The organism is Sulfurospirillum sp. hDNRA2 (assembly GCF_024206095.2).
GTDB lineage: Bacteria > Campylobacterota > Campylobacteria > Campylobacterales > Sulfurospirillaceae > Sulfurospirillum.
In genome coordinates this window covers 1,893,350-1,951,020 of the sequence record NZ_CP159800.1, presented here as the reverse complement: position 1 = coordinate 1,951,020, position 57,671 = coordinate 1,893,350, and the positions used below count along the sequence as shown (strand labels likewise).

Genomic DNA, 57,671 nt, shown 5'->3' with positions numbered 1-57,671 from the left:
CAATTAGCAGCCATTTTTCCATTTTTATCTCAAGCTTTGTTCTGCTTTTTTCGTTTCAATTTACGAACGTCATTAAAAGTATCGTCAACGATTATGCTTCTAAAATCGTAAACGATTACGCAATTGTCGTTGTTTCGTCCGCTGAATTGAAAGAAGAAGAGTTACAAAAACAGATTCCGGAGATTGAGTCGATTTCGGAAATTAGCAGTAAAAAGATTTTAGACCGATTGAAAAACGAGATGTCATCCAAAAATCTTGCTTTGCTTCAAGTAGCTCTCCCCAAATTTTACTCGTTGAAACTCGGGAGTTTACCCGATAAAAAACGCATCGAAACGATTAAGCAAAAGCTTTCGTCTATCACGACTATTTCGCGCGTCGAGACTTTTGCGAAAACGCATGAAAAAATGTTCAAAATGTTTTTATTGCTTCAGGCAATGGTCTATATTTTTACCTTTTTTGTTGCATGTATCGCCGTTTTATTGATCTTAAAACAGATCCGTATTTGGATTTACGAACATCAAAGGCGTATGGCGATTATGGCACTTTTTGGGGCGTCTTTTTTTATGAAAAGTGCCATGTTGTATCGTATGACGCTTGTCGATACGCTTTTAAGCGCACTTTGCGTTTGTGCGTTTTACGACATCGTTCCCAGACTTCCGCTTGCCCAAGCCTATGCCGCGGAACTCGACGTTGTTTTACCGTCGTTTAACTGGCTGTACGAAGGGTCGGTTTTGGTGGGAGCGTCGTTCGTATTTGCTCTGATTGCGGTCAGTATCGTCGCGCGCAAGATAGGACGTGTATGAGACTTTGTGCCATCGTTCTTGCTCTCGTTCTTCCTCTAGCATGCATCGGCGCACCGAACACGACGCAAAAGATTACCGAGAAATCGAAAACGCTTGAAGAAAAGATGCAAACGGAAAAGCAGCTTCACGGAAAGCTTCAAGACATTGCTAACGATATTATGAACGAAGAAAAAAATATCGAGAAGATTAAGGACAAAATCGCCGATTTAAGCCAAAATATCAGCGAGTCGCAAGAAGCGGTTCAGCGCAAGTATGAATACCTCGATAAGTTGACCAAAGATACGCAACAGCTCTCCTCTTTAAAGAAGGATTTGGAGCAGAAAATTATTAAAATCATTGCCGAAGATTTTTCGTTTTATCTGGTTTCCGATAGCGATTATCTCGATAACGAAGACGGTATATTGGTGGATGAAGTGTTGCAGAAGATGGATACGATTATGCGTAAAGAGTTTAGTAAGCTTGCAAGCGATTACAAACTCATCAACGATCAAATTTATTCGCAAAGCCAAGAGATTAAAACGATTCACGGCGAAATTCAAAGCGCAAAAAGTAAAAAAGACGAATTGGTCGCTTTGGAAAAAAAACGTGAAAGTTCTATCGTCGCTTTGAATGCAAAGAAAGAAGACTATAAAAAACAGCTAGACGATATTCAAAAAGAGCGCGACGAATTGCGTGCGACCTTGGAAAAACTCAAAATTATTCAAGTGCAAGAAGAGAATCAACGTTTAGCCGAGAAAAATGCCGCCGCCAAACGCGATAAGGCACCGCAAACTGCTGCCGTCGGCGATACGGGCATTAAGCAAATCGGATCGTCGTATCAAAACAGTAACGTTAAGAAATACGTCGGAGAAAAGACCATTGCGCCTTTAGATAGTTTTAGCGTCAAACGACGTTTCGGCGATTACGTCGATCCGATTTATAAGATTAAAATTTTTAACGAATCGGTCGTGTTAAGTTCCAATACGCCCGATGCGACGGTAAAAAGTGTTTTAAACGGCAAGGTGATTTTCGCAAAAGATACAGCATCGATGGAAAAAGTCGTTATCATTGAAAACGGCGACGATATTCATACCATTTATGCGCATTTATCGAAAATCGCTCCGACGATCGAAGTCGGACAAAAAATCAAAAAAGGCTATATTATCGGTCGGGTCGATAACGACTTAACGTTCGAAGTTACGCAGAAAAATTTCCACATCGATCCGCTGGAACTCATCGGTGCCAAATAACGTTTAAGAAGGCTTCTAGCTCTTTTTTGCTAAAATGAACAAATTTTCTATGCTTAGAAAAGAAAGGTTTACACACGATGCAGAAGAGAAAAAGGGTTTTAGTTAAGTTTTCCGGAGAAGCACTTTCCGGAGATAACGGGTTTGGGATCGATACGTCTATTTTAAAATTTATTGCCGACGAAATCAAATCACTGGTCACGCACAATATCGAAGTCGGTATCGTAATCGGCGGGGGAAATATCATTCGCGGCGTGAGTGCCGCAAAAGACGGCATCATTAAACGCACGAGCGGCGATTATATGGGGATGCTTGCAACCGTCATCAACAGCGTTGCGATGCAAGAGGCGTTAGAACATGTCGGCATGGAAGTACGCGTTCAAAGCGCGATTAAAATGGAAGCGATTTGTGAAACGTTTATCGTCAGACGTGCTCAGCGCCATTTCGAAAAAGAACGTATCGTCATTTTTGCGGCGGGTACGGGCAATCCGTTTTTTACGACCGATACGGCGGCAACGTTGCGTGCTATCGAAATCGGGGCAGATATGATTATTAAAGCGACCAAAGTCGACGGCGTATACGATAAGGATCCTAAAAAATTTCTCGATGCCCAAAAACTACACGAATTAACCTATGACCGCGCTATGGACGATAGCATTAAAGTCATGGACGATACGTCGATCGCGCTTGCTAAAGATAACCACTTACCGATCGTGGTGTGCAATATGTTTGAGAAAGGCAATTTGCTTAAAATTATCGAAGGCAATTTAGACAATTGCTCTATCGTGCGAAACAATCAAAAATAAATTAATACCAAGGAAAACGAATGCAAAGAATGGAAGAGATTACGGCAAAAGCCTTACAGTTCGTAGGACAAGATCGCTATAAGCTGGTTTTATTAACGGCAAAAAGAGCCGATCAATTGGCTAACGGTGCCGAACCTTTAATCAAAGCGGATAAAAATAAGCAAAAATTTACGGACATCGCCCTTATGGAAATTGCCGAGGGAAAAGTTAAATTAGATGCGATTATCGACTAATCGTAAGTGAGGTAAATCTCTTTTGGAAGAGTTAATTGAAATCGTTAAAGAGTGTAAGGCCGCCGATCCCGCGATAGAGCTGTTGTACAAGTACATCAAGCCGACGCCCGATATCGAAAAAGCCGTTGCGTTTACGATAGAAAAGCACAAAGGTCAATACCGTAAAAGCGGCGAAGAATATGTGATTCATCCTATTTTAGTATGTGTATTCGTTGCCTATCTCGGCGGTGACGAATCGATGATCGTCGCAGGGCTTTTACACGATGTCGTAGAAGACACCTCATGTTCGACCGAGGACGTCAAAGCGATGTTTGGCGAAGAAGTTCGCCATCTCGTCGACGGATTGACGAAAATCGTCGAAATTCGTGATGTGGAGTTGATTCCTTCGTCTTCCAACGAAAAAATGATCGCATCGGCTTTAACGTTTCGTAAAATGCTGATTGCTTCGATTCGGGACGTGCGGGTTTTGGTCGTCAAATTGTGCGATCGTTTGCATAACATGTTAACGCTCGGCGCACTTGATCCGTTGAAACAACGACGTATCGCCGAAGAGACCTTGGTCGTTTATGCGCCGATTGCGCATCGTTTGGGTATTTCGTCGATTAAAAACCTTTTGGAAGATCTGAGCTTTTATTACGTGATGCCTAACGAATACGCTAAAATCGACGGTTACATTAAAGAGCACGGACAACAACTCCAACTCCGCTTGAACCATTTTATTTCTAAAATTAAAAATCATATGCTTCAAGAGGGCTTTATCGAAAGCGACTTTACGATTCAAAAACGCGTTAAGCATTACTACTCTATTTACCTGAAAATGCAACGAAAAGGCGTAACGATCGAAGAAGTGCTCGATCTTTTGGCAATTCGTATTATCGTACGAACGCCGATCGATTGTTACCGTGCCTTAGGCATCGTTCATCAACATTTTAAACCGTTGATTTCACGCTTTAAAGATTATATCGCTATTCCCAAAGAGAACGGTTACCAAACGATTCATACGACCGTTTTCGACGATAAATCGATCGTTGAATCGCAAATTAGAACGTACGATATGAACAAAACGGCCGAATACGGCGTTGCGGCACATTGGAAATATAAATCGGGCGGGCTCAACCCAAAACTCGACTGGCTAAACGAACTGAACAATCAAAACGAAGAGATCGACAATATTGAGGACTTTTATGCCATCGCAAAAGATAATCTTTACAGCGAAGATATTGCCGTTTTTTCGCCCAAAGGCGATATTTTTACTTTGCCGAGGGGTGCTACGGTTTTGGATTTTGCGTACGAAGTTCATACGGAAGTCGGTACGTACGCCGATGAAGCGTACGTCAATAAACAAAAGGTTCCTCTTTTAACCGAGCTGAAAAACGGGGATATCGTTCGTATCGTGACTTCGAGTGAACCGAAATTTCGTTGCAGTTGGATCAATAGCGTTAAAACGGGCAAAGCCAAAAGCACGATACAAGCCAATTGTCGACAAAAAATCAAAGAAATTAACCATAAAGCGGCGATTAAAATTCTCTCCAACGTCTTCGGGGTTACGGAAAACAAGGTCGAAGCATGGGTCGAACAAGAGCATGCAACGAAGAAAATTTTTAAGATTGCGACCGATTCGATTTTTCTCCAAGACGTTGCCAATACGTTGAAACTGTATGCGTTACAAGATACGTTGTTGTTTCCGCTTTTGAAAAAAGATCGCTACCATATCCGTAAACAGAAGTTTGAAAATATCGTGATTTATTCCAATCATCATATTTCAAACGTCTATTTTGATTACTGCTGCCATCCAAAACGCGGAGACGATATTTTAGGATTTAAACGCGGAAACGATGTTTTCGTGCACCATAAATTGTGCGAACGTGCCGCCGGCTTGATGGAAGACAACGAGCCGATGGTTTTTGTGAAATGGACGCGCGAAGCACCCGATCGCTATAAATTGATCGTCAGCCTCGAAAACAAAAAAGGCTCTTTAGCCGCCTTTTTAGCTTATTTGGCTAAAATGCAGATTAACTTAGTCACCATCGAGCTTGGAAAAAGCGAAGACGAAGGGCATGCGGATTATTTTGAAATGATCTTGGAGCTGCCCGATAAAAACGTCGGTACCGTACGCGATAATTTAAGAGGAAAGTATCGCGTTATCGAGTTTGTTTCGGTCAACGACGCTTATAAATAACGAAGAAGGAAAAGTATGAATCATCACGTAGAAAATGCGCTCAACGAGATTAAACGAGGAATCAGCGAGATTATTGATGAAGAGCGCGTGGTTAGCTTAGTTAAAAATTATTTTGAAAAAGGCGAGCGATTCTTGGTTAAAGTCGGCTTTGATCCGACAGCTCCGGATTTGCATTTAGGGCATACCGTCCTTTTACAAAAAATGGCACTACTTCAAAAATTCGGCGCGACGATTCAATTTCTAATCGGCGATTTTACGGGCATGATCGGTGACCCGACCGGTAAAAACGAAACACGTAAAAAATTGACGCGCGAAGTCGTTCTTGCCAATGCCCAAACGTATAAAGAACAAGTTTTTAAGATTTTAGATCCCGAAAAAACCAACGTTATGTTTAACTCGGAATGGATCGAAGCGTTAGGTTCGGCAGGACTCGTGGAACTGACGACGACGTTTAACGTAGCGCGTATGCTAGAGCGCGAAGATTTCGAAAAACGTTACAAATCGCAAGCACCGATTTCGATCAGCGAATTTTTATACCCTTTATTGCAAGGTTACGACAGCGTCGCGATGAAATGCGACATCGAAATGGGCGGAACCGACCAAAAGTTCAATCTTTTGATGGGACGCCATTTACAACGCGCCTATAATATCGGAAAAGAGCAAGCCGTAATTATGATGCCTCTTTTAGAGGGCTTGGACGGCGTCAATAAAATGAGTAAATCTTTAGGGAATTACATCGGCGTTACCGACGAGCCTTCGGATATGTTCGGAAAGATGCTTAGTATTAGCGACACGTTAATGTGGCGTTACTACGAGCTTTTGAGTACAAAAACGCTCGAAGAAATCGCACAATTAAAAGCGGGAGTTTTAGATGGTTCGGTTCATCCAAAACATGCCAAAGAGGCTTTAGCGCAAGAGATCGTTACGCGTTATCACGGGCGCGATGCGGCTCAAGCGGCTTTGGAGTCGTTTAACCGCGTTCACGCGCAACACGAGATTCCGGAAGATATCGAAACGTTTACATGTAACGAATCGCCGATATGGATTGCGAAAGCCCTTGTCGACTGCGGACTCGAAACTTCGACGTCTCAAGCCAGACGCGACATTAAGCAAGGGGCGATCAAACTCGATCAAGTTCGTGTCGAAGACGAGCAACTTCAACTCGCTAGCGGTGAATACGTCGTGCAGGTAGGAAAGCGTAAATTTGTAAAATTAAAGGTGCAGTGATGGCGTTTCAACCTCTTACAATCGGCAAATATACCTTACAATATCCTATCGTTCAAGGCGGTATGGGATTGGGAATCAGCTGGGATAAGCTAGCCGGAAGCGTGAGTGCCGAAGGGGGCTTGGGCGTGATTAGCTCCATCGGTACGGGGTATTACGAAAATACGGCATACACGAAGAAAACGATCAATTCGCGTCCGTTTGATACCGAAAATTTTTATTCCAAAGAGGGCTTGAGTGCCATTATTCGCAATGCCCGTAAAATTTGCGGCGATAAAGCGTTGGCGGTCAATATTCTGTATGCGATTAACGATTACGATCGCGTGGTGAAAGACGCCTGTGAAGCCGGAGCGAATATGATTATTACGGGGGCGGGACTTCCGACCAATTTACCGGAATTTACCGCAGATTATCCCGATGTTGCTTTGATTCCTATCGTCTCCTCGGCAAAAGCGCTTAAAATTATCTGCAAACGTTGGACGCAACGTTACAATCGCCTTCCCGACGCTATCATCGTCGAAGGACCGCTTAGCGGAGGACATCAAGGCTTTACCTACGAGCAATGCGCTATGGAAGAGTACCAATTGGAAAATTTAATTGCTCCGATTCTAGAAGAGATTAAAGCATGGGGCGATTTTCCGTTGATTGCCGCAGGCGGTATTTGGGATCATGACGATATTCAAAAAATGATGGATTTGGGGGCAAGCGGCGTTCAGATGGGAACACGCTTTATCGGTACGCATGAGTGTGATGCCGACTTGGTTTTTAAAGAGATGCTGGTAGATGCACGCCAAGAAGATATTCAACTCTTTAAATCTCCCGTCGGGTATCCTGCGCGCGGTATTCGAAGTAATTTGATTCAAATGGTAGAGAAAAGAGAAGGACCTGCGATTCGTTGCGTCAGCAATTGCGTGAGCCCGTGCCACCGCGGTCAAGAAGCCAAGGCGGTCGGGTATTGTATTGCCGATCGTTTGTTCGATGCATACGCGGGTAAAAAAGAGACGGGGCTTTTCTTTACCGGAGCAAACGGTTACAAACTGCATGAAATTATCAGCGTCAAAGAACTTATGGCAAAGTTGGTGTATGGGGAAACACATTAAAACTTTTTTCTTTTTTCTGTTGACGTGTTTGACGCTTTACGCAGCACCCAATTACATGCAACAGTTAGAAAGTTATGACGCAAAGATCAATCAGCAAACCGGAAACGACGAACTTTTAAGGGTTTTTCACGGACTTAAGGCCGTTTACATTCAAGCGATTATCTCAGGAGATAACGCATTGAAAAAAGAGACGTTGGAGCGTTTGATCAAAACGGCCAAGATTCTTAAATTGGATGCTTCAAAGTATGAGTCCGAACTTGCGACGATGGGAAAAGAGACGAAAAACGCTTCTTCCGCTACGACGACGTCAAAATCTTCGAAACCGACGCCTCCTCCTCCGGCAGCGGAAGAGAGTTTAGTCGGCGAGTCGCCTAAAGCAGAAACTGCCTCGCCAAAATCGGCAAGCTCTTTTAAAAGCGAGCCGGAGAGCAAGCCCTCTTTTGCGTCAACGACACATGTCTCTTCGTTACCCAAAACCTATCGCGGTAAAAACGTCTTACAACATGTCAACAGCGATAACGATGAAGTCGTACTCGAATTCGGGGAAGAAGTAGCGGAAAAGAGCATCAAGGTCTTTGTGCTTAAAACACCGCCTACTTACAAAAAGATCATCGATGTTCCGGGAGTCGTCCTCAATGCTCCGATTGCGATCAAAACGCCTTCAACGCTACAAGGATTAAAAATTAGCCAGTTTAGCGACGATACGATTCGTATTGTTTTAGACGTCGATCAATCGCTTGAAACTTATGTGAGCGTGCTTTCCAATCAGGTGATTTTTTCGCTTGGAAAACAACCGATTTTGACGCAAAAAAAGATAACGCCTCCGCCGACAAGCAAAAGTGCCGAAGTGACGCCTTTACCTTCGCAAAAAAACCCTAGCGCAAACGTGAAGGAAAAAGAAACGCCTCAAAAAGCACCGACGGTAACGACGACGGAGCCTTTAGCGAGTAAAACAACGGCTAAAACCAACAAACGCAATAAAACAATTGTCATTGATGCGGGGCATGGCGGTAAAGATGCGGGTGCTATCGGCTATAAGCAACGTATGGAAAAACATCTGGTTTTAGATATGGCGCTGCAATTAGGGCAAGAGCTCAAATCCCGCGGATATAAAATCTATTTTACGCGCCAAAGCGACGAGTTTATCAACCTTCGAGATCGTACGAAAGTCGCGAACGATAAAAATGCCGATTTGTTTATTTCGCTGCATGCCAATGCTGCGCCGAACGAGGCAAAAAAACTCTCGATGAAAGGGTTAGAAACGTTTTTCCTCTCCCCCGATCGTTCCGAGCGATCTAAAAACGTTGCCGCTTTGGAGAACCAATCGGATATGGAAGAGATGGACTTTTATTCGAAAGAGACGTTTTTGAACGTTCTCAATCGCGAAAAGATCATCTTATCCAATAAAGTTGCGATCGATGTGCAATCGGGAATGTTAAAAAGCGTTCGAAAAAAATACAGTGTCGAAGACGGCGGCGTCAGAGAAGCACCGTTTTGGGTTTTGGTCGGAGCGACGATGCCTTCCGTGTTGATAGAATTAGGCTATATCAGCAATCCTGACGAATGCGATAACATGTTCAATCCTCAGTACCAAAAGCACTTAGTGGAAGGTATTAGCAACGGTATTGATCGCTATTATGCGAACAATCCGTGACGACTTTACCTCTTTGTACGGCTTCGCGTTGAAAATAGTCAGACCACTGTTGAACAAGGGCTTGATTTGCGTGTGCAAGATAGATTTCTACGATACGTTTTTCACCGACAAATCGCGGTAGCGAAGAGAAATCTAACTCCGGCGGTAGGGCTTGCATTATGTCGATTAAATCATTTTCGGCGGCTTCGACGATAAACGTTTCGCTATAAGGTTGCGGCTGATGCGGGAAATGGGTATTGAGAGCTTCTTGCACCATCGGCCATGCCATCGATGGAAATCCCGGAGTGAAAAAGAAGCGGCGAGAGAGTGAAAAACCCGGTACGTTATTGACGACGTTGTGTAGAAGTTCAGCCCCTTTTGGAAGCATCGCCATAGCGATACGATGCGGATACGCCTCTTCTTTGAACTGCTTTTCGATACATTCTTTTGCTTTGACATGTAAGTATAATGGCTCTTGCGTAAAGACTTCTGCGGCAATAGAACGCGTTAAATCATCAGGCGTCGCACCGATACCACCAAAACAAAAAAGAACGCTCTTTGTATCGCGTAAAACGGTCTCGAAGCAACTTCGAATCAATGATTCTTCGTCGCGAATGACGAAGTTGGCATAGTGAAGAAGTCCTCGGTTGCGTAATTCTTGATTGATAAAGGCGAAGTGTTTGTCTACTCTGCGAGCATTCATTAACTCGGTACCGATGATCACAGAGTAGAAATGAAGCATTTTAGATACGGCTTTTAACGAAGCTTTCCATTTCGTTGACGATCTCTTCGATCGTACGTTCGCCGTTAATCGTATGTAACAGATTTTTAGCGCCGTAAAAAGCTTGAATACCGGCTAAAGGTTCGGTATACACTTTCATACGGTTTTGAAAGACTTGCACGTTGTCGTCTGCACCGCGTGCGCGCCCTAAAACGCGATCGCATGCGACTTGTTCGCTGACTTCAACTTCGATAACATTGACAAGTTTCACCGTCGTCTCTTTTGCCAAAATAGCGTCAAGTGCTTTCATTTGTTCGTCCGAACGCGGGAAACCGTCGATTAAGATAACGTCTTTCGGGCTATTTTTAATCGCGCCGACGATAGTGTTAATGACGATATCGAGCGGAACAAGATTGCCCGCACTGACAAAAGCGTCGATGGTCTTTCCAAGCTCGCTTCCTTTGGCCACTTCGTCGCGGAGAAGTTCTCCCGTGGAATAATGCGCAATACTCTCGCTATTTTTTTCGGCGATAAGGCTTGCATCGGTCGTTTTGCCGCTTCCGGGAGCTCCGATAATTAAAAACAGTCTCTTCACTGGCACATCTCCTTTATTTGATTTTTTCACGAAGGCGAATACCCAAGTCGCGCAATTGATCGTTTTCAACCGCACTTGGAGCACGCGTTAGAAGGCATTGGGCTTTTTGTGTTTTCGGAAATGCGATAACGTCGCGAATACTCTCGCTTCGCGTAATCAACATCATCATACGATCAAGACCGATCGCTAAGCCGCCGTGAGGCGGTGCCCCAAATTTGAGCGCATCGAGTAAAAATTCAAACTTCTCGTGCGCCTCTTCGTCGCTGATACCCAAAAGATTAAAGACTTTTTGTTGAATCTCTTTTTTATGAATCCTAATGCTTCCGCCTCCGAGTTCCACGCCGTTTAGAACGACGTCGTATGCGATGGATTCCATTTCGTCGATCGGCGTATTATCGATGTCTTTTGGCATCGTAAAAGGGTGGTGTAAGGCTTTGGCTTGACCGTTTTCAACTTCGAACATCTCAAAATCGACGACCCAAACGAATTCAAACGTATCTTTAGAAATAATGCCCATTTGTTCGGCAAGGAAAATACGGAATCGACCCATATAATCGAGTACGACTTTTTTATCGCCGGCGCCGAAGAAGATCGCATCTCCTACATGTAAGTCTGCCGCGTCGATAATCGCTTGAAGATCCGCTTCATCGAAAAACTTTGTTAAAGGTCCTTTGAGTCCGTCTTCTTTCATCTGAAAGTAACCCAAACCTTGCGCGCCGAATTTTTTTACGTACTCTTCAAATCCTTGCATTTGACGTTTGGAAAAGATGGTGTCACCGTTTGGAACTTTAAGCGCTTTAATACGGTTTTTCTTCGTATCTTTAGCGATAGAACTGAAAATTTCGTTTTTGCATCGTGCAAAAATGTCGATGACGTCGATCATGGAGAGGTCGTAACGAAGATCGGGCTTGTCGGAGCCGTATCTCTCCATCGCTTCTTTGTAGCGAATGCGGTTAAACGGAATGGAAATCTCGTATCCGCAAGCATGAAAGACGTCTTTGAGAAGGTTCTCCGTCACGCGCATAACGTCTTCTTGCGTACAAAAGCTCATTTCGATGTCGATTTGGGTAAATTCGGGTTGGCGATCCGCGCGTAGATCTTCATCGCGGAAACATTTGGCGACTTGAAAATAACGATCAAATCCCGCACACATCAACAATTGTTTAAAAAGTTGGGGAGATTGGGGGAGCGCGTAAAATTCACCGTTGTGAACGCGACTGGGTACAAGATAATCGCGCGCACCCTCCGGCGTCGATTTGGTCAAAATCGGCGTTTCGACTTCCAAAAAGCCTTGCGCATCTAACGAATTACGTACCGCAACGGTTGCCTTGCTTCGGAGTTTGAAAATCTCATACGCTTTAGGATTGCGCAAGTCGAGGTAGCGGTATTTCAGACGTACGTCTTCTCCGACGTTGTTGTCGCCGATAACAAACGGAACGGTTTCGCTCACGTTTTCGATGATTAATTCATCGACGACGATTTCGATTTTGCCCGTTTTAAGGCGTGGATTTTCAAGCCCTTCGCCTCTGGCGCGTACTTTACCTTTTGCTTTGAGCACAAACTCGTCTCTAACGCGTGCGGCAATGTCGTGAGCGCGAACACTGTCGGCAGGGTCGCACACCAATTGTACCAATCCCGATTTATCGCGAAGGTCGATAAATATAACGCCTCCGTGATCTCTATTACTGTTGGCCCATCCGCAAACTTCTACGATTTCGCCGATATTGGCGACATCTAAATCCGTACAATAATGATTTCTCAATTTTTCTTCCTAACATAGGTCGTTTTTTAAAGCTCTTAGTATAGCTAAAAGTAACTTGTCTTTAGTTTATTTTAGAGGCGATTACTCTTTTTTGTGGTACAATCCTCGAGCATATGGTTTTTAATTTGTGAGGATTCGGGGTAGCATGAACAATGTAATGATTTGCCTAGAGCTAACGCTTTTAGCCGTAGGAGCTTTTTTTTTAATACGATCTCTTCGACCTATTAATCAGTTAATTTTAGATTTGACGGATCAAAAGCTGATTCGTCAGTGGAAAACTTTGAGTGTTTTGATTCTCTCTTTTTTAATCGGCTATCTGGTTTTAGGATATGATCTTTGGGTACACAAAGACACCTCTTCGTTTATCTCGGTTATGATCGCTTTGGTGCTTTTCTTAGGCGGTACGTTTGCCTTTTTAGTCGGACAGTTGGCACTTTATACCGCGAACGATATGAAACATTTGGCTCTTTTGCAGCAAGAAAGCATTACCGACGGTTTAACAAGGCTTAAAAATAGACGCTACTTCGATCAACGTCTCTCCGAAGAAGTCGCTCTTTCCAAGCGTTATAAACTTCCTTTGAGCTTGATTCTCGTCGACGTGGATTATTTTAAAAAAATCAACGACGTTTTCGGGCATACGGTTGGAGACGAAGTATTGAAAAACCTGTCGAATATTATTATGGAGACCGTACGCGACAGTGACGTCGTAGCTCGCTACGGCGGTGAGGAAATCGTCATTATTACGCCCAATACCGATAAAAAAGAGGCGTCGCTTTTAGCGGAGAGATTACGCGAGAAAGTTGAAAAAACCGTGATGGCAACCGTCGAGACGACGCAAGAGGTCGTGCAAGCGACGATTAGTTTAGGCGTTTGTGCCTTGAGTCATGTGATTTTAGATAAAGAAGCGTTGCTTGAAGAGACCGATCAAGCCCTTTATTTAGCAAAAAAATACGGACGAAATCGCGTCTCTATCAGCAGCTGGTAGGAAAATTTCCTACCGTTACATACGTGTTAAGCGCGTTACGATTTGATCGATACTATCGGAAAAAAGACTGTATAAAAAGGGCTCCAAGTCTTTAGAATTGTACGAAGGCGCGATCCATTTGCTCCCTTTTTGTTTAAAGTTTTGCGTGATCACTTCGTCACCGCGTCTTACGATAACTTCGATTTCAATTTCGCCGTATAAATTCGCATCGAAATTTTTGTCGTTATAAACGAGTTGGATATTTTTAAGATAAATTTCCGCGACCAAAGATGCCGCTTGTGCGGAAGCGTCGGTGTTGAAACCCGCAAGGTTCAACGCGTAGCCAAGACCTTCTTTATAGCGATCTTCAAAGTTGACGTTGCTGTAAAATTGGGTTAAAGTGTCGCCTTTTTGTTCGACGTAACCGATGACTTTTTTATCGGCTCGAAGGTCTTTAACGAGTCTGACATAGACCGTTTTTTTCTCTTTGCTAACAGGGCCTTTGTACTCGGCTTTATACGATTCGAGGGTTAAAGCTTCATTTTTATACGTACAACCGCTCAAAAGCAAGAGCATCGCACCCATAAAAAACAGTAAGGTTTTCATGTTTTCTCCTAATGATATTTGGCGCGAATTATAACATAATCGATGATTAATAAAATACAAGGTAGAATGAGTTTCCATGAAGATAACACAACACAATCAACTTTTATCGGCTATTACGTGCGTCGGACTGACAAGCAAACCTAATGACGCGTCGCTTCGTATTTTCGTCGACGAAATTTGCGGGGCATTGCACCGACGAGGTGTTTCGTTACTGATCGACGAAGTGAGCGCACAAACGCTCGGATTGGAAGGAACGCCTTTTGATACGATGTGCGCTCGAAGCGATTTTCTCATTTCGCTCGGTGGAGACGGTACGCTAATTTCGTTGTGTCGTCGTAGCTTTGCGTATCACAAGCCCGTGTTAGGCATTTACGCCGGACAACTGGGCTTTTTGACGGATATTCAAACCGAAGAGATTAGCCCTTTTATCGAAGGACTTTTTACCGGAAATTACCGTATCGATACGCGTATGATGTTGGAAGTCTCCCTACACGCCAAAGGGCATATCCAAAAAGCGGTTGCGTTTAACGACGTTGTCGTGTCGCGTTCCAAAATCTCTCACATGAGTACCGTACGCGCTTACGTCGACGGGCATTTATTTAACACCTATTACGGCGACGGCGTTATCGTCTCGACGCCGACCGGCTCGACCGCATACAACCTTTCCGCCGGAGGTCCGTTGCTCTATCCGTTGACCGAAGCTTTGATTTTAACGCCGATTTGCCCGCATTCGCTTACGCAACGTCCTTTGGTTTTGCCGGTTGATTTTGAAATTTCGTTAGAGAGCGAAGACGATACGGTCGTCGTTATCGACGGGCAGGAGACGTATAGTATGAACGATTTTGATCGCATCAGCGTTAAGATCGCCAAAAAGGGTGCACGGTTGATTCACCGTTTGGAGCATGACTATTTTGACGTGTTGAAAAAGAAGTTACGTTGGGGGCACATGTGATAGAGCGATTGTTGTTAAAAAACCATCTTTCGTTTGAGGCGTGCGAGCTCGAGTTTCAAAACGGCTTGATCGTTTTTACGGGGCCTAGCGGCGCGGGTAAATCGGTTTTAATGCAAGGGATGCTGAGCGTATTCGGTTATGGCGAAGCACAAGCCGACGTTATCGAAGCGACGATCACTCAAAAGCTCGGTTTGGAAGCGTTCGGTTTTGAAGAAGAAAACCCCAATGTTTTTAAATTCCTGAAAGCCAAAAGTGCGCGCTATTTCATCAATGCACAAAGCGTTTCCAAAAAAGCTCTTTCAGACATTTCGCGTACGTTTTTAAGTTCTTTGGGCGTTAAAGACAGTAGCGAATTCGACACGAAACGCTTAATCGAACTTTTAGACGGCGTTTGCGCTTCGCATGAAGCAACGCACCTTCAAAACGTGGCGCATTTTCAAACGCTTTTTCAAGAGTACGTGACCTTAAAAAACGAGCTTGAAAGCGTGGAAGCCGAAGAAAAAAAAATTGAAGATCTAAAAGAATTTGCTCGTTTCGAAATTACTAAAATCGATGAAGTGTCGCCTAAAATCGGTGAAGACGAAGAATTGCTTTCGTTTAAGAAGTCGCTTTCTAAAAAAGAAAAAATCGAACAGGCGATGCAAAAAGCCTCTGAAATCTTTGCTTTAGAATCAAGCGTTTACGAAGCACTGCATCTTATGGAAGCGGACGCCGCGTTTTTCGATGCGTGTATTAACGAATTGCGTTTGATTTTTGAAAAACAAAGCGACACTCTAGAAGCCTTGGAAGAGATCGACGTCGAAAATTTACTCGATCGCATCGAAAAAATTTCCCAATTGAAAAAACGCTACGGTTCGATCGAAGGCGCGTTAGAACACCGCACAAAACGCCAAGAAGAGTTGGCGCGCTACGAAAATATCGCGTTTGAAAAAAGCCGTTTGGAAAAAGCCCTTGCCAAATACGAAAGCGACGTCACGACTTCGGCGCAGGTTTTATCTCAGAAAAGACGCTTACATGTAAGCGAATTGCAAGAACATTTGAACGCCTATTTATCCCAACTTTACATGCCGCCTTTAAGCGTAAACATGCAAGAGGGGACTTTAGGCGAATACGGTTGCGACGTCATTCAAATCGCTTTGGGCAAAGTGGATTTGAAGAAAATCAGTTCGGGTGAATACAACCGTTTGCGGTTGGCGTTTTTAGCGGTACAAAACACGTTTCTACTCTCCGGCGGAGGTGTTTTAATCTTGGACGAGATCGACGCCAATTTGAGCGGAAAGGAGTCTATGAGCGTTGCAAACGTCTTAAAGCAACTGTGTACGCGGTACCAAATTTTTGCGATTTCGCATCAGCCGCAACTCTCTTCACGTGCCGATCAACACTTCTTGGTTGCGAAGCAAGGATCGACCAGCTCGGTAAGAGAACTGCAAGGCGAAGAGCGAATGGAAGAACTTGCCCGCATGGTCAGCGGCGAACATGTTACCGATGAGGCAAAACAGTTTGCTAGAACCCTTCTTGAAAGTGCAAAATCGTAACAACTTTTTCAGTGCTTCTTTTTTTATTCTTCTAAAATCATACGAATATCATACCGTTCTTTTACTCTGCGTGTAGAGTTTACATTCAAAAGGAGGTACGTATGCAAACTTGGCAACAAGTTTATGCACCTATCGGTGGGAGTTTAGGGTTATCGGCACTCGTGGCGTTAATTCCGATTGTGTTTTTCTTTATGGCGTTGGCCGTTTTTCGAATGAAAGGGCATTTAGCTGCGACGATTACGTTGGCATTGTCGATGATCGTTGCCGTCGTTGCTTTCGGAATGCCTACGGGTATGGTGGTTTCATCCGCCGCATACGGGTTTTTGTTCGGATTGTGGCCGATTGCTTGGATTATCGTCGCTTCCGTTTTCTTGTACAAATTGACGGTTAAAAGCGGACAATTCGGCATTATCCGTAACTCTATCATTTCCATTACGGAAGATCAGCGTATTCAAGTTATTTTGATCGGTTTTTCTTTCGGAGCCTTTTTGGAAGGTGCCGCCGGTTTTGGCGCTCCGGTTGCGATTACGGCGGCAATTTTGGTCGGTCTCGGATTTGCTCCGCTTTACGCCGCCGGCCTTTGTTTGATTGCCAATACCGCTCCTGTCGCGTTTGGCGCCTTGGGTATTCCTATTTTGGTTGCGGGCAAAGTAACCGGCATCGATCCGTTTTTGGTCGGCGCGATGGCGGGACGTCAATTGCCGTTTCTTTCAATCATTATTCCGTTATGGATCGTAGCGATGATGGACGGTTTTAAAGGCGTGAAAGAGGTGTGGCCTGCGGCACTTGTTGCCGGCGGAAGTTTTGCGTTTTCGCAATACGCGACGTCAAATTTCATCGGACCTGAGTTACCGGACGTTACATCGGCGATCATTTCTATCGTTGCTACGACCGTTTTCCTCAAATTTTGGAAACCTAAAAATATCTTAAAAGGTCACGTATCCGCCGAATTGGAACGTGAGACGCAAAAAGCGCACACGGGTGGGGAAGTTTTGAAAGCATGGTCTCCGTTTATCATCCTTTCGATTATGGTTACGATTTGGACGACCAATGCGTTTAAAGCCTATTTTGCCAAAGGTGCGATTATGGCGGGGACGATTTTCAACTTTGAATTTAGTTCTATCAGCAACGCGATCTTTAAAATGGCGCCGATTGTTGCCAAACCGACGGCATTCCCAGTGATTTATACGTTTAACCCGATTTCGGCAACCGGAACGGCCATTTTCTTTGCCGCAATTATCTCGATGTTTATTTTGCGCGTCGATATGAAAACGGCGGTCAAAACAATGGGCGAAACCCTCTTTGAATTGAAATGGGCCATCTTATCGATCGGTATGGTTTTAGGGTTTGCGTTTGTGATGAACTATTCGGGTATGTCGACGACGATGGCGTTGGTATTGGCGAATACGGGCTTCTTATTCCCGTTCTTCTCTCCGATTTTGGGTTGGTTAGGTGTTTTCCTTACCGGGTCGGACACCTCTTCCAATGCGCTTTTCTGCGGCTTGCAACAATCTACCGCACACCAATTGGGCTTAAACGAGACCTTAATGGTTGCGGCGAATACCACGGGCGGCGTCTGCGGCAAGATGATTTCTCCGCAATCGATTTCCATCGCATGTGCGTCTGCCGGTATTGTCGGAAAAGAGTCCGATCTCTTCCGATTTACGGTTAAGCACAGCTTGGTGCTAGTCGTGATCATGGGGATTATGACGATGGCGCAAGCGTATGTTTTAACATGGATGGTTCCGTAAATTAACCTTTTTGCGACGGCGGATTCCTCCGCCGTCGCCTTCTTTTAGAAAACTCCCAATGCTTTTATGTTACAATCAAAAATCTAATAAACGTTAATGCCCTCAATTAGGATTTTGAATGTCGCGTGAAAAAATACTCATCGTCGAAGACAATAAAGCACTCTCAAAACTGATCGTTAAAAAAATGCAATCCAGCCTTGATTTCGACATCGATGCCGCGTATAGCTACGAAGAAGCGTTGGCATTGGTTGAAAAAGAAAAAGACTATTTCGTGGCTCTTTTGGATTTGAATCTGCCCGATGCGCCGGAGGGCGAAGTGGTCGATATGATTTTAAGCCATAAGATTCCTTCCATCGTTCTGACCGGTTCGATGGATCACGAGACGCGCGAAAAAATCTTAAAAAAAGAGGTTATCGATTACGTTCATAAAGGCAATATCGACGACGTGAATTATATTTTTTCGCTGATCGAACGCCTGCATAAAAATCGTAACGTTAAAGTGCTTGTCGTCGACGATTCGATTGTTGCTCGTGCACAAATTAAAGATTTTTTACAACGGCATATGTTTAAAGTGCTTGTGGCGGCACACGGCGAAGAAGCTTTGGCGTTTTTAGAAGACAATCCGGATATTAAACTGATTTTGACGGACTATTTAATGCCCGTTATCGACGGCGTGGAATTAACGAAAGAGGTACGCAAACGTTATTCGAAAAACGAACTGTCCATTATTGCGATGACCGCCAGCAATGCGGAATTGATTTCGGCGCATTTTTTAAAAATCGGCGCGAACGATTTTATCAATAAGCCTTTTAGTCAAGAAGAGATTACATGTCGTATCGACAATTCGCTGGACGCATTGGAATATATCGCTACGATTAAAGCTATGGCGCAAAGCGATTTTCTGAGCGGTTTGGCAAACAGGCGTTTTTTCTTTGAGCAGATGCAACACTATTTTAAAGAGGCGAAAGAGCACAGCGAGCCTTTTGCTCTGGGATTGATCGACATCGATCAGTTCAAACAAATCAACGATACTTTAGGGCATCGCATCGGTGATGCTGTGATCGTTGCCTTGTCCGAACAGCTGAAAAACCATTTTTGCGATAATGCTTTTATTTCGCGTTTCGGCGGCGATGAGTTTTGCGTCGTGCTCAAACAGTGCGACCCCAAAAAAGCGTTAGCTTATTTTGTTAAATTTACCGATGTCGTATCGCATTTAGCGATCAGCGTACCGGAAACAAAATCTTTACATGTCAGCGTCTCGATCGGCGTGACGTTTAACGACGTCGGTTCCCTCGAAGAGATCGTGCATCTAGCCGATCAAGCGCTTTATAAAGCCAAACAAAACGGGCGCAATCGCGTGGAAGTCGCTTAATGATCATCGATACCCATTGCCATTTGGACGATACGCAATTTGCGGACGATTTGGATGAAGTCGTTTTACGGGCCAGCAAAGGCGGCGTGAAAGGTATCGTTATTCCGGGAGCGGATCTCCATGATCTTGAGCGCGCCCAAACTCTGGCACATCGCTACGAACATATTTTTTTTGCGGCGGGCGTGCATCCATACCATCATGATCAATACGACGAAACTGTTTTGCGCCGCTTTTTAGAAGATGAAAAATGCATTGCGATAGGCGAGTGCGGATTGGACTATTTTCGCTTACCCGAAGAAGCGGAAGCGATGGTACAGGAAAAAGAGCGACAAAAAGAGATTTTTCGATGTCACGTGCGTTTGGCAAAAGAGCTCCAAAAACCCCTCATCGTACACATACGCGACGCAAACGACGATAGCAAACGTATTTTATTGGAAGAAGATGCGGGTGTTATCGGCGGTATTTTGCATTGCTACAATGCCTCCAAACATTTGCTCGATTTAGCCGATCACGGGTTTTATTTCGGTATCGGCGGCGTCTTAACGTTTAAAAATGCCAAGAGCCTTGTTGAAGTTTTACCGTTAATTCCAAAAGATAAGCTTTTGATCGAAACCGACGCTCCTTACCTAACGCCGGTGCCTTTTCGAGGGCAGAGAAACGAGCCTTTTTACACGCGATTGGTTGCTGAGAAGATGGCAGAGGTTTTAGAGATGAGTGTTACGGATATACACGATTTAACCACAAAAAATGCTCTTTTTCTCTTTAAAGCTTTAGAAAAGATAAAGTTTGATACAATCTAAAGATAACATCAAGCAAAAACGACACGAAAAGGAGAGGCATGTACAAGGTTATCGTAGCCCTTTTTTTAATCTTTCAGAGCCTGCATGCTTTCTTAAGCACCGATAACACCGACTACCAACAACAACTAACCGCTCTTAAAAATTTCGATCTTCCCAACACTTTTTTAAAAGATTCTATTTTTATCTCCATGAAAGAAGATGCCGAGACGTATAAAACCAAACACTTTCTCAAAACGCTTGAAAACGGCGATAAATTTATTCCGATTTTACAAAAAATGATGCAAGAAGCCGGCGTTCCTTCCGAATTTTTATACCTTGCGATGACGGAATCGAGTTTCAATCCATATTCTTCTTCTTCGGCAAGGGCTTCGGGTATCTGGCAATTTATTCCGGCAACGGCCAAACTCTACCGTTTAACCAACGATAGTTTTGTCGATTACAGGCGCGATCCGGTTAAATCGACCGAAGCCGCTATCGCCTATTTGAAAAACTTACACGGCATGTTCGGCAAATGGTATCTTGCCGCGCTAGCGTATAATTGCGGAGAGGGAACGGTTTCCAAAGCCATCGAAAAAGCCGGAACGGACGATATTAACGTTTTATTGGACGAGCATAAAAAATATTTACCCAAAGAGAGCCGACTGTATATTCGTAAAATTTTGATGATGAGCTATATCTCTAACAGCACCGACGTGATGCTCGATAACGGTTCAGAGTACCTTCTAAACCGTGCCAACAATGCTACGTTCGTTAAAGTGAGCGTCAAAGGCGGTACGTCGCTTAAAGATATTGCGGAAAGCATGAGCATATCGATGAGCGAGCTTAAAGCTTACAATCCTCACCTGAAGCACGCTTTTACACCGCCCGTGAATACCGAAAGCTACGTTTACATTCCGCAAGATCGCCAAATTGCCTTTACGCAAAACTTCGATACGACGAAAGAACCTCAAAAGTATACCCTTTACGTTGCCCAAAAGGGCGATTCGTTAGATAAAATCGCACAAAAATACGGTACGGCATCGCAAAAACTGATCGAACTCAACGGTTTAAAAAGTGCCGCGCTCAAACCGAAAACCGAACTCATCGTTCCTTTAGGAGCTCCGAAAGCGTCTACGTCTTTGATGCAAGAAGCGGTTTACATCGCGAAAGCGGGAGATTCGATGGAGAGTATTTCTAAAAAATACGCTATTTCCCTCGATATGCTTTTAAAAGCGAATCATAAAAAAGAAGCTTTGGTGAAAGCGGGAGAGAGTATTGTTATTCCGAAACGTTAGTGCCTTTAGCCTTCTTATGCTTGCGTGCATTTCGTGTTTTACGGGATGTTCTTCGCGTAGTTCGTATGTACATACGCCTCGAGGGGCAAGCGGTTCTAGCGAAGAAGCGGCTTCCATTAACAACTCCCCCGCAATGCACCGGGCCACGATGCGACCCTATACGATCGACGGAAAAACTTACTATCCGACGATGGTCAGCGTCGGGGATTATTTCAGCGGCGTGGCAAGCTGGTACGGCAAAGATTTTCACGGCAAAAAAACCTCAAACGGCGAAGTGTATAACATGTACGATTTAACCGCCGCGCATAAAACCCTTCCGATGAACACGATGCTCAAAGTGACCAACCTTAAAAACAATAAAAGTATCGTCGTACGCGTCAACGATCGAGGGCCTTTTGTGGGTACGCGTATTATCGATCTTTCTTATACGGCGGCTTCGAGGTTGGAGCTCGTCGCTAACGGTACGGGTCCTGTAGGATTGGAAGTCATCGGTTTTGCAGGCGTCGTCGCACCGGCGGGTGCGCCTAAAGAGAGTGTCGTAGAGAGCGATTATTTTATTCAAATCGGTGCGTTTAGAAGCAAAGAGGGTGCCGCACGGTTTGCTCAAAGCAATATGAATGTTAATAATCGCTACAATGCGGTCGTGAAAGAAGGAACGTTTGAAAATCAGCCGATCTATCGCGTCTGGTTGAAAGGTTTCGGTAGTGAAGCGGAAGCCTCCGATTTTATTGCAAAAGGGCAATTTAAAGGCTCATTTATCGTAAGGGAATAACATGATAAAAACCGTAGAACGCATTACGAAAGAGACGAATATTCGCGTCGAGCTCACTTTAGAAGGAAGCGGGCAATCCGCTATTTCAACGGGTATCGGCTTTTTCGATCATATGTTGGAAGCATTTTCGAAGCATTCTCAGATCGATTTAACCCTTACATGTCAAGGCGATACGTATATCGATTTTCATCATAGCGTCGAGGATGTCGGAATCGTTTTGGGACAGGCGCTTAAAGCCGCGATCTATCCGATCGAAAAGGTAGAACGATACGGTAATGCCGTCGTCGTTATGGACGAAGCGGCGGTCGAATGCGATTTGGATTTGAGCAACCGCGCTTATTTAGTTTACGAAGTAGACGCGGAAGGAAAAGTCGGCGAATTCGACGTTGAATTAGCCGAAGAATTTTTTAGAGCCGTTGTGCAAAATGCCGCTTTGAGTGCGCACATTATCGCACGACGCGGCAGAAACAAACACCATCTTTTGGAAGCGGCTTTTAAAGCGTTTGCGGTCGCTCTGAGACGCGCTTTGGTCAAAAACGAACGTGCGGGCATTCCAAGTACAAAGGGCGTTTTGTGATTGAACTTTTAGTGTTTGACGTCGACGGTTGTCTGACGGACGGCGGAATTATGTACGGTAACGGCGATCAGGAAGAATTTAAAGTATTTAACGTCAAAGACGGATTTGGAATCGTTGCGTGGATGAAACTCGGGAAAAAAAGCGCGATTATTACCGGACGCGGTTCGCGTGTTGTAGAACGCCGTGCGAAAGAGCTCGGCATCAGCTATTTGTATCAGAACGTGAAAAATAAAAAAGCGGTTTTAGAAGAGATTCTTCGTGCCGAAAATCTCTCTTTTGAAAATGTTGCCGCTATCGGCGACGATCTTAACGACTTAGCACTCTTGCGTTCGGTGGCTCTTTCGTTTGCGCCCAACGATGCGCTGCCTTTGGTCAAACGAGAGGTCAGCGTGGTTTTATCTCGCAACGGAGGTCACGGTGCGGTACGTGAGATGATCGATTATGTCGTGGCATCGGAAAATTTAAGCGAGGCATTCGTAAACCCTTGGTTGTAAGATTATTCGTCTACGGAGCGCTCCTCTTTTTAGGCATGAGCGTTTTTTTAATTATCAAAGAACCCTACACGTTACGCATCGTTGATCTCAACGGCAATCAGATTCCCGAAATCGAACTGATTCACGCTCAAAATTACCAGATCAAAGATAACGGTATCGAAAGTATCGTGAATTCGATGCGCGTTATGCGTTTTAAAGATTTTGACGAGCTTCAAACCGTCACGGCCGAACATCGAACCGACAAAGGACTTCGAGGCGTTTTAACGACCGATAAAGCTTTGGTTCGCGATAAAGTGATTCACTGTATGAGCAATTCGCATTACGTCCGTAGCGACGGCGTTGCACTGGAAGGTGAAGATATTTTTTACGATTTGAATACGGAAGTTTTACGCAGTGACAAACCCTTTATTTTTTCTCAAGAACGAAGCCGTACGAACGGTCTTTCATTTGTTTATCAGATGAAAGAGGGCACAATTGCGGCGAATAGTATTCATTCCGTGATTCAACAAGTGGAGAGAAAAGGCAAATGAAATTTTTGATTATCCTCGCAGCATGCGTTTGTTCGATGCTTGTTGCCGCAGAAGTACAAGTGACCGCCGATAAATTTTTTGCGGACGAAGCCAAACGAATCAGTATTTTTGAAGGAAACGTGACCGTTATCAAAGAGGGCGATAAGCTCACGGCGAAAAAGATTACGATTCATTTCGACGAGAAAAAGCAACCGATTCTCTATATTGCTACGGGTGACGCTAAGGGCAATATGATGATGAAAGAAAAACACTATTACGGTGAAGCCGACAAGATGACGTACGATCCTACTAAAAGCCTTTACACGTTAGAAAAAAAGGCGTTTTTACATGAAATCGATACCGATAAAAAAGTCTACGGCGAATTAATTCGCGTCGATCAAATCAGCGGTCATTATGAGGTGGACGGAAAAGGAAGCGCTCCTGTGAAGTTCATCTTTAAGGTCGAGGATAAAAAACAGTGATCCACGTCAAAGAAGCCCGCTTTGTTAAGTCGGCTTCCAAGCTGGATGAAAGCACGCCCGAGGGCATTAGCGAAGTGGCATTTATCGGACGTAGTAACGTCGGTAAAAGCTCTTTAATTAATGCGCTTAGCAATCGAAAAGATTTGGCCAAAAGTTCTTCTACTCCCGGTAAAACAAGGCTCATTAACTTTTTTCACGTCACGTTAACGCAGGATGAAGTACCGTTTACGCTTCAATGGGTCGATTTACCCGGTTTCGGCTATGCGAGGGTATCACATAGCATGAAAGACGAGTGGCAAAGAAATTTAACGGAATACTTAAAAAAACGTGCTTCGATTCGCTTATTTCTTCATCTCGTAGATGCAAGACATCCTTTTTTGGAAAACGACAAAGCCGTACATGATTATTTGCACGACGTCGTCCGTCCCGATCAAACGATCTTACGCATTTTTACGAAAGCCGATAAACTGAAACAAAGTGAAATCAGCGTGATCAAAAAACACTATCCGGATGCTTTATTGGTTTCTAGCAGTCGTAAGAAAGGGATTGATCAACTCTTGGCACAGATTTTTAACGTGGTTTTCGGAGCACAATCATGATACGTTATACAAAAGCAAAGCTCAGCGATATCGCTTTGATGCAAGAGGTCGTGCGATTAGAAGTCGAAAAAGGTATTATCCTCTTTCGCAGTGCGGATGAGATGTCGACCAATATACGTTCGTACATTTTAGCCAAAGAAGACGATGAAATCATCGGTTTCGGGGCTCTTCATTTTCATGCGCCCGATCTAGCGGAGATTCGTAGCCTTATCGTCAAAGAAGGCTATCGAGGAAAAGGTATCGGTCGAGGGATTATTGAAAATTTATTAACGGAAGGCGAATTTTTGGGAGTGAAAAAAGTCTTTACGTTAACCTATCAAAAAGGTTTTTTTGAAACGCTCGGATTTAGCGAAATCCCTAAAGAAGCACTTCCCTCTCATAAAATATGGGCGGATTGTATTAAATGCAAGCATTTTCCGATATGCGACGAAATCGCACTCATCAAACATATTTAACCCTTTTCGGACTTGCGGGAATTTTGGTTTTATGCCAAATTATGTCCTCGCTTTATCCGTGGTTACCGACATTCGTCGGCGTCGTTTTTGCGTATTTGATCTTGGAGTTCGAACACCGTGAAGTCAAAGCCGGCAGCATCGCGTTAGGTTTTGCGTACCTCTGTTTTTACGATGCCAGCAAGGGTTTTTACCTCTTCTCGTATGTTATTTTATTTATTTTAGTTTATCGCTTCGCGTTGTTAAAAATTCAAACCTTGATTACATGTGATAATTGTATTTTAGCGAGTTACGTGATCGTTGCGTATATCGGGCACTATTTATTGAATTGTTTTTTGGCCTATTTAAATAACGAAACGTTTCCTTATTTTTCCAATTACTACTTTTACTCTATTGCGCTGGATTCGTTGCTCTCATTTATGCTTTTTAGGGTGTCTCGGTGAGAATCAAAATAGTTTTAGGCCTCTTTTTTATCGTTTGGACGGTTTTATTGGTGCGCGTTTATTACATCAGCATCAAATCAAACGCTTATTATGAAGAGATTGCAAAACAAAATGCCGTTAAAGTCGATGAATTGGCTCCGCTTCGGGGTGTTATTTTAGACCGCAATCTCAAACCTCTCTCCGTCAACCGTTTAGGTTTTTCGATCGGTATTAAGCCGCGGTTGAGTTTGAAGTCGCAACGTAACGTTTTAGATGATGAGATAGCATTTTTGGCGTCCTTATTGACCGATTTTAGCGTGAAAGAGATGACGAAAGAGTATTTGCGAACCGACTCGGCGTATAACCACGATTACGTCGACGTGATTCCTTTTATTCCATACGACAAGCTGATCCCGCATTTCGCACGCATTGCCCAACATGAAAATCTCAGGATTCAAATTGCTTCCAAACGTCATTATCCTTACGGCAATTTAGCCTCACATGTCATCGGTTACGTCGGTCGCGCCAATACCCAAGACGTGGCGGAAGACGCTACCGCAAAGCTGGTAGGATTTTCCGGAAAAACGGGCATCGAAAAGTATTACAATGCCGTATTGCAAGGGGTTAAAGGCGAGAAAAGAACCAAAGTAACGGCCTTTAATCAAGAGATCGAAGTCGTGAGCAAAACCTTGCCGACCAGCAACGATTTGGTACTCAGTCTTGATTTGGAATTACAACAATATATTACGACGCTTTTTGGAGACGATAGCGGTGCCGTGGTTGTTATGAACGTCCAAAACGGTGCTATTTTAGCCGCGGCAAGTTTCCCCGAATACGATCTCAATAAATTCGTCAACGGCATTTCGCAAGAAGAGTGGTCGTTACTAGCAAACGATTTGAATCATCCTTTTACCAATAAACTTGTGAACGGACTTTATCCTCCCGGTTCTATCGTTAAAATGGGCGTAGGAATGGCGATGCTTAATACGGGGATTATTACCCCCTCGACAATGATCGAGTCGACAGGAGCGATGGAGCTTGGCGGTCGTATTTTCCGCGATTGGAAAAAAGAGGGCCACGGTATGATCTCGTACGTGAAAGCGATCCGACAAAGTTGCGACGACTACTTTTATAAAACAAGCCTTAAAGTCGGTATCGATAATATTGCACCGTTTTTATCTAAAATCGGCTTTGCCGCTAAAACGGGCATCGATCTTCCGCGTGAGTTTACGGGTACGGTACCGAGTCGCGAATGGAAAAAAGAGCGTTACGGGAGAGGTTGGTCTCAAGGCGAGACGCTGATTACGTCGATAGGGCAGGGATATTTTTTGGTGACGCCCGTGCAAATTGCCAAGTATACCGCATTTTTAGCGACGGGTAACGGCGTTACGCCGCATTTTTTACGTAAAGTAAACGATACGACCATTGATTTTCCGGTTGATTCTACGATCGTCAGCGAAAACGAAAAACGTTTTTTAAAAGTAACGCGCGAAGGTATGTACGAAGTCGCTAACGTTCAAGGCGGAACGGGATTAAACCACTTACGTTTGACGGCTCCGTTTAAAATCGCGGCCAAAACGGGTACGGCGCAAGTCGTAGGTATCTCTCAAACCGAGAAAAAGCGAATGCGTGAAGAGGATATGGAGTATTACCAACGTTCGCATGCATGGCTGACGACGTACGGCCCTTACGAAAATCCGCAATACGTCGTAACCGTCTTGGTCGAACACGGAGGGCACGGCGGAAGCGAGGGTGGACCGATTGCTTCTAAAATTTACGATAAGCTCTATGAAATGGGTTATATTACTTTACCGGAGAAGCCCAAAGAGTCTAAAAAGTAGTCCGGCGTTTACAAAGTGTCTATATCGACGGTGTATTCGATATTTTCCGCAACCTCTCGTGCCGCTTGTGTACCGAAAAGCTCTTTTAAAAGATAAAATCCAAGTTCCAATCCCGAACTAACGCCTCCGGCACTGATAATTTTTCCTTCACAAACGATTTTGGACGAGACGACCTGAACGCCGTAATCGGCAAGTTCGTTAAAAGCCTTAGCATGGGTTGTCGCTTTTTTCCCTTGTAGCAGTCCCGCTTCGGCAAGAAAAAAAGCCCCCGTGCATACGGATGCAAGGTAGGAAAGAGAGGGGTACTGTCGATGTAAAAAGGCAAGTGTCGACGCATCTTTCATCCAGCGGATGCGACCTTTTCCTCCGGGGAAAATTAAAATATCAAGCGAAGGTGCCGTTTCGTAGCTTTCGTGAGGGATAATTTTAAGACCGTTAAAAGCTTCTATCGGCTCCAAACTTGGAGCGATCAGCAAAACGCGCGTGCTGTTTGGTTGAATCTTATTCATATAGCTTAACACTTCAAACGGTGCGACAAAATCAAGCTCCTCGACCTGAGGAAAAATAACGATACCGATGTGAAGCATTTAAACCTCTTCCGTACGTACGATCAAACTCTTGGGAAGCGCATAACGGAAAATCAACTCCTCTTCGTTTTTTCGCATCTCTCCGTGATCCGTTTCATGATCGAATCCCAAAAGATGTAGCAAGCCGTGAATAAATAAAAGTGCGATTTCTTCTTCCTTTTCATGTCCGAGCTCAGTAGCTTTTTGAAAAGCAAGTTCGTAGTTAATCACGATAGAGCCAAGCGGTGAGTGCGGAAAGTCGTCGATCGGGAAGCTTAAGACGTCGGTGGTTTTATCGACGTTGCGGTGTTCGAGATTGAGTGCATGCATACTTTTTGCATCGACGATGACCAATTCGACTTCTTTGTCGGTATGCTCCGCGCAAATACGTTCCAATAAGGCTTCCGGAAGCGCTATCGCTCCTTTGTTATCAATACTTAACATACTAAAAAACTCCTTTAAAAGAGGGTCGGTTGTCGTGTAATCGCCGTTGCGTAAAACGGCTCAAAGGACTCTTTGTCGCCTAAAATCAAAGCGTACGAAAAACGCGTGCGTGCCAGTGTCTCTTTCAGTTTTTCATACGTTTCAAAACGTAGCGTCTTAAACGTGTCGGTCGGAGGCGTAAAATCGCTTATTTCCGGAAGGCAGAGCACGGTTGTCGAAGAATCGACGCAATGGGCAAGGTAGTCAAAATGCTTGGGCATTAAAGAGGCGTTAGGCTCGAAAATCAAAGCACGATCGCTCATTCCGAACTCTTTTCTCGCAAGCGAAGGTGTCACAAACTGCGGGTAAAAATGCTCGCAAAACGTGAGTTGTTCCACGGCGTACGCCAAGGAGTGTTTGTCGCAAAAAGACAGAAGCGATAAGCACTCTTCGACGTAATGCGCCGGCAATTTTTGTTCGTTTAAGTACCGTTCGTGATAGTGAAAGGAGCTTAAAAAAATACCTTTGGAGTTCACCGGTACGAAAGACGATAATGCGGTCTGGATACGTAGGACATCGGGCGCGATTTTAGAGGCGAGAACATCGTCGCTCGTATAAAAAGCGTCGTCAACTTTAGCTTGTAAAATCGTTCGTGCGATGAAGAGAAGATCGCCTTTGAGCCGTTTCAACTGTTTAGGCGTATGCAGATGCTCGAACAAAGAGGCTTGGATCGGCGAAAACAGAAAAAGACGTAGATGCTTTTCGTTGATGAGGTAGCGCAACAATCGTACCAGCGTCGTTTCGATACTATCGACTTCGATCCATGCGCATTCGGTGTCTTCATCGACGTAAGAAAGCGTGCTTAGCACGGCATAAGCGCCTTTGTCGATAGCGGCATGCAGTGTTTGTCTGGAAGCTTGAGTGTCGATAAAAAGATCGCCCGACATCAGGCGTGAAAGTTCAAATTGAATCGAAGCAAAAGCATCGACGGGCGGTTCGGTTCGAAGCCTACCGTCGACGATGCGGACGAAATTTTTTATTTTCATCCAACGGATGCGCCGTTTGCGCGCGGTTTTTCGGGGCGAATCAGGCAAAGGCCTTCTTTATCTTTAGCCGCTAAAAGCATTCCTTGGCTAAGCAGTCCTTTAATCGTTGCCGGTTTGAGATTGGCGACGACGCACACTTGAGTATTGATGAGCGATTCTGGCGTGTAGTATTCTCGAATGCCCGCAACGATTTGGCGCGGTTCGTTTTCTCCAACGTCGACGGTGAGTTTTAAGAGGCGATCGCTACCCTCTACAATGCTAGCTTCCAAGATCGTTCCGATTTTGAGTGAAGTTTCAAAGAATTGATCGATCGTGATGATCGACTCGGCTTTATGCTCTTTTTTGGCATTTTTTACCGGTGTCGGCGTCGCTTCGGGGGCAGGCGGTGTGGGTTGCGCCATCAACTCTTCCTCGATGCGCGGGAATAAAGGCGGTACTTTCTCGATGGTAAACGTGTCTAAAAAGTCTTTGCGAAGCACAAAACGGTCGTATGCGGCCGTCGTAATTTCAAAACCGAGCGCACGGGCGATCGTCGTCGTGGTTCTAGGCATGATCGGATGCAATAAAATGCTCACGCGTGCCAAAATATTAGATACCAGTGCGACGAGCGCCAAAGCTTGGTCGATTTTGCCTTCTTTGATTTTGACCCACGGTTCGTGAACCGTAATGGCTTGATTTGCGATGCTGAGGGTTTTCCAAAGCTCTTCCAAATAGCGGTTGGTTTGCATCTCTTGCAAATAAGCCTCGACGTTGTTTAAAATCTCCTCAACCGCTTTAAGTTCCGCCGCATGAAAGGTTTCGACGTCTTTGGACGTAACGATACCTTCGCTGTATTTGCCGCTCATACCGATGATACGGTTTAAAAGATTGCCCAGTTCGTTTCCGAGGTCGGAGTTGATACGATCCATTAAGGCTTTTTGGCTAAAATCGCCGTCTTGTCCGAAGGGCACTTCGCGAAGCATAAAGTAGCGGAAATTTTCCAATCCGTATGCGTCGGCGACCTCTTTGGGATTGACGACGTTACCTTTACTTTTGCTCATTTTCTCGCCGTTGCGCGTCCACCAACCGTGTGCGGCGACATGTTTGGGTAAAGCAAGCCCTAAGCTCATTAAAAATGCCGGCCAATAGATCGCATGGAAGCGCAAAATATCTTTTCCGACCAATTGAACGGTTGCGGGCCAAAAGTGCATATTCTTTTCGTCGTTACCGTATCCTAAGGCGGTGACGTAGTTTAAGAGCGCATCCAGCCAAACGTACATCACGTGTTTGCTATCGTTCATGGAGGAGGGAAGTTTGATGCCCCAGTCAAAACTCGTACGCGTAATGGAAAGATCGCGCAAACCTTGTTTTACGAAGCTGATAACTTCATTTTTTTTGCCTTTGGGAAGGACACATTTTTCATCGTTGTTGTACCATTGGATGAGGTCTTCTTGGTATTTAGAAAGTTTAAAAAAGTAGCTCTCCTCTTTGACCAAGCGCGTGAGTTTACCGCAGTCGGGACATTTGTCTTCGTCAACCAGTTGCGTGTCGGTAAAAAAAGTTTCGCAACTGACGCAATAATGACCCTCATACTCGCCTTTGTAGATGTCGCCGTTTGCAAACATCACTTCAAACGCTTTTTGAACGCCTGCTTTGTGCTCGGCGTCGGTAGTACGGATAAATTTATCGTAGCTAATTTCAAAGCTATCCCATAACGCACGAAATTTTCCGCTGATTTCGTCGGCATAGGCCTGAGGCGTTTTGTTGCGCGCTTTGGCGGCTTCTTCGATTTTTTGACCGTGTTCGTCGGTTCCGGTTAAAAAGAATGTTTCATAGCCCTTCAAACGGTAATAACGCGCCATCGTGTCGGCGATAATCGTCGTGTACGCATGTCCGATATGCGGTACGTCGTTGACGTAATAAATAGGGGTGGTAATATAAGCTTTTTGGGACATCGTTTTTCCTAGTTAAAAATTGATTAGCATTTTACAAAAAATAGTTTGCAAAGACTTAGAGCACCGAAGGTGCGCGGGCATTTCGCTGAGGATTGCCCGATGTTAACGTAGTTTTTAAAACTTTACTTTAAAAACGTGTCAACACTATAAACTCAAAACTCAAATCCGCCGCCTTGACCTTTGGACATACTCTCGTAAACCGCCTTGACGTAGGCTTTGCGGGTTTCGCATTCGAACATTTTGTCGCAGTCGCTACATGTCAAAACGTTTTTGGCTTTTTGACATGCTTGAAGTTCGCTTTTTTTCTCTTGAAGCGTCTGTTCAAAAATATCGCTTACGTCACTTTGCATAGCACTGCTTAACGCGTTCTATTTCCGTTTGAGAGCCGAAAAAGCACGGCGTCGTATCGTGCGGATGTGAAGGCGTGAGGTCTAACAGACGCGTTTTTCCGTTGATCGCGGCACCGCCGGCTTTTTCGTAAACGAAAGCAAACGGAAACACTTCGAAAATCATACGAAGCTTGCCTTTGGGTACGTCGCTGGTGGCGGGATACGAGAACAATCCGCCGCCTTTAAGCAAAATTTGGTGCAAGTCCGGAACCATGCCGCCGGAGTAACGCAAGCGATAGCCGTCTGCGAAAATGGCGTCGATAAGGGCTTTATGACGCGGCTCCCAACCCATTTGCGTCGCACCCGGAGCGTTGAGTTTGCCTTTAGCTCCCAGTTTGATCTCTTTGATCAAAACAAATTCGCTTTTTTGGTTCAAGCGGTAAAGCGTAACGTTTTCGTGCGCAATGACCAATTCGACGCGCGGTCCGTAGACGACGTAAACTGCCGCTTTGAGGTTTGTACCCGCAAAACCGCCTTCGTAAATACCGAAAATGGAGCCTACGCTCAAATTGACGTCGATAAGGCTCGAACCATCTAACGGATCGTATCCGATGCTGTAAATTCCGTCTACATGTAAAGGGGTTTTTCCCTCTTTTTCTTCGCTGACGATCTCTTTGATGCAAGCGACTTTTGCAAACTCCTCTTCGATGATCAGATCGCTTTTGATGTCCAGTTTCAACTGCGTATCGCCCGTTGAGTTGATATTTTCGGAGTATCCCGTATCGTCAAATGCGATGGCTTCTTTGATGCGTGCGGCGGAGCGCTTTATCGCTTCGTAAATTTCTGTCATGTTATCGTACCTTTTTAGCGTTTTGCATAATCCAAGCAACGACTTGCTCGGGGTTGTTTAAATCCAGTATCGTAATCGTCGAGGGGAGCGCATAATCGTTGAGGTTGACGGTTTCATCGACGGCGATGGCGTCGGAACAGTCAAAGTAGCTCTCATTGAGTTTTTCTCGAAAAACGGCGATGCGCGGTAGCGGTAACGTTTTAAGCCCTTCGACGAGTAAAAAATCGAAATTGCCGAGCATCGCGATAATCTCGTCTAACGTTTTGTGGCGTTTTGAAAAAAGCGTCGTACGCGTCGGAGATGTGACGACGACCTCCGCTCCCGTTTGCGAAAATTTCCAACTGTCCTTTCCCTCGACGTCGAAGTGTGCTTTGTCGCTTGGATCGTTTTTGACGATGGCGAGCGTATAATCGCGTTTTAAAAGTGCCGCCACTTTTAAAATGAGCGTTGTTTTCCCACTATCGGAGGGTCCGGTGAATGCCACGGCTAAAGACTTCATTTTTTCCTGCTTTTTATGTTATGATGACTTTTTAAAAAAACGTTTTATTATATCAAATAAAAATTGAGTCTAAATTGATGCAGCACAGAGTTTATCGTTTTATGGGAATCGCCTTAATAAGTTTCTCGATGTTCGGCTGTGCATCCAAACTCGTGGATGCCGAAAATGAAAAAGTTCTCGATTACAGTATGACCAACTCGAAAAAGTTGGAAATCGTCAACTCCGCAACCTCCAAAACGTTCGTGACGGTCACGTATTTAAATCCTTTAACGCACGAAGACGTGAACCAAGAGAGCGAAAAATTTATCGTCGGGACCTATTTGGCGACCGGCGATGGACCGACTTTACCGATTATGCTTCAAAATTTTAAAATTAACGGGCAAAAGGCGCTTTCCGTGACGCCCTTAGAACAAGGCGATCTTTTGTTAAAACTCGTACCGTCGTCCAACGGGTGGACGAAGTACGTGTTGGTCGAGGCTCCGAAAACCGAAACGATCAAAATGGAGATTAGTTTCGAAAACGATCGGTCACAGAGGGTATCAGCAACGTTTCAAAAAGATTTTTAATCGAAACGCTCTCTCCCAAAAGCTCGCGATAAACGACGTAGTTCGCGAGCACCTTTTTACCGTATTCGCGGCTCTCTTCGTTTTGCATCGTCTCCAAACTCCAAAAGGGCTCATACGCCCCTTCTTTAAACGCTCCTCCTAGTAAATGACGCTTCGTAAAGCCGATACCGCCGTTGTAGGCATACGCAACAAAGAGCGGATGGTAAAGACTCTTTTCCAAGAAATTGAGGTGAATATTGCCGAACAAATAGGCGATATGCGGATGAAACATCGCTTTAATATCAAAATCTTCTATCTTCTCTTTTGCGGCAATGTCGCGTGCGACAAAAGGCATAAACTGCATCATACCCAGCGCGTAAGAGGTCGAAACCACCGAGGGGATAAAACGGCTCTCTTGTCTGGCGATCGCCAACATCAAGGCTTGGCGGTGCGTCGAATAGCCGGAGATCTCTTCGGGGTAGGGAATCGGATAGTAGTTTTTAGCGTAATGCGTGACGCGCTCCATCAAATAAACGTAATGCGGCAACGTATCGGCGTAACGAAAGCTCTGGGCTAGGGTTTGTACCTCTTCGCTTTTCATCGTATAAACGCGGTTCATGACGCGTGGCCATGCAAAAGGATCGCTCACGTCAAAGCTCGGATGCGAGCCTTCAAAAACGGGCGAAACGATTTCGGGAAAAGGAAGTTCCAACGCTTCGCGTGCGTAAAGCGAGTAGATATTGACGTCGCGACTTTGGGCGAGGCGTTGCAAGGCGTTGGCGTTTTTGGACGCAAGGTATTGCCAAAAAAGCGCTTTATCTTTCTCTTCTTGTTTGGAAGCACTCTCAATACTTTGTTCAAAAAAGAGCATCGCTTGATCGATTTGCGCGTATCGGAGTGCGTTGAGACCTAAATAAAAGAGCGTTTTGGACTTGACATGTAAGGAAGGCTTGAAGTGAAGAAGCGACTCTCGGAGCGTATCGAGTTTGTCGTTTTGCACGATGCTCATCGCAAAAGCGTTAAATTTCGGATTATTTGAAAGGGCACTAAGGTAAGCCGAATCCAACGATGTTTGGTCGAAAATACCGTCTTTATACGCGGAGATGCTGCCGTTGAAAAGCGTTAAAAAAGCGTCGGGATTTTTGAGTGCCTCGGCGTAAACGTCGTCGCTTTGCATCAGTTTAACAATGGGAATCAACGTGCTTTTCGCCGAGAGTTTGGAAAGAATAAGCGGCAATTGCGTTTTCGCTAAGGCGCTGATTTTATTGAGCGTAATGCCGATGTTAAAGCATTCGTTATCCTCTTTTAAAAGGGCGTTGACGTCCAAATCGACGCATTTAGAGATTTTCTTGTAGGTCGGATTGTCCATCTTTTTGGCAAAGAGATGAAAAAAACGCATGTTCATCGTATGCACCGCGCTAAACAACGCTTTAGCTTCTTGCGGCGTTGTTTCGGGGCGTTGCAGGTATTCGTAGATGTAAAAATCTTTCGCGAGGCTTCGAGGCTTATCTTGAAAAAAGGCCAACGTCACGGGATCGCTTGCCAAAAGCGGCAAGCAAAAGCAAAGGCTTAATACGAATCTATAAAGCATTGGCAAGCGCGAATAAGAGTTTTACGGCAAATAAGTCGATGAATTGTAACGCCAAAATGACGATGAGCGGTGCTAAATCGATACCGCCGATCAAGGTCGGAACGTAACGGCGAATCAATGCGTAAACGGGGTTCGTCAAGCGGTACAAGACTTGAACGATCGGATTGTACGGATCGGGTCTGACAAACGAAAGCAATGCCGCGATAATCACGATCCAAATATAGATGTTGATGACGGTATGCAATAAGGAGGCTAACGCTTCAACGAGAGTAGATAATACGATCATTTGAGAATCTCCTTCGGATATTTTTTAACATGTTGAGAATCGTCTAGTTTTTGAATATGTTCACGGTTGATCGCACGCAGCGTCTCCATTTCGAACGAAGTAAGAAGATCACTTTGCGGATCACATGTCGCGATCATGGCTTCCAACGTGAGGATACGGTTTGGCATCAGCAGGTAATTGGCGATCGCTTCGGGTATGAAACCTTCGTCTAAAAGCCCTTGCACGCTCTGCTTTGCGTCTTGAAACGCCGGAACGTACGCGTAGTGCATCGCTTGATCGTACCCTAAGCTTTTGCGAATCCACTCCTCTTGAGGCGCGTTGCTTCGGTGGGCTTCTTCGTCGATAATCGTCGTAACGCCTTGGAGCATATCGTCGCACGCACGGGCAAAAAGCGGCGTGGGGTATTTGTCGGTTTTCATGATGACGAAGCTATCTTCGTCTTTTGTCCGTTTTTTCATGCGAAGGACAAACGGATTGGGGTTATTCAAAACCTCTTCGGAGCTTAAGTTTTCACATGTACCGTCGTAAGGGGTTTTGTTTTCGGGACAAAAACAGATAAAGGCTTTGTGTTGATCCAACAACGTGGAGGCAAACTGGAGGTGGTATTTGAAATTGCGGCTTTGGTAGTACAACTGTGTGTACGAAATACCAAAGAGTGCCAACATATCCAAAGTATCGTGCTCTTTATCTTCAACGCCATGTCCTTTATCGGCATCGTCAACGCGCACGATGAAAGGCTCGTTGGCTTGCTTGGCGGCGATAAAATTTAACAGTGCCATACGAAGATCGTTAAGGCTTAGGTCACGCATCGGAGAAAATGACCATCGGTACATTATTTCAATGCCTCGCCCACGAGGGTATTCACTACGCTCGGATTGGCTTTGCCGCCGCTGTTTTTAAGTACCTGTCCTACAAAAAAGCCAAAAAGGTTGGTATTGCCCGCTTTGTATTTAGCGACGTTTTCGGGATTTTTAGCGATCACCTCGTCGATCAACGGTTTTAAAAGAGCAGGGTCGCTGATCTGTTTGAGCCCCTGTGTTTCGACGATGTGAGTCGGATTTTTTCCTGTTTGTGCCATTGTTTCAAAGACCTGTTTGGCGATCTTACTGGAGATCACGCCTTCGTCCATCATCGAAACCAATTCGGCGACTTCTTTGGCGCCAAATTTCAACTCAACCTCGCGTTTAAGTTCGCGTGCAACATCGTTGGCTACGATATTGGCGATGCTTGTTGGACTTTTTACATGTAAAAGCGTTGCTTCGTAAAAACGAGAGAGTTCCGCATCGCGTGCTAACGTATTGGCGATCTCGCTGTTGAGCCCGCTTTTCGTGTACGCTTCAAAACGTGCTTTTTCATCGTCACTCATGGGTGCCACATCGCCTTCAACATGTGCTTTTTTGCTCTCTGTTTTGGGGGAAGATTTTGCGGTTTCGCTCTTTTTTGCCCACGAATCTTTAAGCCCTACGATTTTATTGAAGACAGGTTTTTCGTCGGTATAATCGATGGGGTCGGCGTAAAAATAGCCTTGGCGTTCAAACTGAAAACGCACGTCCGGTTTTTCGGTGATGACCGCAGGTTCGATAAAGGCATTTGGGATGACATGTAAAGAATCGGGATTGAGGTCTTCCACGTTTTCCGGTGCATCGACCTTGTACAGACGCTCATACAGTCTCACTTCGGCTTTTTTGGCGTGCTTTGCACTCACCCAATGGATCGCACTTTTGGTTTTGATACCACTCATATCGGTGCCACTTTTGGAGTCTGGGTGATACACGGCTTTGATCTCAATGATCTTTCCGTTTTTATCTTTGATGACCTCTTTACATGTAAGAATGTACGCATGCTTAAGACGTACGGGTTGATGGGGTGTCAGACGGTAATAGCCCTCAACAGGATTTTCCGAAAAATCGTCTCGCTCAATGTAAATCTCACGCGAAAAAGGAAGCTTACGTGAACCCTCTTTGGGTACATCGTGCGGGTAATACGACGCATCGATCTCCTCTTCGCCTTCATAGTTTTCGATGACGACTTTGAGCGGGTCTATCACACACATAACGCGGGGTACTTTGGGGTTGAGATCGTCCCTAATGCAAAATTCCAATTGTGCCACATCGACCATCGAATTGGCTTTAGCGATGCCGATTTGGTCGCAAAATGCGATGATGGCTTCGGGCGTATAGCCTCTTCGTTTGTAGCCTGCGATGGTAGGCAAACGCGGGTCGTCCCAACCGTTGACGTAATTGCCGTTTACCAGTTCCAAAAGTTTGCGTTTGCTCATCACCGTGTAGTTCATGCCAAGGCGCGCAAATTCGTATTGGTACGGGCGAGGCGGGGTGAGCTCTAAAGCGTCTAAAACCCAGTCGTAAATGTCGCGGTTGTTTTCAAATTCCAGCGTACATATGGAGTGCGTCACGCCCTCGATGTAGTCCGATAAACAGTGCGCAAAATCGTACATCGGGTAGATGCACCACTCATCTTTGGTTCTAAAATGGTGCGCGTGGCGGATGCGGTATAAAAGCGGATCGCGCATTTTCATATTGGCGGCACTCATGTCGATCTTAGCACGCAAAACGTGTTCGCCATCTTTAAACTCGCCTTTTCGCATGCGTTCTAAGAGGTCTAGATTTTCTTCGATGCTACGATTTGCATACACGCTTCGGCGACCGGCTTCGGTAACGCTTCCACGGTATTCGCGGATCTCTTCTTCGCCCAGGCTATCGACGTAGGCTTTGCCCATTTTCACCAGTTGTACGGCATAGTCGTAGATTTTGGGGAAATAATCCGAGGCAAAACGCACTTCGTCTGCCCATGAAAAGCCCAGCCATGTGACCGCATCTTTGAGCGCTTCGACGTAGCGCATGTCCTCGGTGGTCGGGTTGGTGTCGTCCATACGAAGGTTACAATGCCCAAGGTAATCGCGCGCAATGCCGAAATTGATACAGATAGACTTCGCGTGTCCGATGTGCGGAAATCCGTTGGGCTCGGGAGGAAACCGCGTGATCACTTCTGGATACTTACCGGACTTCAAATCCTCTTCAACTTTGACGCGTAAAAAATCTTTGTTCTCGCTCATGTTCTTCAAACCTTTTTGATTGATGACTCTTGCAAATCTTTATTTTATCAAGCGTTAGCGCTAGATGAATGAACAAGATTTAAGGAATAGGTTATTTTATCTTATGTGGGATTAAAGTATCTGTAATTAAGGAAAATGATGATAGCCGAAACCGTTTATCGACGATGTTTATCGATAAAATTTATAATCAACGCTGACCACGATATTAGTACGATATTTACAAAAACTATCAACCAAAGGAAAGTATTCATATTCATGCCATTTCTCGACGAGAATTCAGAAGAGCACCTATCATGCTCTTCTGAGAAAAATCTTTAGCGTGTCGGTACGCGACTTGAAAGAGGCAACGGTTTATATTCGGGCATCATACGGCAATCCGTTGTCGGATGCCATTTGGAATCAAGCATACCGCATTTTTGTGATATTTCCAGGGGTGTCGGTTTTTTACCCGTTTCAATCCATGCCACAAGAGCATTCATTGCTGCAATATATTGTGCATCACTAAGATAACTGTGCTCTTTGTCGTTCGTATAGAGTTGTACCATCGTGCTTGAATGTCCTGCTTTTGCAACCGTTTCTTCCCACGTATCGGCAAGTTCGACAAAGGCTATAGGGTCGTTGATCCCACGCATCGTAATGATAGGAAGTGCGATATCTCCGGTTGGATTTGTATCTCTACCAAAATCGGTAACTGCCGCCGGATCGGCTTTGTAACGAAGTACTTTTTTATTGAGTTCTTCATCGTTAGATGAACCGACATACTTGACATGTTCATTCCCGAATGGGTTACGTCCGTCTAATCGATTGAAAATAATATCTTGAAAATGTTGTGTCGCCCAAGTGAGATGCCCTTGAATACTTTTTTCAGGGATTTTTATGACGTTAACAATGGTTTTAAGATTTTCTTTTTGTTTGTCGGAACGCTCAGCTTCCGGTTTGTTAAGCCCTAAACACTCATTGACTCTTTGTGTTAGGTCTTCTTTACTCATTTTAGCATCTTTGGTTGCAAGACCTTGCCAAAGCGGATATTGAACTTCATCGGCACGCGGATGGTTTTCACAAATAGCCTGCCAAACGACTCTTAAATCAAGCCTAAAGTCATAGGATTTTGTTCCGCCTGCTAAAACACCGCTGGTAAGCAATACGGCATCGATTTTCGGCTCTACTTTGGAAAGTGGACCTCCGATCTCGGCAGCACGCGCCGCAACACCGCCACCCCAGGATTGTCCGTGTAAAATGACTTTTTTAGTTTTTCCGACAAGCTTCGAAGCAATCGGCAAAAGACGTGCCGTATCTTCAGCCGCCGACATAAGTGCTACGCCACCTTGCCTGTAAGACGTAACGGCGAGGGCATTACCGCTTCGTACCCAAATGGACCAGCGTTCAAGATCTTCGATGGCACGTTCTGCTTTAGGGAGTTTCCCAAGTGCCGGACCTCCGTGGGAGTGTAAAACCAGATTGCCGTTCCATTCTTTAGGTTTTGCGACCCAATAATAGGCACCTGCTTCATCTTGTCCTGCCCAGCATGTCGTACCTTCCGGAAGGTTTTTCACTTCAGAAGGACACGGTTGAAGTTTCGGTTCTGCAAAAGAAGAAGCAATAACGATACTTGCCAAAAGACTACTTCGAATTAAAAATGATGATAATGTACATTGAGATTTCATAATACGATACTCCATAGTGTTCTCTTTAGTATAGGCTTTGAGAACGGTTAGTACCGCTTTCAAAGCCATTCACAAAAAGGGCAGACTAAAATTTATAGTTGGCTTTAAACCAAAGTTCTTCGCCTTTGCCTGTTCCTGCCGCCGCTGTTTTTGCAGACTCGTCGCCGAGGATGGTATAAAGGAGTTCGGTTTCTAATCCTTTAAGTGCACCGACAAACTTGTAGCTACCGTAAAAGTCGGTAATCGTTTGATCGTTTTGATTTGACGGCTTTGAAGCAACGTCGAGTTTGGTATAACGAGCACCGGCGCTAAGACCGAGTTGTTTAAAATTGTAGTTAGCATCTACGCTGTAGCCAGAAGTATCGGAACTGTAGGTTCCGACGCGTACTTGTTTCCCTTTTACGTAATTAGGTTGTGCGCCGCCGCCGAGTCCTGCTTTGACACCCTTGCTGCCTTCGTCGTCGCTGATGGAAGAATAAGCTACGTACGTTTTAAAATTGTCGTAACCGAGATTCACCTTTACGCCGTACATCGTGGCTTCATCGTAATGCTCCCAGTCGGTATATAGGTAATTTGCGGCAATTCCGTAGTTGATACTATTGTATTTGTTTGTATACTCGGCTTCAAAATAGTAATCTTGATAGCCTTGGATTCGACTACTTGCCGTTGAGCCTTTTGAATCGTCGTCAAAGGTTAAGTACTGGAAGGTTAGTTCGACATTAGGGATTGATTGGTTAACAACCATTGCGGTATAGGCGTAATCATGGTCTTTGTTAAGTTCTTCAAACTGACCGACGCCGCCTTCTCCGTCGCTTCGATCTTGGAATTTACTCACGGCACCTACCATAACGGTAGTATTTGGAAGATCCGTATTTGTGAGTAATGCTGCTTCAAACGATTGCGTAATCATACGGGATGTACTACTTCCGATCAACGGGGTTTTAATAAACTGTCGTCCCACTTTTGCGGTTGTTTTACCGATAGTATAAGTAATATATGCTTCTGAAAGTTGAGTACCTGAACCGTAAAGATCATCGTTTTGGTTTGTTCCGAATACTTCTTTTGCCGTTTCATCCGCAAAAGGTGCCGCACTTGTTTGTGTCGTGAATCCTAAGCCAAAGCCATAGAAAGTACCTGTATTATAGTGCAGTTGAAGGCCTGTTAAGAAAATATCCGAGCTGGAATTGGCAAGATCTTTATCTCGGTCGATATACCATGCCCTAAGTTCTCCGCTGATTTTTCCTTCCTTGAACGCATCGGCAAGAGTTTCTGCTGCAAATGAACCGGTGGTAAGACCAGCAACGACGATAGCCGCCAAACTAAGTTTAGCTAATTTCATACCTTTCTCCTTATGTGAAATGATTTTCAAGACATACGAAGTTTAGGAGAAAAAAGTTTCTGGAAAGTCGCTTTTTGGATCTGTTTGCAAAATAGCTTGAGAGGTAAATTGTAGTAAGAAAAGTATCTAAAGGACAACGTAAAATATTTTTCAAGCTAAAAGGATACGATAGCCTACGCCTGAAATATTTTCAATAGACTCTTTGCCTATTTTGGAGCGAAGTTTGTTAATGAGACTTTTAAAAGCACTTTCGCTTCCCATATCATCTTCCCAAAGCGTTGATTGTAGCTCTTCTTTGGACGTCATACGGCTTTTATTGACAATAAGATGATCTAATAGCTTGACTTCTTTTGCCGTAAGGGAATATATTTTTTCGTGAAACGTAATATTACGTTGCTGATAGCAATAGATTGCACCCGAGATAAAACGTACATTGACTTTTTTATATTGAATAACTTTACGAGCAGCATTTTTGAGTGTTTTTTCTAAGACGGTAAAATCGATCGGTTTGGTAAGATAATCGACCAAAGAGAGTTTAATGGCTTCTAAAAGATAGGATTTATCCGTATAAGCGGTTAAAAGAAAAATTTGAGATTTGTCGTCAAAATTACGTATCCATTTTACCAAGTCTATACCATTGATACCCGGTAAATTAATATCGCAAATAATAATATCAGGTTGAAAACTGTCATAAATTTTCATGGCTTCTTCGGCGGAGTCAACAGCCAAGACAACGTTACTAAAGTAATGCAGTACTTTGGTAAGCGTAAGCCGAATAGAGGCATCGTCTTCGATATACAAAATGTGAAGAGATTTGAGGGTTGTTTGTAGAGAAAAATCATTGTCTATATAATACGGCATTGTTTATCCTTGTTCTTTTTAATACAGCCCAACCATTTTCCACCATGCTAGACCGACGACAATAAAAATCAACTGATTAAGCAGGTTAATGATAAATCCGGCACTTAGCCACTCTTTTTTTGTGACATATCCAGACTCAAATAAGATAACGCCTCGAGCATGCGTATAAGGCGTTAATGAGCCGTATAAGCTACTGGAAAATCCTAAAAGTAGGGCTAACGGATAAGCGGGAATACCCAGTTTAACGCCCACTCCTAAAAAAACTACGTATAATGCGGCTACTTGTGCCGTACCGCTGGCAAAAAAATAGTGTGTATAAGTATAAATTGCATTAAGAACAACCAAAATAATAACCCAATGCATTGAAGCCATCGCATGTAAATGTTCCCCGATAGCCGTACCGAACCATTTCGTAAACCCTAATTTATGCAAGAATTCTGCCATCATGAGGAGAGCAGAGAGCCAAATAAGCGTATCCCATGCATTTTTTTCACTTTTTATATCATCCCAACTTAATACTCCCGTAACAATCAGGATAGAAAGACCGATTAATGCCGTTGTTGTTGCATGAATACCAAAATTTGCCCCACAAACCCACAAGAGTAAAACACCTAAAAATGTAATGCCCATCATGAGTTCCTCCCAAGAGAGGGCTCCTTTTTTTGCAAGCTCTTGAGTGGCAAAGCGATGCGCTTCAAGCGTCTCTTCAATATGTGGTTTCATAATAAAATAAAGTGCAATAGGAATAAAAAACAAAGAGATAAGGGCTGGAATACTCGCAGCAATAAACCAATCTCCCCAGCTTAGCTGAACACCAAAGCTACTAGCAAATTTAACAATGAGCGGATTTGCGGCATAAGCCGTAATAAAGAGTGTTCCCGTAATATCGTTGATATGACTCATGCACATCATAAGATAGGCACCCATTTTTTTTCGCGTAGGGTCATTCGGGTAAGATTTGAACGTACACGCAAGCGCATTGACGATAGGATACATTACCCCGCCCGCCCGAGCGGTACTACTGGGCGTGGCGGGTGCTAGGATAAGATCGGCGAAAGAAAGCGCATATGCAAGACCGAGAGTACGTTTTCCAAAATAACAAATCATTAAAAGTGCGATACGTTCGCCGAGCCCTGTTTTAATGAATCCTCTCGCAATAAAAAAGGCAATGACAATCAACCAAATAAGATCACTGTTAAAGCCGCTAAGCGCATCCGTGAGGGCTTTTTTTGAGGAGATGGCACCGGCGGCTCCCGTGATAGCAAAAACGGTAATACTTAAAATACCGATAGCCCCCATTGGCATGACATTAAACATAATGGCTACGATAGTACTGAGAAAAATAATCAACGTATGCCATGAGTGTAATTCTATAGCATCCGGTCTGATAAACCATACGATAGATGCGATTAGGGCAATGGAAAGAACGGGGATGATTTTGACGTAATCGTGCATCTTAAGTCCTTACATGTCAAAGAAAGTAATGTTATTATAAGCAAAAAAAGTCGCTAATAAGCTTTTTTTTCTTTGTATGTTATGATAATTGTCATGAAGCGACTCTCTTATTGTATTGTGATCTTGGCTATAGTGTCGTCGTCTGTTCTGCTCGGTGGAACGGAAACGTTTTTGAATAAAAAAGAAAAAGCCTATATTGATACAAAACCTATTTTAAACGTTTACGTCGAGCCTGACGTCTATTTTTATAGCTATACATACGATAATTATCTTAATGGCTATGCGATTCATTATTTACGACTGTTAGCCAAGAAACTTGATGTCGACCTTCATTTCGTAACCGATATTTCCCGTACGGAAGCGAAAAAACAACTTTCTTCCGGCGTTTTAGATATTGCGCTTTTCCCTACGTTTGATCCTATAGACGATCAGATGTTTCAATTGAGCAAATTTCCTATCGGTGTCTTACAGCCTGCATTGTTGATGCCAAAAATTTATCAGCTTTCTCCTGTATTGGAGTCTATTGAAAAATTACGTATCGTTATGTTAAAAGAGGATGCTTTTTCGGCCATCATCAAAGATAAGAATCCGGATGCGAGCATTGAAATCGTTAATAGCGTAGAAGAGGCGGTTACCAAAGTGGCTGAACAAGAAGCCGATTTGGCTATTGGTTTGCATGAACTGTTTACGGCTCATTTAGAATCTAAAAGGATTACGACTTTACAGAGTATTCCTATGCATAATAATGCAGATTTTTCAATGGTTAAAATGTTTTTAACGACGGCTAAAGAGAATATTGTTTTGATCTCTATTTTAAATAAAGCGATGGCTGAAATCGATTATAAGGAGCTTGTTTTTGCAAGAAATCGTTTTTTCCCCTCAAACTCTTTTCGTCAAACCGATATTAAAGTTCCGTTAAATGAAGAAGAAAAATTTTTCTTAATGGGACAACATGTCTTAACATTTTGTGCCGTTCCCGATGACCCGCCTTATGGTAATATCACACAAAATCGTTACAATGGAATTGGAGCCGATGTAATAGCTTTGTTAGAAAAAAGCTTAGATATTCCTATTCGGCTTGTTCCCACACACTCTAAAGAAGAATCTATTCTGAAGCTTGTCAGTAAAAAATGCGATTTTATTGCAATGTCGAGCGGCTTATCGGATGCTGATTCTCAAATAGCCTTTACCCCCGCTCTTTTACAAGTGCCTTTGGTTGTTTTAACCACCGATGATAGACTGTACGTATCAGATTTTAAAGAGATTGCAGATCGTTCTTTTGTGATACAAAAAGATCATCCTATGATTTCTCCTTTACGCACACTGTTTCCCTCCTTAAAACTTACCTTGGTTGATACGGACTTGGAAAGTCTAAAAGGTGTAGAAAAAGGGCAGTATTACGGTTTAATTACTTCTAATTTTACGGTTTCGCATCTTTTTGCCTATCACATTGCCGATAACCTTAAAGTTTCAGCCCAAATTCCTCTTACGATGCCCGTAGGGTTCGCACTCTTATCGGAGAATCGACTTCTTTACTCTATTTTAGCACAATCCACGCAAAGTGTTTTAAAAAATGAGATGAATCGTTTGATTCACAAATGGATTCCTGAACGTTCACCTCGAGGGTTCGATTATAAGGTTATTTTACAATTGGTACTCTTCTTTACGCTTTTTTCTGCTATTGCTTTTGCTCTTTATTTTGAAATTAGGCTTAAAAAAAGTCGTTTGGAAGAGGCCACAAAATCTCTTGATATACTCAACCACGAACTCGAATCGCGTATTAAAAAAGAAGTGGAAATCAGCCGTGAAAAAGATATGGTCATGTACCGCCAAAGTAGATTCGCAAGTATGGGTGAGATGATAGGCAATATAGCCCATCAATGGCGTCAGCCTTTAATGGAGTTATCGGCTATTTTGATGGATCTTCAAGCAGCGCTTCATTTTAAAACTAAAGTGACGGAACATGACGTAGTCGAGACGATTACCTCTTCAAATCGGGTCATTCAATTCATGTCTCGCACTATCGATGATTTTAGAAACTTTTTTTTACCGCAAAAAGAGTTAAGTGCTTTTTGCGTTAACGAAGTAGTGACGGAAGCGATTAACATTATGAAAGCGACACTGCACCATCATCGTATTACGCTAGAAGTGATTGAACATGTACCTGATGCCATGGCATACGGGCTCAAAAATGAGTATGCTCAAGTGATCATCAACTTGCTTTCCAATGCAAAAGATATTTTGATCGCAAGAGCAATCGCCAAAGGACATATTACGATTGAAATCGATCAAAATGCGGAATATTCAAAAGTCTCTGTAATCGATAATGCGGGAGGTATCAAAGATGAAGATTTTTCCCATATTTTTGAACCTTTTTTTACTAAAGAGAAGAGTAACGGTACCGGAATTGGACTTTTTATGTCGCGTATGATTATTGAAAATAATATGAAAGGCATGATTACGGTAGGAAATGTGGAGAACGGAGTTGCGTTTTGTGTCACGGTTCCAAGGTTTCATATCCTATGAACGCAAGCAACTTTAAAGCAACTTTTTTTAGCTATCGTCATCATGTTGCGTTATCCTTAAATTTTCACATGTGAGGCACTATATGTTATGGACATTTAATCAACGCGTTGCTTTTGTCGCAGGCATTTTACTCACTTTTTTTTTAGTACTTTTTGGCGGCGTATCGTATTTTAAAATGAAATCGTACTTGGAAAAAGAGATTACCGCAAAACAGATGAGTATTATGAAATCGCTTCAAACCGATATCAATGGATGGATGGAGCCTTGTATGCGTCAAGTGCAAGATGTGGCAAAAGAGCTTGAAATGCACGCACCTTTTAACAAAGAGGAAATCGTTCCTATTTTAGCACGTTCTAAAAAAGCCATCAATGCCGTTCAAGTCTACTTCGGCTTAGAAGACGGTAGAATGATATACGATACGGGTAAGGAACTTAGCAGGGATTGGTATGATCCTCGTAGTAGATCGTGGTACATAGAAGGACTTGCGGCTACGACGGTCGTTGTTTCAGAGCCTTTTGTCGGCTTTGCCAGCAATCAATTGACGGTCACTATTATGACTCCCGTATATGTGAACCAAGTAAAACAAGGTGTTGTAGCCGCATCGTTTTATGTTAATAAATTGTACCGTAAGATTAAAGGGATTCATACGGAAGAAGGATATGCTTTTCTTGTCAATGCTCAAGGTAAAATTATTATTCATCCGGATAAATCGATGATTAATGTTTCGTTACAAGAGCAAAATACTGCTTTAAAACAGATGTATGAACATATGGCGACTTATAAAAAAGGTTTTTACAATTATGCATTTGAAGGTAGAAAAGAGCTTATAACATTTGGAGAATTATACAATGGTTGGTTCATTGTCGTATCGGTTGAAAATGAGAAGGCCTATGCTTTTAATCATAATATGTTAAAGCTCTACTGGACGATGGGAATACTGATGATAGTCTTAACGGTTATGGTCTTAGTGCGAATGACCCATAAATATAGTAATCACGGGTAACTTATGAAAGCATTCACGAGTTTAATGGTTTTTTGTCTTTGTTGTTTGGGCATCACGCGTAGCTACGGAACAGGCTCGGATGAGGTTTTTCAAGAGGCTAATTATTTATTGCAAACGCATCAAGAGAGCCATTATGATCATAAAACAGTGATTGACGAAAAAAGAGGTTATTACCGTATGGACTGTTCTTCATTGGTGTGTTATGTTTTATCTAAAAGAGCACCTATCGCCTTAGGCATGATCCCCAAAGATGTCCATCATAGCCATGCAAGGGCACAAAACTTTTACGACTATTTTAAAACATTGGAAACAATGCCCAATGCGTATTGGACGGCAGTACGAACCGTCACTGAGTTGAAACGCGGCGATATAATCGTATGGAAATATGATCCTATGTTACGCAAAAAAGATACGGGGCATATCGTGATTGTTGCCGAAACACCCGTTCAAGAAGAGGCATATCTTTATCGCATTCGCGTAATCGACGCATCAAGAGGTCAACATGCTAAAGATACGAGAGTTGCGGGCAAAGATGGAATCGGTAGCGGCGATATGTGGTTTCGAGTGGATGAAAATAATTTCCCCGTAGGGCTTTATTGGTCGAGTAAAGAAAAACAAGAGGCTCGGCATTCTATTGCGATGGGGCGTGTGTTAAAAATCATCGGTGGTGAAAAGGTAGAGAGTGAAAGCGAACGCTCCACTAAATTGCTTTTACAAATCGGGTATATTTACTAAAAACGTGCTTTACATGTAAGGATTTCATTCTTACATGTTACGTTTTTTTTGCTACCATTAGGATTCCATACTTAGAAGGACGCACTAATGGATAGACTTCGAGATATTGCTATTTTTTCGCATCTTAGCGATACCCAACTTGAAAAACTGAAAAAAATCTCTTCGGTTAAAAAGTATCGTGCCAAAGAGATTCTTTTTTACGAGGGCGATGAGCCCGTATACCTTCACGTGTTGCTTCAAGGTACGCTTAAAGTGTATAAAACCAACCATAAAGGTCAGCAGATCTTTTTGCATCAGTTTTATCCCGGAGGTTTGGTGGCGGAATTGGCGCATTTTGAAAATATTCCTTATCCCGCGACTGCGGAGTTTATGAGTGATAGCGAAGTGCTTCGCATCGACTACAAAGCATTGGAAAAAGATTTTTTCAAAAATCCCGACATCTCCTTTGAAATCATCAAATCGCTGATCGCCAAGCATAAAATCTTGATCGACGTAATCCAAAAAGAGGTCATTTTGACCGCCGAGGCGAAGGTCGCCAAATTTCTTTTGGAAAACGAAGAATTGTTTAAAACGCTCAAAAATACTCAAATTGCCTCTATTTTGAATCTCACGCCCGAAACCCTTTCGCGCACGCTTTCCAAATTTAAAGCCTTAGCCTTCATCGAAGTCGGCGACGAAAATCATATTCGCATCGTAAATAGGGACAGACTTCAAGAAATGCTATAACTTTTTTCAATACTCCGTTTGCATATTATTGACATAGGTCAAGGTTTTTTGTCGGCTTTCTTTATACAATAGCTCTATAACTTTTACTATATTGTTTGTTTAATAATAAATTAATAATAGGAGGTTGTAAGTCTTTGGATACAAGAAAGCGTTATATCTTGTATTTGGGTCGAATAAGGCGTTGTCGCTGATGTTTCGATACGAAGCGACATAGAATATCAAAGGAGGAAATGTGAAAAAGAGTAATTTCCTAAAGTACGCGGCACTTTTAGCTTTCGTCGTCGCCATCGGCTTTTTGGCCTATATGGTACATGCGTCTAAAGCGTTGTCGTATCTCTCCAGCGATCCCAAAGCCTGTATCAACTGTCACGTCATGAACACGCAATACGCGACATGGCAACACAGTTCACACGCACGAGAGGTTGGATGTATCGATTGTCACTTACCGCACGACAACATCGTGAATAAGTATATCGCCAAAGCACGTGACGGGTATAACCATAGCGTAGCGTTTACGTTCAATACGTACAAAAATGCGATCAAGATCAGTGACGACGGTGCGAAGAGAGTTCAGGAGAATTGTATTTCGTGTCATGCGAGTTTAACCTCACAAATGGTTAAAAATGCCGATGCCAATCACAATTATGACGATCCAAGCGTCGCTACGGGTAGACGTTGTTGGGAGTGTCATAAGGGCGTGCCACACGGCAAAGTAAGAGGTCTTACCACGACACCGAATAATTTGGGTGTTAAAGAAGTACAGTAAAAGGAAGGTACAAAATGAATAAGTTCAAAGTATTACTGGTTGGCTCATTGGTTGCTATCGGCGCAATGGCATTATTGGCTGGCAATATCACCGAAAAAGAGAAGCAAAGAGTCGAACTTGCTAAAGCACCAAGCGAAGCAGGCATAGAGGGAAAAGCAAAAAGTGAAGAGTGGGCAAAATACTATCCACGTCAGTTTGACTCTTGGAAAAAAACCAAAGAATACGACACGTTTACCGACATGTTGGAAAAAGATCCGGCCCTTGGCGTTATTTGGGCGGGTTATGCATTTTCAAAAGATTACAACTCTCCTCGCGGACACTACTATGCGGTACAAGATAACGTTAACAGTCTTCGTACGGGAGCTCCCGTCGATGCTAAAACGGGACCGCTTCCGACAGCTTGTTGGACATGTAAATCTCCGGACGTTCCTCGTTTGATCGAAGAAGACGGCGAATTGGAATATTTTACGGGTAAATGGGCCAAATACGGTTCTCAAGTGGTTAACTCCATCGGTTGTAGCAACTGCCACGACGACAAAACCGCACAGCTTCGCGCCAGCGTTCCTCAACTCAACCGAGGTTTACAAGCGGCAGGTTTGAAAACGTTTGAAGAGTCCACCCACCAAGAAAAACGCTCTTTAGTCTGTGCGCAATGCCACGTAGAGTATTACTTCCAAAAAACAGATTGGAAAGATGCGAAAGGTGAAGCAAAAACGGCGATGGTCGTGACTTATCCATGGCATAACGGTATCGGTAAAGAGGGAAATGCCGGCGTTGAAGGGATGATCGAATACTACGACAAAATCGGCTTCTCCGACTGGACGAATAGCCTTTCTAAAACACCGATGCTCAAAGCGCAACACCCCGATTACGAGTTCTGGAAAACCGGAATTCACGGACAAAAAGGCGTTTCATGTGCAGACTGTCATATGCCTTATACGCAAGAAGGTGCGGTTAAATACTCCGATCACCAAGTCTTGATGAATCCGCTTAAAGCGATGGATCGTACATGTATGAACTGCCATAGAGAGAGCGAAGAGAAACTTAAAGGCATCGTTCATCAAAAATACGAGCGTAAAGAGTTCCTCAATAAAGTCGCATTGGACAACTTGGCAAAAGCACACCTTGAAACGGCAAAAGCGATCGAAGCGGGTGCTAATGACGACGAGCTTAAAGAGATTCGTAAACTCATTCGCCACGGTCAATTTAAAGTCGATATGGCGATCGCGGGTCACGGAAACTTCTTCCACGCTCCCGAAGAGACCTTACGTTTACTTGCCGCAGGTAGCGACGATGCTCAAAAAGCGCGCATCAAATTGGTCGGCGTACTTGCTAAACACGGCGTGATGGACTATATCGCTCCGGATTTCGATACCAAAGCCAAAGCGCAATCTTTAGCCAAAGTCGATATGGCGGCACTTTCAGCCGAAAAAATGAAGTTTAAACAAACGTTGGAACAAGAGTGGAAAAAAGAGGCGAAAGCCAAAGGTAGAGCCAACCCTGAGCTTTACAAAGATGCCGATACGATCGATAACGGTAAATCTTCGTGGAATAAAAAGTAATCTACTAAACGAAGGGGAGTTTTCCCCTTCGTCTTTTATGTTATACTAAAGCCGCTTACGTCGAAGCTATTTTCGTATCCCATAAAGGCAAATCCGTGTTGATGAAGATATTAGGCTCGTACAAAACCATGCTTTTTCTTTTAAGCTTTCTTGCGTTGGGAGCGGCGGCGGCGACGTTTATCGAAAACGATTTCGGTACGGCAAGCGCACGCATGTACGTCTACAATACGTGGTGGTATGAAGCGTTGCTTGCCGCGGCGTGTTTAAATCTCGCGTCGGTCTTAGCGCGTACGCGCATATACCTTTTGCATCGTGCCAAATTTCTCTTTCACGTTGCGTTGATCGTGATTGCGCTCGGTGCAGGATTGACGCGTTATTTCGGCGTTGAAGGGGTGATGAAAATTCGTGAAAACGCCACGGTCGATTTTATCGTCTCGAATGAAAAAAGCGACATCATCAAACTGCCCTTTGCTTTAAAACTCAACGATTTCGTTTTGGAACGTTACTACGGAAGCTCTGCACCTTCGTCGTATGAGAGCAATGTCACGGTGATCGACGGCGATCGACGTTTCGACGATACGATTGCGATGAACCGTACGTTGGTCTATAAAGGCTACAAATTTTTTCAAACTTTTTACGATCCCGACGAAAAAGGAACGATCCTCTCGGTGACCAAAGACCCCGGCACGGAAGTGACTTACGTCGGATACGCTTTGTTGTTTTTGGGTTTGATGTTAAATCTGTTCGATCCCAAATCGCGTTTTAGAATCCTCATCGCGCAAGCCCAAAAAAGTATGTTAAGCCTCGTTTTGCTGCTCATAAGCACTCAAATACCGCTTTTTTCGCAAAGCGACTACGTGCAAAACTATTTGAACGAGCATCGCGAAAAGAGCCTTGAGGTCGCGAACGCTTTTGGAAAAGTCGTCGTGCAGTCGCGCATGGGACGTATGAAACCGTTTGATACTTTGGCGCAAGAAGTGCTCTACAAACTAAGCGGCAAAAGTACGCTTGAGGGTATGAGCCCGACGCAAATTTCATTAGGCATGCTCTCGCATCCGAGTTTATGGAAAAAACAGGCGATGATACAAACGAAAACGCCTAAACTTCGCGCATTGATCGGGATTGCGAGTGATCAAAAACTGGCGTCTTTTGACGATTTTTTTGACGGATACCGCTACAAACTCGAAACCGAACTTCAAAAAGCGTTGGAGATGAAACCTTCGCATCGGGGCGTTTACGAGAACGATTTGATTAAAACGGACGAGCGTTTGAGCATCGCTTTTATGCTTTACCAAGGCGTTTTGTTTAAGATTTTCCCGCTTCCAAACGACGCACACCGTACGTGGGTTGCTTTTGAGTCGATGTTTACGCAAATTAACGTCGAAGAATCACAGGCTTTACAGGAGAGTTCGACCGCCTTTATCGAAGCGTTGTTTGCGCGCGATTACGACAAAGCTCTTTTACATGTCGACACGTTTACGCGGTTTCAAAACCGATACGGCGCGGACGTGATGCCCTCAAAGACGCACATCAACGTGGAAATTTTTTACAATAAACTGATGCTCTTCGAGCGTTTAACGCTTGCGTATATGGCGGTGGGATGTTTGTTGTTATGCGTTGCGTTTGGGCGCGTTTTTGCGCCGAAGTTTTTTACATGTCGGTTTGATCGTGTGCTTTTTAGCGTCGTTGTCGCGCTCTTTGTCTTGCATACGTTCGGCTTGGCGTTGCGCTGGTACGTCAGTGCTCACGCGCCTTTTAGCGATACCTACGAATCCATCGTCTACATCGCGTGGTCGTGTCTGCTGTTTTGCATGCTTTTTTTACGCCGTTTTATGTTCGCGCTTGCCGGATCGGTGATGATGGCGGCGATTTTTATGTTTACGGCGCATTTGGGGCACATCGATCCGGAAATTACGAACTTGGTTCCGGTGCTAAAATCCTTTTGGCTCTCCGTTCACGTGTCGATTATTACCGCTAGTTACGGCTTTTTGGCTTTGGGATGCGCGCTGGGTTTTTTCACGCTTATTCTCTTTACATGTAAGCCTTCCGAATCGATCGTTCGCCACATCAAACACCTCACGTTGATCAACGAAATTACCTTGATTATCGGGTTGAGCCTTTTGGTTATCGGCAATTTCTTAGGCGGCGTATGGGCGAACGAATCGTGGGGTCGGTATTGGGGTTGGGACCCTAAAGAGACGTGGGCGTATATTTCGATTATCGTCTATACGATCATCTTACATGTCAGGCTTCTTCCCAAGCTCTACTCGCCGTATCTCTTTGCCGTCTTATCGCTTTTGGGATTTAGCGCGATCGTGATGACGTATTTCGGCGTCAATTTTTATTTGGCGGGCAAACATTCGTACGCTTCGGGCGATCCGGTTCCCGTACCTCTTTGGGTGTACGCCTGCCTTGCGGGAACGCTAGCCTTGATCGTCGCATCGTATCCTCATAAAACTTTAAAGGAAAATCATGAAACTACTGTATAGCATTTTAGTCGCACTTGCCTGTTGCGTCGGACTCCACGCAGGCGATATTTACGAAGGCGTCGTCGTCGACGTGATGCAAGGCGGCGGTTACACCTACTTGCAGATCGACGATACGAAAAAACGGTATTGGATCGCGGTTGAGGGCGTTTCGCTCGATAAAGGTACGGAAGTCCGTTTCCAAGAGGAGATGAAGGCTAAAAATTTTGAAAGTAAGGCGTTGGGTCGCACGTTTGACGAGTTGGTCTTCGCTTCCAATCTTCAATACCGCACCCACGTTCAAGAAGCGGGAAATCTTGCATTGATTAACGCGTACGTCGAAGTATCGCCTTATCGGCAAAACGGTACGCTCAGCGTGAAAGAGGCGTGGGAACAACGAACGCAATTGAGCGGTAAAAGCGTTACGATTCGTGGCAAAGTCGTCAAAGCCTCTTCCGCGATTTTAGGACGCAATTGGATTCACATCCAAGACGGTACGGGCGTGAACCGTGAAGTCGGACGCATCGTTTTTACGTCTCAAGAATTGCCCAAAGTCGGTGATATCGTGACCGCGACGGGTATGGTTGCCGTTGACAAAAATTTCGGTTCGGGGTATATTTATAAGATAATCGTTGAAAACGCAACGTTTACAAAATAACACCCAAAGAGTCGCAGATGGCATTAATCGAACATGCCGCCTTAATCGCTCATTTGCCGATTTTTCAGTCGCTCGAAGAGGGCGACATCGAAAAAATCGCACATTTTAGCGGGGTCAAACAGTACCAAAAAGGCGACGTTCTTTTTTACGAGAAAGACAGTAAAGACGCAGTGTATTATATTATCGACGGGTCGGTTAAATTTTACAAAGTCGATCGTTTTGAAAACGAGATTTTCTTGTACAAACTTTTCTCCAAATCGTTGATTTTTAACGTCTCAAAACTCATCGACAGCTTTTTTATCAGTTGTTACGCCAATGCCGAATTTTTAGAAAACAGCACGGTTTTAAGCATTCAAAGCGCGCCGTTTCGCGAGATGATCTACACGAACCATCGCCTTATGACCAAAATCCTCGAAGAGTCCTTTAAGATGATTCAGCAAATGCAGTGTATTATTAGCCGCGACGTCGTGTTTGACGGAACGGCGAAAGTCGCGCACATGTTGATCAACGATCTAGAGACGTTTAATGCCCTCAAAAAGCATGAAATCGCTTACATGTTGCACATTCAACCCGAAACGCTTTCGCGTATTTTAAACAAACTAACGCGTAACGGTGTGATCGAAATCGACAAAAACAACGTCGTCATTTTGAACGCGCAAGAACTTAAAGACATTTACGAATAGGCAAAACGATGATTACACCTAAAACCATCAGCACCAAAATGAAGCTCGCCGGAGGGCTGCTTTCGTTCGTTATTATTGCCATCATCTCGTTAACCGTGATGATGAATCAGATGAGCAAAAAAGACTCTTATATCATCAATATCGCCGGCAAACAGCGTATGCTTTCGCAAAAAATGAGCAAAGAAGTCTTCTTTATCGTGCATCGTCAAGGAAACGATTTTCGTGAACTCAACACCGCGGTCGGGCTTTTTGAAAGTAGCCTGAACGATCTGCTTTACGGCAACGACGCCAAAGGCATTTACGCGCCGCAAAACGAGAAAATCCAAGCTAAACTCGAAGAGGTGATGGCGTATTGGAAGCCTTTTAAACAAGAGGTCGAAGCCTTGAAAAGCGGCATCGAGTCGATTCGTTTGGATACCGAGGTTTTAACGCCGCGCATCGAAAAGCTTTTGTTCCTCTCCGATGCGGTCGTGCAACGCATGGTCGGTGCCAATTTGAGTAACGTGCATATCGATCTTTCGGGTCGCCAACGTATGCTCTCTCAACGTATGGGACTGTACGCCAACCGCTATTTGCGAATGGCAAACGCACAAGACTTGGTTATTTACGCCGACGCCAAAGCCTTGTACGATAAGACGATCAAAGGCTTTTTGAACGATCCCGCCGTGCAAAACGATCCGAAAGTCTACGGAGTCGTGAAAGAGACGAACGCGTATTGGGAAGAGTACGTCGTCTTTTTAGATCGTTTGATCGAAAAAGAGACACAGATCAACCGACACCTTGCGTATATTTACGAAAAAAATATTCAGCTTTTAAACGCGATGGACGAGGCGGTATGGCTCTATACCGACCATAGCGAACATAAAAACGATCTTTTCTTAAAGTTCCAATACATCGGCTTGTTGATCGGTTTGGTGATTATCCTCTATGCGTTCGTGATGACCAAAGAGGTCATCGAGCATCTGGAAGGTTTTGTGCAAAAAGCCAAAGAGTTGGCGCAAGGCGACGTTAACATCGTCACGAAACACCATCTCAACCTCTCTTCCGACAGCGAAGACGAGCTTCAAGAAGCTTCCACGCACATCTCTCAATTTGTGCAAAAGGTCAACCTCGCGATGCAAGAGAGCGAAGACGCGCTTAAAAAAGCCGAAAACGCCGTGTCTCAACTCCAGCAAATCGCCGAAGAGGTCGAAGACGCGATAGAGGGTATGGGTATCGACGAAAACGAAAAAAAGACATTCGATAAAAACGTCAACGCCACCGAAGACATCGCGATCCAATCGGCGGAAAACCTCATTCATGTCAATAAAATGCTTCAAAAGCTCAAACGTAGCCTCAACCAAATGGTCGAAAACGGCACGACGGAGGGCAAAAAAAGCGAGTAAGCTTAATACTTACATGTAAGCTATAAAAACTGGGTCACGATCGGCAAGAAAACGGCGATCAATACGCCGATTAAACCCATCGCTAAGGCGGAAAAGGCGGCGGCGTTTTCGCTGATCTCAAAGGCTCTAGCCGTTCCTACGGCGTGCGAGATGAGTCCGAGTGCAAAGCCTTTGGCGGCATCGTGTTTGATCTTTAAAAGCTTAAACACAAACGTCCCAAAGAGTGCTCCCAAAAGTCCCGTGATGACGACAAATCCGATGGCTAAAGAGGCATTGGCTCCGATGTCTTGCGCAGTGATCAGCGTGATGGGAGCGGTCACAGACTTGGTCGTCATCGAGAGCATCGTAATTTTGGAAGCACCCAAAAGCCATAAAATACCCACTGCACTTAAAATGGTAAAAATTCCACCGGCAAAAAGCGTGATGAAAATAGGCAAAAGGTACGCACGAATCAGTTTGAGGTTTTTGTACAAGGGAAGAGCAAGTGCCACCGTAGCGGGTCCTAGAAAAAAGTGCAAAATGCTGACCGATTCAAAATACTGTTTATAGGGAATGTGCGCGATGATCAGAATGGGAAGCATAATGACGTATGCGATCACAATAGGCTGTAATAACGCGTGTTTGCCCGTTTTTTCGTAAATCAAAATCCCCGCTTTATACGCACTCATCGTAATGATAATCCACGTTAAAGGCGTACTCGTGATATACGCCATGAGCGCATCGACATTCATCGCTCTTCCTTTTTTGAAATTAAAATATCCATCAGTTTCACGCTAAAAGCGAGCGATAAAAAGGTTCCCGCAATTAAGGAAGCTAGAATGGCAAACAGTTCGTTTGAAATCGTCTCCACCTGTGTGATGATGCCCGCCGCCGCAGGAATTATAAACAGCGGCAAATAGCGTAACAACCAAAAAACGGCATTGTCTAACGCATGAAAACTTCCTTTTCGTATGACTAAAAAAAGTAAGAGTAAAACCATACCGATGATGGGGCCTGGGATTTTAAGCTCAAAAAGTT

57 protein-coding genes (3 of these 57 only partly in view) are annotated in these 57,671 nt (G+C 44.1%); 36 read left to right on the top strand and 21 right to left on the bottom strand.

The features are described 5' to 3' along the window. Positions 1-7, top strand: the 3' portion of a protein-coding gene (locus NL930_RS09605) for a cell division ATP-binding protein FtsE (RefSeq protein WP_039672404.1). Its footprint begins 665 nt before the window's first position; only the last 7 of its 672 coding nucleotides appear in the window; the start codon falls outside the window, past its left edge; the stop codon is at positions 5-7. Then, positions 1-803 carry the 3' portion of an FtsX-like permease family protein gene (locus NL930_RS09600; protein WP_039672405.1) on the top strand. It extends 7 nt beyond the left edge of the window, so the window shows 803 of its 810 coding nt (coding positions 8-810); the start codon falls outside the window, past its left edge; its stop codon occupies positions 801-803. The genes NL930_RS09605 and NL930_RS09600 overlap by 14 nt, the downstream gene beginning before the upstream one ends. Next, positions 800-2,032 (top strand): murein hydrolase activator EnvC, encoded by a 1,233-nt coding sequence (locus NL930_RS09595; protein WP_254376543.1) that lies wholly within the window; start codon positions 800-802, stop codon positions 2,030-2,032. Before NL930_RS09600 ends, NL930_RS09595 begins: the two co-directional genes overlap by 4 nt. Positions 2,033-2,109: 77 nt before the next feature. Further along, complete coding sequence (gene pyrH, locus NL930_RS09590; protein WP_039672407.1) at positions 2,110-2,835, top strand: UMP kinase; 726 nt, start codon at positions 2,110-2,112, stop codon at positions 2,833-2,835. 20 nt (positions 2,836-2,855) lie between these two features. Further along, positions 2,856-3,068, top strand: a complete 213-nt coding sequence (locus NL930_RS09585; protein ID WP_039672408.1) for a DNA-directed RNA polymerase subunit omega — start codon at positions 2,856-2,858, stop codon at positions 3,066-3,068. 22 nt (positions 3,069-3,090) lie between these two features. After that, entirely contained in the window at positions 3,091-5,247 is a 2,157-nt protein-coding gene (locus NL930_RS09580) for a bifunctional (p)ppGpp synthetase/guanosine-3',5'-bis(diphosphate) 3'-pyrophosphohydrolase (protein WP_060826419.1), read from the top strand. Between the two features lie 15 nt (positions 5,248-5,262). Continuing rightward, positions 5,263-6,474 carry a tyrosine--tRNA ligase gene (gene tyrS / locus NL930_RS09575; protein WP_254376542.1) on the top strand — a complete coding sequence of 404 codons (1,212 nt, stop codon included), beginning with the start codon at positions 5,263-5,265 and terminating at the stop codon, positions 6,472-6,474. After that, entirely contained in the window at positions 6,474-7,571 is a 1,098-nt protein-coding gene (locus NL930_RS09570; RefSeq protein ID WP_254376541.1) for a nitronate monooxygenase, read from the top strand. The genes tyrS and NL930_RS09570 overlap by 1 nt, the downstream gene beginning before the upstream one ends. Then, positions 7,555-9,225, top strand: a complete 1,671-nt coding sequence (locus NL930_RS09565; RefSeq protein WP_254376540.1) for an N-acetylmuramoyl-L-alanine amidase — start codon at positions 7,555-7,557, stop codon at positions 9,223-9,225. Before NL930_RS09570 ends, NL930_RS09565 begins: the two co-directional genes overlap by 17 nt. Here the strand turns inward: NL930_RS09565 and NL930_RS09560 are convergent. From NL930_RS09560 to aspS, 3 genes are read right to left on the bottom strand one after another with little or no spacing between them, the layout of a single operon-like run. Continuing rightward, positions 9,185-9,946 (bottom strand): molybdopterin-binding protein, encoded by a 762-nt coding sequence (locus NL930_RS09560; protein WP_254376539.1) that lies wholly within the window; start codon positions 9,944-9,946, stop codon positions 9,185-9,187. The genes NL930_RS09565 and NL930_RS09560 overlap by 41 nt on opposite strands. A gap of 1 nt (position 9,947) precedes the next feature. Further along, entirely contained in the window at positions 9,948-10,520 is a 573-nt protein-coding gene (locus tag NL930_RS09555; protein ID WP_254376538.1) for an adenylate kinase, read from the bottom strand. A gap of 13 nt (positions 10,521-10,533) precedes the next feature. Further along, positions 10,534-12,282 carry an aspartate--tRNA ligase gene (gene aspS / locus NL930_RS09550; RefSeq protein WP_254376537.1) on the bottom strand — a complete coding sequence of 583 codons (1,749 nt, stop codon included), beginning with the start codon at positions 12,280-12,282 and terminating at the stop codon, positions 10,534-10,536. Between the two features lie 145 nt (positions 12,283-12,427). Between aspS and NL930_RS09545 the strand changes: the two genes are divergently transcribed. Next, positions 12,428-13,267 (top strand): GGDEF domain-containing protein, encoded by an 840-nt coding sequence (locus NL930_RS09545; RefSeq protein WP_254376536.1) that lies wholly within the window; start codon positions 12,428-12,430, stop codon positions 13,265-13,267. Between the two features lie 15 nt (positions 13,268-13,282). On the opposite strand, the gene NL930_RS09540 is transcribed toward NL930_RS09545, so the two are convergent. After that, positions 13,283-13,852 carry a YajG family lipoprotein gene (locus NL930_RS09540; protein WP_254376535.1) on the bottom strand — a complete coding sequence of 190 codons (570 nt, stop codon included), beginning with the start codon at positions 13,850-13,852 and terminating at the stop codon, positions 13,283-13,285. Positions 13,853-13,928: 76 nt separating this feature from the next. On the opposite strand from NL930_RS09540, the gene NL930_RS09535 reads away from it, so the two are divergent. The 15 genes from NL930_RS09535 (at position 13,929) to mrdA (ending at position 27,684) form a co-directional block, all read left to right on the top strand. Then, a complete protein-coding gene (locus NL930_RS09535; RefSeq protein WP_254376534.1) occupies positions 13,929-14,804 on the top strand; it encodes an NAD(+)/NADH kinase in 876 nt (291 codons plus the stop codon). Then, positions 14,801-16,339: an AAA family ATPase gene (locus NL930_RS09530; protein WP_254376970.1), complete on the top strand. Its 1,539-nt coding sequence runs from the start codon at positions 14,801-14,803 to the stop codon at positions 16,337-16,339. The genes NL930_RS09535 and NL930_RS09530 overlap by 4 nt, the downstream gene beginning before the upstream one ends. Before the next feature lie 101 nt (positions 16,340-16,440). Then, positions 16,441-18,090, top strand: coding sequence for a lactate permease LctP family transporter (locus tag NL930_RS09525; protein ID WP_039672418.1), 1,650 nt, complete (start codon positions 16,441-16,443; stop codon positions 18,088-18,090). A gap of 118 nt (positions 18,091-18,208) precedes the next feature. After that, on the top strand, positions 18,209-19,462 hold the full coding sequence (locus tag NL930_RS09520) for a response regulator (protein WP_039672419.1): 1,254 nt from the start codon (positions 18,209-18,211) through the stop codon (positions 19,460-19,462). Then, positions 19,462-20,262 (top strand): TatD family hydrolase, encoded by an 801-nt coding sequence (locus tag NL930_RS09515; RefSeq protein WP_254376533.1) that lies wholly within the window; start codon positions 19,462-19,464, stop codon positions 20,260-20,262. The genes NL930_RS09520 and NL930_RS09515 overlap by 1 nt, the downstream gene beginning before the upstream one ends. 38 nt (positions 20,263-20,300) lie before the next feature. Then, complete coding sequence (locus NL930_RS09510; RefSeq protein WP_039672421.1) at positions 20,301-21,536, top strand: lytic transglycosylase domain-containing protein; 1,236 nt, start codon at positions 20,301-20,303, stop codon at positions 21,534-21,536. A gap of 16 nt (positions 21,537-21,552) precedes the next feature. Next, the gene (locus tag NL930_RS09505; protein WP_039672527.1) at positions 21,553-22,308 is read left to right on the top strand and encodes a septal ring lytic transglycosylase RlpA family protein; all 756 of its coding nucleotides are present in this window, start codon (positions 21,553-21,555) and stop codon (positions 22,306-22,308) included. 4 nt (positions 22,309-22,312) lie between these two features. Beyond that, a complete protein-coding gene (gene hisB, locus NL930_RS09500; RefSeq protein ID WP_373028074.1) occupies positions 22,313-22,885 on the top strand; it encodes an imidazoleglycerol-phosphate dehydratase HisB in 573 nt (190 codons plus the stop codon). After that, positions 22,882-23,379: an HAD family hydrolase gene (locus NL930_RS09495; protein WP_254376530.1), complete on the top strand. Its 498-nt coding sequence runs from the start codon at positions 22,882-22,884 to the stop codon at positions 23,377-23,379. The genes hisB and NL930_RS09495 overlap by 4 nt, the downstream gene beginning before the upstream one ends. Next, on the top strand, positions 23,370-23,909 hold the full coding sequence (locus tag NL930_RS09490) for a hypothetical protein (protein WP_254376529.1): 540 nt from the start codon (positions 23,370-23,372) through the stop codon (positions 23,907-23,909). Before NL930_RS09495 ends, NL930_RS09490 begins: the two co-directional genes overlap by 10 nt. Further along, positions 23,906-24,370 (top strand): lipopolysaccharide transport periplasmic protein LptA, encoded by a 465-nt coding sequence (lptA, locus tag NL930_RS09485; protein ID WP_254376528.1) that lies wholly within the window; start codon positions 23,906-23,908, stop codon positions 24,368-24,370. Before NL930_RS09490 ends, lptA begins: the two co-directional genes overlap by 4 nt. Further along, positions 24,367-24,969, top strand: a complete 603-nt coding sequence (gene yihA / locus NL930_RS09480) for a ribosome biogenesis GTP-binding protein YihA/YsxC (RefSeq protein ID WP_254376527.1) — start codon at positions 24,367-24,369, stop codon at positions 24,967-24,969. The genes lptA and yihA overlap by 4 nt, the downstream gene beginning before the upstream one ends. Beyond that, entirely contained in the window at positions 24,966-25,424 is a 459-nt protein-coding gene (locus tag NL930_RS09475; protein WP_039675908.1) for an N-acetyltransferase, read from the top strand. Before yihA ends, NL930_RS09475 begins: the two co-directional genes overlap by 4 nt. Next, positions 25,391-25,864, top strand: a complete 474-nt coding sequence (locus NL930_RS09470) for a hypothetical protein (RefSeq protein ID WP_039675910.1) — start codon at positions 25,391-25,393, stop codon at positions 25,862-25,864. Before NL930_RS09475 ends, NL930_RS09470 begins: the two co-directional genes overlap by 34 nt. Beyond that, the gene (gene mrdA, locus NL930_RS09465) at positions 25,861-27,684 is read left to right on the top strand and encodes a penicillin-binding protein 2 (protein ID WP_254376526.1); all 1,824 of its coding nucleotides are present in this window, start codon (positions 25,861-25,863) and stop codon (positions 27,682-27,684) included. The genes NL930_RS09470 and mrdA overlap by 4 nt, the downstream gene beginning before the upstream one ends. Positions 27,685-27,692: 8 nt before the next feature. Here mrdA and NL930_RS09460 read toward each other — a convergent pair whose 3' ends face one another. The 7 genes from NL930_RS09460 to mobB form a co-directional block, all read right to left on the bottom strand. Beyond that, entirely contained in the window at positions 27,693-28,271 is a 579-nt protein-coding gene (locus NL930_RS09460) for a DJ-1/PfpI family protein (protein ID WP_254376525.1), read from the bottom strand. Further along, positions 28,272-28,694: an rRNA maturation RNase YbeY gene (ybeY, locus tag NL930_RS09455; protein ID WP_041961983.1), complete on the bottom strand. Its 423-nt coding sequence runs from the start codon at positions 28,692-28,694 to the stop codon at positions 28,272-28,274. It abuts the gene before it with no gap. 14 nt (positions 28,695-28,708) lie between these two features. Next, a complete protein-coding gene (locus NL930_RS09450) occupies positions 28,709-29,719 on the bottom strand; it encodes a hypothetical protein (RefSeq protein WP_254376524.1) in 1,011 nt (336 codons plus the stop codon). After that, positions 29,716-31,653 (bottom strand): methionine--tRNA ligase, encoded by a 1,938-nt coding sequence (gene metG, locus NL930_RS09445; RefSeq protein ID WP_254376523.1) that lies wholly within the window; start codon positions 31,651-31,653, stop codon positions 29,716-29,718. Before metG ends, NL930_RS09450 begins: the two co-directional genes overlap by 4 nt. Before the next feature lie 152 nt (positions 31,654-31,805). Continuing rightward, positions 31,806-32,003: a hypothetical protein gene (locus NL930_RS09440; RefSeq protein ID WP_254376522.1), complete on the bottom strand. Its 198-nt coding sequence runs from the start codon at positions 32,001-32,003 to the stop codon at positions 31,806-31,808. Then, a complete protein-coding gene (locus NL930_RS09435) occupies positions 31,993-32,832 on the bottom strand; it encodes a class 1 fructose-bisphosphatase (RefSeq protein ID WP_254376521.1) in 840 nt (279 codons plus the stop codon). Before NL930_RS09435 ends, NL930_RS09440 begins: the two co-directional genes overlap by 11 nt. A gap of 1 nt (position 32,833) precedes the next feature. Continuing rightward, positions 32,834-33,331, bottom strand: a complete 498-nt coding sequence (gene mobB, locus NL930_RS09430; protein WP_254376520.1) for a molybdopterin-guanine dinucleotide biosynthesis protein B — start codon at positions 33,329-33,331, stop codon at positions 32,834-32,836. A gap of 77 nt (positions 33,332-33,408) precedes the next feature. On the opposite strand from mobB, the gene NL930_RS09425 reads away from it, so the two are divergent. Further along, positions 33,409-33,897, top strand: coding sequence for a hypothetical protein (locus NL930_RS09425; RefSeq protein WP_254376519.1), 489 nt, complete (start codon positions 33,409-33,411; stop codon positions 33,895-33,897). On the opposite strand, the gene NL930_RS09420 is transcribed toward NL930_RS09425, so the two are convergent. From NL930_RS09420 to NL930_RS09385, 8 genes are all read right to left on the bottom strand, one after another. After that, on the bottom strand, positions 33,839-35,467 hold the full coding sequence (locus NL930_RS09420; protein WP_354672754.1) for a lytic transglycosylase domain-containing protein: 1,629 nt from the start codon (positions 35,465-35,467) through the stop codon (positions 33,839-33,841). The genes NL930_RS09425 and NL930_RS09420 overlap by 59 nt on opposite strands. Continuing rightward, positions 35,457-35,753, bottom strand: a complete 297-nt coding sequence (locus NL930_RS09415) for a YggT family protein (RefSeq protein WP_082006823.1) — start codon at positions 35,751-35,753, stop codon at positions 35,457-35,459. Before NL930_RS09415 ends, NL930_RS09420 begins: the two co-directional genes overlap by 11 nt. Next, positions 35,750-36,586 (bottom strand): glutamate--tRNA ligase family protein, encoded by an 837-nt coding sequence (locus NL930_RS09410; protein WP_254376517.1) that lies wholly within the window; start codon positions 36,584-36,586, stop codon positions 35,750-35,752. The genes NL930_RS09415 and NL930_RS09410 overlap by 4 nt, the downstream gene beginning before the upstream one ends. Further along, on the bottom strand, positions 36,586-38,826 hold the full coding sequence (locus NL930_RS09405) for a glutamine--tRNA ligase/YqeY domain fusion protein (RefSeq protein WP_254376516.1): 2,241 nt from the start codon (positions 38,824-38,826) through the stop codon (positions 36,586-36,588). Before NL930_RS09405 ends, NL930_RS09410 begins: the two co-directional genes overlap by 1 nt. 314 nt (positions 38,827-39,140) lie before the next feature. Continuing rightward, complete coding sequence (locus NL930_RS09400; RefSeq protein WP_254376515.1) at positions 39,141-40,442, bottom strand: hypothetical protein; 1,302 nt, start codon at positions 40,440-40,442, stop codon at positions 39,141-39,143. Positions 40,443-40,575: 133 nt separating this feature from the next. Next, complete coding sequence (locus tag NL930_RS09395) at positions 40,576-41,829, bottom strand: OprD family outer membrane porin (RefSeq protein ID WP_254376514.1); 1,254 nt, start codon at positions 41,827-41,829, stop codon at positions 40,576-40,578. 150 nt (positions 41,830-41,979) lie between these two features. Beyond that, on the bottom strand, positions 41,980-42,690 hold the full coding sequence (locus tag NL930_RS09390; RefSeq protein WP_254376513.1) for a response regulator transcription factor: 711 nt from the start codon (positions 42,688-42,690) through the stop codon (positions 41,980-41,982). Between the two features lie 18 nt (positions 42,691-42,708). After that, the gene (locus NL930_RS09385) at positions 42,709-44,145 is read right to left on the bottom strand and encodes a DASS family sodium-coupled anion symporter (protein ID WP_254376512.1); all 1,437 of its coding nucleotides are present in this window, start codon (positions 44,143-44,145) and stop codon (positions 42,709-42,711) included. 171 nt (positions 44,146-44,316) lie between these two features. Between NL930_RS09385 and NL930_RS09380 the strand changes: the two genes are divergently transcribed. From NL930_RS09380 to NL930_RS09335, 10 genes are all read left to right on the top strand, one after another. After that, on the top strand, positions 44,317-46,671 hold the full coding sequence (locus tag NL930_RS09380; RefSeq protein WP_254376511.1) for an ATP-binding protein: 2,355 nt from the start codon (positions 44,317-44,319) through the stop codon (positions 46,669-46,671). A gap of 82 nt (positions 46,672-46,753) precedes the next feature. Next, complete coding sequence (locus tag NL930_RS09375) at positions 46,754-47,674, top strand: cache domain-containing protein (protein ID WP_254376510.1); 921 nt, start codon at positions 46,754-46,756, stop codon at positions 47,672-47,674. A 3-nt stretch (positions 47,675-47,677) separates the two neighbouring features. After that, positions 47,678-48,409, top strand: a complete 732-nt coding sequence (locus NL930_RS09370; protein WP_254376509.1) for a hypothetical protein — start codon at positions 47,678-47,680, stop codon at positions 48,407-48,409. 87 nt (positions 48,410-48,496) lie between these two features. Next, a complete protein-coding gene (locus tag NL930_RS09365) occupies positions 48,497-49,135 on the top strand; it encodes a Crp/Fnr family transcriptional regulator (RefSeq protein WP_254376508.1) in 639 nt (212 codons plus the stop codon). Between the two features lie 232 nt (positions 49,136-49,367). Then, positions 49,368-49,901, top strand: coding sequence for a cytochrome c nitrite reductase small subunit (nrfH, locus tag NL930_RS09360; protein WP_254376507.1), 534 nt, complete (start codon positions 49,368-49,370; stop codon positions 49,899-49,901). A 14-nt stretch (positions 49,902-49,915) separates the two neighbouring features. Beyond that, positions 49,916-51,463, top strand: a complete 1,548-nt coding sequence (gene nrfA / locus NL930_RS09355; protein WP_254376506.1) for an ammonia-forming cytochrome c nitrite reductase — start codon at positions 49,916-49,918, stop codon at positions 51,461-51,463. 101 nt (positions 51,464-51,564) lie between these two features. Beyond that, on the top strand, positions 51,565-53,952 hold the full coding sequence (gene ccsA, locus NL930_RS09350) for a cytochrome c biogenesis protein CcsA (protein ID WP_254376969.1): 2,388 nt from the start codon (positions 51,565-51,567) through the stop codon (positions 53,950-53,952). After that, positions 53,936-54,586, top strand: a complete 651-nt coding sequence (locus tag NL930_RS09345) for a hypothetical protein (RefSeq protein ID WP_254376505.1) — start codon at positions 53,936-53,938, stop codon at positions 54,584-54,586. Before ccsA ends, NL930_RS09345 begins: the two co-directional genes overlap by 17 nt. A gap of 17 nt (positions 54,587-54,603) precedes the next feature. Further along, positions 54,604-55,269, top strand: a complete 666-nt coding sequence (locus NL930_RS09340; RefSeq protein ID WP_254376504.1) for a Crp/Fnr family transcriptional regulator — start codon at positions 54,604-54,606, stop codon at positions 55,267-55,269. An 8-nt stretch (positions 55,270-55,277) separates the two neighbouring features. Next, positions 55,278-56,654, top strand: coding sequence for a type IV pili methyl-accepting chemotaxis transducer N-terminal domain-containing protein (locus tag NL930_RS09335; RefSeq protein ID WP_254376503.1), 1,377 nt, complete (start codon positions 55,278-55,280; stop codon positions 56,652-56,654). A 20-nt stretch (positions 56,655-56,674) separates the two neighbouring features. Here the strand turns inward: NL930_RS09335 and NL930_RS09330 are convergent, their stop codons facing one another. Further along, a complete protein-coding gene (locus NL930_RS09330) occupies positions 56,675-57,385 on the bottom strand; it encodes an LrgB family protein (RefSeq protein WP_254376502.1) in 711 nt (236 codons plus the stop codon). Further along, positions 57,382-57,671, bottom strand: the 3' portion of a protein-coding gene (locus NL930_RS09325; protein ID WP_254376501.1) for a CidA/LrgA family protein. Its footprint extends 58 nt past the window's final position; the window shows 290 of its 348 coding nt (coding positions 59-348); its start codon lies off the right edge, out of view — the gene reads right to left on this strand; the stop codon is at positions 57,382-57,384. Before NL930_RS09325 ends, NL930_RS09330 begins: the two co-directional genes overlap by 4 nt.

Excerpts from the sequence above, each read along its gene's own strand:
- NL930_RS09375 (WP_254376510.1), top strand. The coding sequence starts at position 46,754 with ATGTTATGGACATTTAATCAACGCGTTGCTTTTGTCGCAGGCATTTTA.
- mobB (WP_254376520.1), bottom strand. The coding sequence starts at position 33,331 with ATGAAGTCTTTAGCCGTGGCATTCACCGGACCCTCCGATAGTGGGAAA.
- NL930_RS09570 (WP_254376541.1), top strand. The coding sequence starts at position 6,474 with ATGGCGTTTCAACCTCTTACAATCGGCAAATATACCTTACAATATCCT.
- NL930_RS09365 (WP_254376508.1), top strand. The coding sequence starts at position 48,497 with ATGGATAGACTTCGAGATATTGCTATTTTTTCGCATCTTAGCGATACC.
- NL930_RS09560 (WP_254376539.1), bottom strand. The coding sequence starts at position 9,946 with ATGCTTCATTTCTACTCTGTGATCATCGGTACCGAGTTAATGAATGCT.
- NL930_RS09515 (WP_254376533.1), top strand. The coding sequence starts at position 19,462 with ATGATCATCGATACCCATTGCCATTTGGACGATACGCAATTTGCGGAC.
- NL930_RS09540 (WP_254376535.1), bottom strand. The coding sequence starts at position 13,852 with ATGAAAACCTTACTGTTTTTTATGGGTGCGATGCTCTTGCTTTTGAGC.
- ccsA (WP_254376969.1), top strand. The coding sequence starts at position 51,565 with ATGAAGATATTAGGCTCGTACAAAACCATGCTTTTTCTTTTAAGCTTT.
- NL930_RS09420 (WP_354672754.1), bottom strand. The coding sequence starts at position 35,467 with ATGCTTTATAGATTCGTATTAAGCCTTTGCTTTTGCTTGCCGCTTTTG.
- NL930_RS09410 (WP_254376517.1), bottom strand. The coding sequence starts at position 36,586 with ATGTACCGATGGTCATTTTCTCCGATGCGTGACCTAAGCCTTAACGAT.
- NL930_RS09545 (WP_254376536.1), top strand. The coding sequence starts at position 12,428 with ATGAACAATGTAATGATTTGCCTAGAGCTAACGCTTTTAGCCGTAGGA.
- NL930_RS09585 (WP_039672408.1), top strand. The coding sequence starts at position 2,856 with ATGCAAAGAATGGAAGAGATTACGGCAAAAGCCTTACAGTTCGTAGGA.
- NL930_RS09385 (WP_254376512.1), bottom strand. The coding sequence starts at position 44,145 with ATGCACGATTACGTCAAAATCATCCCCGTTCTTTCCATTGCCCTAATC.
- nrfA (WP_254376506.1), top strand. The coding sequence starts at position 49,916 with ATGAATAAGTTCAAAGTATTACTGGTTGGCTCATTGGTTGCTATCGGC.
- NL930_RS09520 (WP_039672419.1), top strand. The coding sequence starts at position 18,209 with ATGTCGCGTGAAAAAATACTCATCGTCGAAGACAATAAAGCACTCTCA.
- NL930_RS09440 (WP_254376522.1), bottom strand. The coding sequence starts at position 32,003 with ATGCAAAGTGACGTAAGCGATATTTTTGAACAGACGCTTCAAGAGAAA.
- NL930_RS09390 (WP_254376513.1), bottom strand. The coding sequence starts at position 42,690 with ATGCCGTATTATATAGACAATGATTTTTCTCTACAAACAACCCTCAAA.
- NL930_RS09595 (WP_254376543.1), top strand. The coding sequence starts at position 800 with ATGAGACTTTGTGCCATCGTTCTTGCTCTCGTTCTTCCTCTAGCATGC.
- NL930_RS09345 (WP_254376505.1), top strand. The coding sequence starts at position 53,936 with ATGAAACTACTGTATAGCATTTTAGTCGCACTTGCCTGTTGCGTCGGA.
- NL930_RS09370 (WP_254376509.1), top strand. The coding sequence starts at position 47,678 with ATGAAAGCATTCACGAGTTTAATGGTTTTTTGTCTTTGTTGTTTGGGC.
- NL930_RS09535 (WP_254376534.1), top strand. The coding sequence starts at position 13,929 with ATGAAGATAACACAACACAATCAACTTTTATCGGCTATTACGTGCGTC.
- NL930_RS09505 (WP_039672527.1), top strand. The coding sequence starts at position 21,553 with ATGCTTGCGTGCATTTCGTGTTTTACGGGATGTTCTTCGCGTAGTTCG.
- ybeY (WP_041961983.1), bottom strand. The coding sequence starts at position 28,694 with ATGTTAAGTATTGATAACAAAGGAGCGATAGCGCTTCCGGAAGCCTTA.
- NL930_RS09510 (WP_039672421.1), top strand. The coding sequence starts at position 20,301 with ATGTACAAGGTTATCGTAGCCCTTTTTTTAATCTTTCAGAGCCTGCAT.
- NL930_RS09425 (WP_254376519.1), top strand. The coding sequence starts at position 33,409 with ATGCAGCACAGAGTTTATCGTTTTATGGGAATCGCCTTAATAAGTTTC.
- NL930_RS09475 (WP_039675908.1), top strand. The coding sequence starts at position 24,966 with ATGATACGTTATACAAAAGCAAAGCTCAGCGATATCGCTTTGATGCAA.
- NL930_RS09470 (WP_039675910.1), top strand. The coding sequence starts at position 25,391 with ATGCGACGAAATCGCACTCATCAAACATATTTAACCCTTTTCGGACTT.
- pyrH (WP_039672407.1), top strand. The coding sequence starts at position 2,110 with ATGCAGAAGAGAAAAAGGGTTTTAGTTAAGTTTTCCGGAGAAGCACTT.
- NL930_RS09450 (WP_254376524.1), bottom strand. The coding sequence starts at position 29,719 with ATGAAAATAAAAAATTTCGTCCGCATCGTCGACGGTAGGCTTCGAACC.
- NL930_RS09435 (WP_254376521.1), bottom strand. The coding sequence starts at position 32,832 with ATGACAGAAATTTACGAAGCGATAAAGCGCTCCGCCGCACGCATCAAA.
- NL930_RS09340 (WP_254376504.1), top strand. The coding sequence starts at position 54,604 with ATGGCATTAATCGAACATGCCGCCTTAATCGCTCATTTGCCGATTTTT.
- NL930_RS09405 (WP_254376516.1), bottom strand. The coding sequence starts at position 38,826 with ATGAGCGAGAACAAAGATTTTTTACGCGTCAAAGTTGAAGAGGATTTG.
- NL930_RS09460 (WP_254376525.1), bottom strand. The coding sequence starts at position 28,271 with ATGCTTCACATCGGTATCGTTATTTTTCCTCAGGTCGAGGAGCTTGAT.
- NL930_RS09565 (WP_254376540.1), top strand. The coding sequence starts at position 7,555 with ATGGGGAAACACATTAAAACTTTTTTCTTTTTTCTGTTGACGTGTTTG.
- metG (WP_254376523.1), bottom strand. The coding sequence starts at position 31,653 with ATGTCCCAAAAAGCTTATATTACCACCCCTATTTATTACGTCAACGAC.
- NL930_RS09330 (WP_254376502.1), bottom strand. The coding sequence starts at position 57,385 with ATGAATGTCGATGCGCTCATGGCGTATATCACGAGTACGCCTTTAACG.
- NL930_RS09335 (WP_254376503.1), top strand. The coding sequence starts at position 55,278 with ATGATTACACCTAAAACCATCAGCACCAAAATGAAGCTCGCCGGAGGG.
- NL930_RS09415 (WP_082006823.1), bottom strand. The coding sequence starts at position 35,753 with ATGATCGTATTATCTACTCTCGTTGAAGCGTTAGCCTCCTTATTGCAT.
- tyrS (WP_254376542.1), top strand. The coding sequence starts at position 5,263 with ATGAATCATCACGTAGAAAATGCGCTCAACGAGATTAAACGAGGAATC.
- NL930_RS09395 (WP_254376514.1), bottom strand. The coding sequence starts at position 41,829 with ATGAAATTAGCTAAACTTAGTTTGGCGGCTATCGTCGTTGCTGGTCTT.
- lptA (WP_254376528.1), top strand. The coding sequence starts at position 23,906 with ATGAAATTTTTGATTATCCTCGCAGCATGCGTTTGTTCGATGCTTGTT.
- NL930_RS09525 (WP_039672418.1), top strand. The coding sequence starts at position 16,441 with ATGCAAACTTGGCAACAAGTTTATGCACCTATCGGTGGGAGTTTAGGG.